45 protein-coding genes and 1 pseudogene are annotated in these 42,059 nt (G+C 68.0%); 25 read left to right on the forward strand and 21 right to left on the reverse strand.

Annotated features, from left to right (window positions below):
- Positions 1-152: 152 nt before the first annotated feature.
- The 4 genes from NN4_RS36090 to NN4_RS36105 form a co-directional block, all read right to left on the reverse strand.
- Positions 153-1,001: a polyphosphate kinase 2 family protein gene (locus NN4_RS36090; RefSeq protein ID WP_147140605.1), complete on the reverse strand. Its 849-nt coding sequence runs from the start codon at positions 999-1,001 to the stop codon at positions 153-155.
- Between the two features lie 30 nt (positions 1,002-1,031).
- Entirely contained in the window at positions 1,032-1,751 is a 720-nt protein-coding gene (locus NN4_RS36095; RefSeq protein ID WP_246181270.1) for an ESX secretion-associated protein EspG, read from the reverse strand.
- A 5-nt stretch (positions 1,752-1,756) separates the two neighbouring features.
- The gene (locus tag NN4_RS36100) at positions 1,757-2,395 is read right to left on the reverse strand and encodes a hypothetical protein (RefSeq protein ID WP_147140609.1); all 639 of its coding nucleotides are present in this window, start codon (positions 2,393-2,395) and stop codon (positions 1,757-1,759) included.
- An 84-nt stretch (positions 2,396-2,479) separates the two neighbouring features.
- Positions 2,480-2,872 carry a hypothetical protein gene (locus NN4_RS36105; RefSeq protein ID WP_135233671.1) on the reverse strand — a complete coding sequence of 131 codons (393 nt, stop codon included), beginning with the start codon at positions 2,870-2,872 and terminating at the stop codon, positions 2,480-2,482.
- Positions 2,873-3,068: 196 nt separating this feature from the next.
- On the opposite strand from NN4_RS36105, the gene NN4_RS36110 reads away from it, so the two are divergent.
- Positions 3,069-3,797 (forward strand): GntR family transcriptional regulator, encoded by a 729-nt coding sequence (locus tag NN4_RS36110; RefSeq protein WP_147140611.1) that lies wholly within the window; start codon positions 3,069-3,071, stop codon positions 3,795-3,797.
- Positions 3,798-3,852: 55 nt separating this feature from the next.
- Positions 3,853-5,097, forward strand: coding sequence for a serine hydrolase (locus tag NN4_RS36115; RefSeq protein ID WP_147140613.1), 1,245 nt, complete (start codon positions 3,853-3,855; stop codon positions 5,095-5,097).
- 244 nt (positions 5,098-5,341) lie between these two features.
- Here NN4_RS36115 and NN4_RS36120 read toward each other — a convergent pair whose 3' ends face one another.
- Positions 5,342-5,566, reverse strand: coding sequence for a hypothetical protein (locus NN4_RS36120; protein ID WP_147140615.1), 225 nt, complete (start codon positions 5,564-5,566; stop codon positions 5,342-5,344).
- Here NN4_RS36120 and NN4_RS36125 point away from each other — a divergent pair.
- Complete coding sequence (locus NN4_RS36125) at positions 5,544-5,819, forward strand: hypothetical protein (RefSeq protein ID WP_147140617.1); 276 nt, start codon at positions 5,544-5,546, stop codon at positions 5,817-5,819. The two genes, NN4_RS36120 and NN4_RS36125, sit on opposite strands and share 23 nt — an antisense overlap.
- Before the next feature lie 69 nt (positions 5,820-5,888).
- Here the strand turns inward: NN4_RS36125 and NN4_RS36130 are convergent, their stop codons facing one another.
- The 5 genes from NN4_RS36130 to NN4_RS36150 form a co-directional block, all read right to left on the reverse strand.
- Complete coding sequence (locus NN4_RS36130) at positions 5,889-6,989, reverse strand: serine hydrolase domain-containing protein (RefSeq protein ID WP_147140619.1); 1,101 nt, start codon at positions 6,987-6,989, stop codon at positions 5,889-5,891.
- A gap of 218 nt (positions 6,990-7,207) precedes the next feature.
- Positions 7,208-7,840 (reverse strand): class I SAM-dependent methyltransferase, encoded by a 633-nt coding sequence (locus tag NN4_RS36135; protein ID WP_147140621.1) that lies wholly within the window; start codon positions 7,838-7,840, stop codon positions 7,208-7,210.
- A gap of 70 nt (positions 7,841-7,910) precedes the next feature.
- Positions 7,911-9,161, reverse strand: coding sequence for a saccharopine dehydrogenase family protein (locus NN4_RS36140; protein ID WP_147140624.1), 1,251 nt, complete (start codon positions 9,159-9,161; stop codon positions 7,911-7,913).
- 18 nt (positions 9,162-9,179) lie between these two features.
- Positions 9,180-10,616, reverse strand: coding sequence for an ABC1 kinase family protein (locus tag NN4_RS36145; RefSeq protein ID WP_147140625.1), 1,437 nt, complete (start codon positions 10,614-10,616; stop codon positions 9,180-9,182).
- Between the two features lie 154 nt (positions 10,617-10,770).
- The gene (locus NN4_RS36150; RefSeq protein WP_107659606.1) at positions 10,771-11,454 is read right to left on the reverse strand and encodes a TetR/AcrR family transcriptional regulator; all 684 of its coding nucleotides are present in this window, start codon (positions 11,452-11,454) and stop codon (positions 10,771-10,773) included.
- Positions 11,455-11,691: 237 nt separating this feature from the next.
- Here NN4_RS36150 and NN4_RS36155 point away from each other — a divergent pair, with 237 nt between their 5' ends.
- The 5 genes from NN4_RS36155 (at position 11,692) to NN4_RS36175 (ending at position 15,853) form a co-directional block, all read left to right on the forward strand.
- Positions 11,692-13,026: a DUF445 domain-containing protein gene (locus NN4_RS36155; RefSeq protein ID WP_186818796.1), complete on the forward strand. Its 1,335-nt coding sequence runs from the start codon at positions 11,692-11,694 to the stop codon at positions 13,024-13,026.
- A gap of 104 nt (positions 13,027-13,130) precedes the next feature.
- Complete coding sequence (locus NN4_RS36160) at positions 13,131-13,634, forward strand: helix-turn-helix domain-containing protein (protein WP_107659605.1); 504 nt, start codon at positions 13,131-13,133, stop codon at positions 13,632-13,634.
- On the forward strand, positions 13,631-14,299 hold the full coding sequence (locus NN4_RS36165; protein ID WP_147140627.1) for a heparin-binding hemagglutinin: 669 nt from the start codon (positions 13,631-13,633) through the stop codon (positions 14,297-14,299). Before NN4_RS36160 ends, NN4_RS36165 begins: the two co-directional genes overlap by 4 nt.
- A 114-nt stretch (positions 14,300-14,413) precedes the next feature.
- The gene (locus NN4_RS36170) at positions 14,414-14,719 is read left to right on the forward strand and encodes a DUF2516 family protein (protein ID WP_107659603.1); all 306 of its coding nucleotides are present in this window, start codon (positions 14,414-14,416) and stop codon (positions 14,717-14,719) included.
- Between the two features lie 93 nt (positions 14,720-14,812).
- Complete coding sequence (locus NN4_RS36175) at positions 14,813-15,853, forward strand: alpha/beta fold hydrolase (protein ID WP_147140630.1); 1,041 nt, start codon at positions 14,813-14,815, stop codon at positions 15,851-15,853.
- A gap of 18 nt (positions 15,854-15,871) precedes the next feature.
- Here the strand turns inward: NN4_RS36175 and purU are convergent, their stop codons facing one another.
- The gene (purU, locus tag NN4_RS36180) at positions 15,872-16,762 is read right to left on the reverse strand and encodes a formyltetrahydrofolate deformylase (protein ID WP_147140632.1); all 891 of its coding nucleotides are present in this window, start codon (positions 16,760-16,762) and stop codon (positions 15,872-15,874) included.
- A gap of 69 nt (positions 16,763-16,831) precedes the next feature.
- Complete coding sequence (locus NN4_RS36185; RefSeq protein WP_147140634.1) at positions 16,832-17,383, reverse strand: GNAT family N-acetyltransferase; 552 nt, start codon at positions 17,381-17,383, stop codon at positions 16,832-16,834.
- 155 nt (positions 17,384-17,538) lie between these two features.
- Here NN4_RS36185 and deoC point away from each other — a divergent pair, with 155 nt between their 5' ends.
- Complete coding sequence (deoC, locus tag NN4_RS36190) at positions 17,539-18,207, forward strand: deoxyribose-phosphate aldolase (RefSeq protein ID WP_147140636.1); 669 nt, start codon at positions 17,539-17,541, stop codon at positions 18,205-18,207.
- Between the two features lie 89 nt (positions 18,208-18,296).
- Here deoC and NN4_RS36195 read toward each other — a convergent pair whose 3' ends face one another.
- Positions 18,297-19,025 carry an LmeA family phospholipid-binding protein gene (locus tag NN4_RS36195; RefSeq protein WP_147140638.1) on the reverse strand — a complete coding sequence of 243 codons (729 nt, stop codon included), beginning with the start codon at positions 19,023-19,025 and terminating at the stop codon, positions 18,297-18,299.
- Positions 19,026-19,124: 99 nt separating this feature from the next.
- Between NN4_RS36195 and NN4_RS36200 the strand changes: the two genes are divergently transcribed.
- Entirely contained in the window at positions 19,125-19,733 is a 609-nt protein-coding gene (locus NN4_RS36200) for a type IV toxin-antitoxin system AbiEi family antitoxin (RefSeq protein ID WP_147140640.1), read from the forward strand.
- A 93-nt stretch (positions 19,734-19,826) separates the two neighbouring features.
- Here NN4_RS36200 and NN4_RS36205 read toward each other — a convergent pair whose 3' ends face one another.
- From NN4_RS36205 to NN4_RS36215, 3 genes are all read right to left on the reverse strand, one after another.
- Positions 19,827-20,645, reverse strand: a complete 819-nt coding sequence (locus NN4_RS36205) for a class I SAM-dependent methyltransferase (RefSeq protein WP_246181271.1) — start codon at positions 20,643-20,645, stop codon at positions 19,827-19,829.
- Positions 20,615-21,136 carry a DUF2505 domain-containing protein gene (locus NN4_RS36210; RefSeq protein WP_147140641.1) on the reverse strand — a complete coding sequence of 174 codons (522 nt, stop codon included), beginning with the start codon at positions 21,134-21,136 and terminating at the stop codon, positions 20,615-20,617. The genes NN4_RS36205 and NN4_RS36210 overlap by 31 nt, the downstream gene beginning before the upstream one ends.
- Positions 21,137-21,259: 123 nt before the next feature.
- A complete protein-coding gene (locus NN4_RS36215; RefSeq protein ID WP_147140643.1) occupies positions 21,260-21,745 on the reverse strand; it encodes a DUF2505 domain-containing protein in 486 nt (161 codons plus the stop codon).
- A 39-nt stretch (positions 21,746-21,784) separates the two neighbouring features.
- On the opposite strand from NN4_RS36215, the gene NN4_RS36220 reads away from it, so the two are divergent.
- The 3 genes from NN4_RS36220 (at position 21,785) to NN4_RS36230 (ending at position 25,010) form a co-directional block, all read left to right on the forward strand.
- The gene (locus tag NN4_RS36220) at positions 21,785-22,864 is read left to right on the forward strand and encodes a UDP-N-acetylmuramate dehydrogenase (protein WP_281289447.1); all 1,080 of its coding nucleotides are present in this window, start codon (positions 21,785-21,787) and stop codon (positions 22,862-22,864) included.
- Positions 22,865-22,931: 67 nt separating this feature from the next.
- Positions 22,932-24,164, forward strand: coding sequence for a L,D-transpeptidase (locus tag NN4_RS36225; protein WP_246181272.1), 1,233 nt, complete (start codon positions 22,932-22,934; stop codon positions 24,162-24,164).
- 45 nt (positions 24,165-24,209) lie between these two features.
- Entirely contained in the window at positions 24,210-25,010 is an 801-nt protein-coding gene (locus NN4_RS36230) for a patatin-like phospholipase family protein (protein ID WP_186818798.1), read from the forward strand.
- A 21-nt stretch (positions 25,011-25,031) separates the two neighbouring features.
- On the opposite strand, the gene mscL is transcribed toward NN4_RS36230, so the two are convergent.
- Positions 25,032-25,487 (reverse strand): large conductance mechanosensitive channel protein MscL, encoded by a 456-nt coding sequence (gene mscL, locus NN4_RS36235; RefSeq protein ID WP_135233653.1) that lies wholly within the window; start codon positions 25,485-25,487, stop codon positions 25,032-25,034.
- Between the two features lie 130 nt (positions 25,488-25,617).
- On the reverse strand, positions 25,618-26,352 hold the full coding sequence (locus NN4_RS36240) for an SDR family NAD(P)-dependent oxidoreductase (RefSeq protein WP_147140650.1): 735 nt from the start codon (positions 26,350-26,352) through the stop codon (positions 25,618-25,620).
- A gap of 71 nt (positions 26,353-26,423) precedes the next feature.
- Between NN4_RS36240 and NN4_RS36245 the strand changes: the two genes are divergently transcribed.
- The 7 genes from NN4_RS36245 to NN4_RS36275 all read left to right on the forward strand — a co-directional run bounded on the left by NN4_RS36245 (position 26,424) and on the right by NN4_RS36275 (position 35,732).
- Positions 26,424-27,245, forward strand: a complete 822-nt coding sequence (locus tag NN4_RS36245) for an alpha/beta fold hydrolase (RefSeq protein WP_147140652.1) — start codon at positions 26,424-26,426, stop codon at positions 27,243-27,245.
- Positions 27,246-27,383: 138 nt separating this feature from the next.
- Positions 27,384-28,805 carry a D-inositol-3-phosphate glycosyltransferase gene (gene mshA, locus NN4_RS36250; RefSeq protein WP_147140654.1) on the forward strand — a complete coding sequence of 474 codons (1,422 nt, stop codon included), beginning with the start codon at positions 27,384-27,386 and terminating at the stop codon, positions 28,803-28,805.
- A 5-nt stretch (positions 28,806-28,810) separates the two neighbouring features.
- Positions 28,811-29,308 (forward strand): type III secretion system chaperone family protein, encoded by a 498-nt coding sequence (locus NN4_RS36255; protein WP_147140673.1) that lies wholly within the window; start codon positions 28,811-28,813, stop codon positions 29,306-29,308.
- A complete protein-coding gene (locus tag NN4_RS36260; RefSeq protein WP_147140655.1) occupies positions 29,305-30,210 on the forward strand; it encodes an ROK family protein in 906 nt (301 codons plus the stop codon). The genes NN4_RS36255 and NN4_RS36260 overlap by 4 nt, the downstream gene beginning before the upstream one ends.
- A 93-nt stretch (positions 30,211-30,303) precedes the next feature.
- Positions 30,304-31,041, forward strand: a complete 738-nt coding sequence (locus tag NN4_RS36265; protein WP_147140657.1) for a phosphoglyceromutase — start codon at positions 30,304-30,306, stop codon at positions 31,039-31,041.
- Between the two features lie 396 nt (positions 31,042-31,437).
- On the forward strand, positions 31,438-33,495 hold the full coding sequence (locus NN4_RS36270; RefSeq protein WP_147140660.1) for a CocE/NonD family hydrolase: 2,058 nt from the start codon (positions 31,438-31,440) through the stop codon (positions 33,493-33,495).
- 206 nt (positions 33,496-33,701) lie between these two features.
- Positions 33,702-35,732, forward strand: coding sequence for a CocE/NonD family hydrolase (locus NN4_RS36275; RefSeq protein ID WP_147140662.1), 2,031 nt, complete (start codon positions 33,702-33,704; stop codon positions 35,730-35,732).
- A 94-nt stretch (positions 35,733-35,826) separates the two neighbouring features.
- On the opposite strand, the gene NN4_RS36280 is transcribed toward NN4_RS36275, so the two are convergent.
- Positions 35,827-36,489, reverse strand: a complete 663-nt coding sequence (locus NN4_RS36280) for an NADPH-dependent F420 reductase (protein WP_147140664.1) — start codon at positions 36,487-36,489, stop codon at positions 35,827-35,829.
- Between the two features lie 90 nt (positions 36,490-36,579).
- On the opposite strand from NN4_RS36280, the gene NN4_RS36285 reads away from it, so the two are divergent.
- The 3 genes from NN4_RS36285 to NN4_RS36295 all read left to right on the forward strand — a co-directional run bounded on the left by NN4_RS36285 (position 36,580) and on the right by NN4_RS36295 (position 39,185).
- Entirely contained in the window at positions 36,580-36,987 is a 408-nt protein-coding gene (locus NN4_RS36285) for a winged helix-turn-helix transcriptional regulator (RefSeq protein ID WP_147140666.1), read from the forward strand.
- Positions 36,988-37,263: 276 nt separating this feature from the next.
- Positions 37,264-38,499, forward strand: coding sequence for a sensor histidine kinase (locus NN4_RS36290; protein WP_135233643.1), 1,236 nt, complete (start codon positions 37,264-37,266; stop codon positions 38,497-38,499).
- Positions 38,496-39,185 carry a winged helix-turn-helix domain-containing protein gene (locus NN4_RS36295; RefSeq protein WP_069160635.1) on the forward strand — a complete coding sequence of 230 codons (690 nt, stop codon included), beginning with the start codon at positions 38,496-38,498 and terminating at the stop codon, positions 39,183-39,185. Before NN4_RS36290 ends, NN4_RS36295 begins: the two co-directional genes overlap by 4 nt.
- Before the next feature lie 69 nt (positions 39,186-39,254).
- Here the strand turns inward: NN4_RS36295 and NN4_RS36300 are convergent, their stop codons facing one another.
- Positions 39,255-39,587, reverse strand: coding sequence for a hypothetical protein (locus NN4_RS36300; RefSeq protein ID WP_228540250.1), 333 nt, complete (start codon positions 39,585-39,587; stop codon positions 39,255-39,257).
- Between the two features lie 78 nt (positions 39,588-39,665).
- A complete protein-coding gene (locus tag NN4_RS36305; protein ID WP_135233642.1) occupies positions 39,666-40,463 on the reverse strand; it encodes a DUF3109 family protein in 798 nt (265 codons plus the stop codon).
- Between the two features lie 143 nt (positions 40,464-40,606).
- Between NN4_RS36305 and NN4_RS36310 the strand changes: the two genes are divergently transcribed.
- Both NN4_RS36310 and NN4_RS36315 read left to right on the forward strand, forming a co-directional pair.
- The gene (locus NN4_RS36310) at positions 40,607-41,638 is read left to right on the forward strand and encodes a Ppx/GppA family phosphatase (protein ID WP_147140667.1); all 1,032 of its coding nucleotides are present in this window, start codon (positions 40,607-40,609) and stop codon (positions 41,636-41,638) included.
- Between the two features lie 24 nt (positions 41,639-41,662).
- A pseudogene (locus NN4_RS36315) lies at positions 41,663-42,059 on the forward strand (hypothetical protein); the annotation flags it as partial.

Consider the following 42,059-nt stretch of genomic DNA (forward strand, 5'->3'; position numbering starts at 1 on the left):
CCGGTGACGCGTCCGCCGTGGCCGCTGCGGTGCGCGCCCTCGCCGAGGCAGGTGCCGCCACCGTCATCGTCCAGCCGACGGCCGACGAGCCGGATCCCGAGGGCTTCGTCCGCTTCGTCGCCGAGGAGGTCCGCCCGCTCGTGTGAATCGGGTCAGGCTTGGGCGAGGCGGCGCTGCTGTTCGGCCACGTCGAAATTGGCTGGGGGCCAATCGAGGTCGAGGCCGGTCAGGGCGTCGATGAGGAGTTCGGTGACGGCCAGGCGGGAGAACCATTTGCGGTCGGCCGGGATGACGTGCCACGGGGCGTAATCCGTGGAGGTGCGGTCGAGCATGGCCTGGTAGGCCTCTTGGTAGGCGGGCCAGAAGCCGCGCTCGTCGATGTCGGACGGGTTGAACTTCCAGTACTTGTCCGGTCGTTCCAGGCGTTCCATCAGCCGTTTCTTCTGTTCGTCGAGGGAGACGAACATGGCGACCTTCACCAGCGTGGTGCCCTCGTCCACGAGTTCGCGCTCGAAGGTGTTGATCTCGTCGTAGCGCGGTTCCCACTCCTTCTGCGGAACCAGGTTGTGTACCCGCACCACCAGCACGTCCTCGTAGTGCGAGCGGTCGAAGACGCCCAGCTGGCCGCCGCGCGGCAGCGCGTTGCGGATGCGCCACAGGTAGTGGTGGCGCTGCTCCTCCTCGGTCGGCACCCCGAACGCGTGGTGGTCGACGCCCTGCGGATCGACCGAGCCGATGACGTGCCGGACGATGCCGCCCTTGCCCGCGGTGTCCATGCCCTGCAACACCAGCAGCACATTGCGCAGATCGCCGGATCGTCCATTGGCGTAAAGCTTTTCCTGCAGGCCCGACAGCACCACGGTGCGCTCGGCGAGCAGCTCCTGTCCCGCCGCCTTGTCACCGTCGAATCCGGGCGTGCCGGAGGTGTCCAGGTCGGCGATCTTCAAGCCATCGGCTTTCAGCGCCTCGGTGGCCGGAACGGACCAGTGCTTCTTCGCCATCTCACACAACTACCACAGCGGGCCCTCGCCTCAGCGGATGTGCGCGAGCCCGATCAGCTGGGCCGCGAAGTCGTCGTCGGAGACCGGCGTGAGGATGAGGTCCTGGGACGTGGTCAGCAGGTAGCGCCCGTCGCCGGTGAAATCGAGCCAGGTGCGGTGGCGCGTCGGCGGCGACATCGGATTGTCGGGTTCCACGGTGACGGTCAGGAAACCGCGACCGTCCACCGGCTTGCGCAGCGTCTGCCGGAATCGGGCGGCGCCGCGATGGCCGTTGGTGACGAACGGCTCGGTGCGGTCCGGGCTCAGCACCGCGTCCTGCGGCTCCCGCATGGCGGCGAGCTTGCCGGCCGGGGCCGAGCCGATGATCTGCACCAGGCGCTCGCCGACCGCGCGGGCGTGGCACATCAGCACGGTCACCTTCTCCGGGGTGGCGACCAGGATGCCCGCGTGGTTGTGCACCACCGCGGCGAAGGCGAGGATGCGCTCGGTGTCGGCGCCGGAGCCGTTGCGCGGGGGCGTGTTCCGCTCGCCGGCGACGGTGATGGTGGTCGCGTCGGAGCGGCCGCACAGCATGAGGGCGGCGGCCAGGTCGGGGTCGGCCTGGCGGGCGAAGCGCTGCGGCAAACGCAGTGCGGCGTACTCGGATTCGGTGCGCACGGTGGCCGCGGGCACCATGTTGACCGGGTAGGGCCTGCGGTCGAGGCTGGTTTCGTTTTCCCAGACATGCGAGAACTCGTCCGGAGTGAGCACCCATTTCACTGTGCGGCGCCCCCATCGCCCGCGGGCAGTGGCCCCTCGGGTGGCGGGGTGAAGCGCGGCACGTGGTTTCCGGAGGCGGGCATGGTCGGGGCGTAGACGTAGGTCATCGTGTCCCGGACATCGGCCTCGATATCGGCCGCCGCGCTGTCGTGCGCCATGCGCCGCTGGCCGCCGTACACCGCTTCGGCGGCCGGATCGTCCAGCGGCCGATACGGGACGGGTGGCGGAATCGCGGCCCGGATCGCTTGCGCGGCATCGCAATTCAGCTCGAGTAAGCGTGCGACCGCTCGGCACACGTCGTGGGCGTCGGTACCGGCGAGGACGAATTGCCGGGTGGCGCGTAACGCGGCGTCGGCGGCGCGGCCGGACCAGCGGGCGAATTCCCGGTTGGCGGTGTCGGAAAAGGCTTGGAACGCTTCGGCTATCGCGTCGGCGTTCGACTGCCACACCGCCGACGCGTCGCCCAGCGCGGCCGGGTCGAGCGCTTCGTGGACGAGGTCCCAGATCTCCTGATGGCTATAGGAGCCGAATCGTTCCCGCTCCGGCGCGTACGCGGGATCGGTTGTGCCGGAGTGCAATCCGGCGAGCTCCCGGCGGATGTGCTCGGCGGCCGCGCGGGCGGCGGAGTCTGCCACGGCGCTCCCCTCAGCCCGCTCGACGGTGCCCGGCCGGGCCCGGTGTGGTGCCGGAGCACGCCTGCGGCCCGACGCGCGGATGTTTCATCGTGCCTCTAAGTGTTCGGCGACCAGGTCCAGGGCGGCCTTGTGCGCGGCTTCGGCGTCGGCGAACTTCTTGCCCGCCGCCAGGTACGCGGCCTTGAACAGCAGCGCCGTCTCCTGGAAGGCGGCCAGCGTATCGAGGTACTGCCTGCCCTTGCCGCTGAAGCCGCGGGTAAGGCCTTGCCCGCTCGGCAGATTCGGAAATCCGGTCACCTCGGTCACCAGCTGTCCGGTGGCCATGGCCCGGTGCAGGTCCTCGACGAGCTGGTCGCACGCGGCGGCGAGGTTCTCGGCGACGTCGGTGGCCAACTCGAAGGGCCGATCCCCACTCGCGCCGGTGGCCGCCGCGTACAGTTGCCTCGCCGTCCCCTGCCCGGTGTCCGGTACCGCCATCTGGGAACCCCCTCTTTTCGGTCCACTGGCTGTTCGGTCCACTGGCGCAGTGCCGTACTGGATGGGCACTCTACCGGGCGGTAACCCCTCTGGGGACCGGCTTGGTCTCGCGCTGTGCCTGTGATGTGGGGCACGATTGTTGCATTCTTCTCCCGGCCTGCGGCGGCCGGAGGCGGTGTGCGCAGAGAGGCGACCGGTGCCCGAAATCGATGAAGTACTGCCGAAATATCTGCGGATATCGGAGTACCTCCGAGATCGCATCGAGCGCGGTGAGCTCGCGCCGGGCGCCGAGGTTCCCTCCGAACGTGAACTCGCCGCTCAATGGCAGGTGGCCAGGCCGACGGCGGCCAAGGCGCTGAATACCTTGCGGCAGCAGGGAATAGTGGAGTCCCGGCGCGGTTCCGGAACCTATGTGGCCGACCGGCCCGGTGCTCCGGTGCTGCGCGAGCAAGTGCCGCGCTACGGTTCGGCCTACGCCGAAGACGAGTCGGTGACCGTGCTGGCGGCCGCCCTCGTCACCGCACCCGCGCCGGTCGCCGAGGCGCTGACACTGCCGAGCGGCAGCGCGGTGATCATGCGAAAGCGATTGACCGACAACGGGTCCGGCGGCGCCGAGCTCGCCACGTCCTGGTTCGACGGCGCGCTCGCGGCCGCGGCGCCCTTGCTGTTGCGGACCGAGCGTCTGCCCGGCGGCACCCTGCGCTATCTCGAATCGGTGACCGGCCTGCGGGTCGCCTATCTGCGCGACCGGGTCGGCGCCCGGCTCGCCACCGCCGACGAGCGGCGCGGGCTCGGGTTGGCCAGGCCCGCCGCCGTGCTGGTCTGTCAGCTGACGCTGCACGCCGCGGACGATGCCGTGCTCCAGCTCGACGAGATCGTCCACCCCCCGGCGAGATGGCTGTTCCAGCAGGAGTGGTGGAGCTGAGCGCCGCACCGCGCACCGATCCTGGATGCCGCCGAATGGTCGATATGCTGGGCGAATGAGCACACTCCCTGGCACGTTGGTGACGGTGGCCGAGGATCTGGACTCGGTGACCACGGTCGGTGACGAGGACGATCCCGCGGCGGCCGCGTTGGCCGCTGCCGACGTCGACGCGCTGTGGGAGTCGGTGCGGGACTGGTATCGAATGGGCACCACGCCCGCGATTCAGGTGTGCCTGCGGCGTAACGGGAAGATCGTGTTGAACCGGGCCATCGGGCACGGGTGGGGAAACGCGCCGGGCGACGGGCCGGACGCGGTGCAGGTGCTCGCGACGCCGGAGACCCCGTTCTGCGGATTCTCCACCGCGAAAGGAGTTGCCGCGGCGCTGATGTTCATGCTGGTGGAGCAGGGCGCTTTTCGACTCGAAGACCCGGTGTGCGCCTACATTCCCGAGTTCGCGGCCAACCGCAAGGAGCGGATCACCATCGGCCACGTCCTGTCGCATTCGGCGGGCGTGCCGTTCGTGACGGCGCCCTACAAGGGGTTCGAATTGGTCGTCGACGAGGAATTGGCCGCACAAGGACTGGCCGATCTGGTCCCCAGTTGGCCGCCCGGGCGATTCCGGATCTACCACGCGCTCACCAGCGGACTGATCCAACGGCTGCTCGTGCAGCGGGCGACCGGAAAACGCATGCGCGAACACCTTGCCGAGCAGGTGCTGGACCCACTGGGATTCCGCTGGAACAACTTCGGCGTACGACCCGAAGACGTCGACAAAGTCGTGGCCGGCGTGAAAACCGGGCCGGGACCCTCGCGCATCTCGAAGTACCTGGCGCGCAAGGCGCTCGGTGGCGGGATGGGCGGCGCGGTATCGGAATCCGCGACCCGGACCTTCCTCACCGCCGAACTCCCGTCGGGCAATCTCGTCACCACCGCCGTGGAACTGTCCCGGTTCTACGAAATCCTCGCGCGCGGCGGCGAACTGGACGGCGTGCGGATCATGCGGGAGAGCACGCTGCGCGACGCGATCCAACCGGCCGACCGCATGCCCGGGCTGGCCGGGCGGGTGAGCCGTGCCGGCTTCGAACTGGGCGGACGGAAATCGAAGTTCGGGCGCAACACCCCGACACACTTCGGCCGCAGCGGATTGACCACCCAGTACGGCTGGGCCGATCCGGCCCGCGGGCTGGCCGGAGCGATCTTGACCAGCGGCAAGGCAACCACCGATACGCAGCGGCCGTGGCAGCTGGTCGCGCAGATCTCCGACCGCGTCGGGCCGAGCGACCGGCCGATCTGGTGGTGATCGTCTCCACAAGCCCCGAAAAGTAGGGTCGGCGCGAAAGTCGCTGCCGTGTAGCGAATTTGGACATTCGACCGATAGGGGACTCGGGTGCGGTGAGCGCGCTCATCTCGAGTTGGAGGTCAACCATGTCGCAGTGGAGGAGAAGTCCGCGCACCGTTCGGCAGTCGGTGCTGCTGGCCGCCGTCGCCGGGACGGTGGCGCTTGCTCCCGCCGCGCTTGTCATACCGGCATTCGCAACCCCTGATCAAACCCCGGCTACCACCGCACCCGCCACCATCGCGCCGGTGACGACGGTGCCGCCGGTGACCACCGTGCCGCCGGTGACCACCGTGCCGCCGGTGACCACCGTGCCGCCGGTGACCACCGTGCCGCCGGTGACCACCGTGCCGCCGGTGACGACCGCGCCGCCGGTGACGACCGCGCCGCCGGTCACCACCGTGCCGCCGGTGACCACCGAACCGCCCGTCACGAACCCGCCACATCCGAAACCCGCTGAGCCGGAGGATCCCTACGGTCCGGACGGCTACGACGTCTGGGGCTATGACCGGTGGGGTTACGACCGCTGGGGCTTCGACAGGTGGGGCTACGACCGGCAGGGCTACGACGTACACGGCTACACCTCGCAGGGCTGCGCCCGCTCCGGCGAGGACCGGCCGGACGCCGATCGGGTGGCCTGCGAACTGCGCCGGGCCCGGCCGTCCACCGGCAGCGCGGGCAGCTGAGCCCCGAAACTTCTCGCCCATCGACCCGTAGCGCGGGAAACCGCGCGGCGGGTCGATGGGCGCGGCCGGTCAACCGGCGCAGAGGGCGGCGTCGACGACGTTGTTCATGGCGGCCCGGTGCAGGAAGGTGGTGACCGGGTCCGGGAATTGGTTCATGCTGAGGGTGACCGCGCGATCCGCCGTCGCGGCATTGACGACGACGAAGCCGGTCATCGCGCCACCGTGGCTCCAGCTCTCGAGGCCGCAGGCATTGACCCGGCGGAACAGGCCGAGTCCGAAATCGTCGTCGCGGAACGGGTCGCCGGATTCGACGGTGCGTTGCATATCGGCCAGCTGCGCGGGCGGGAGCAGTTCGCCGGACAGCAAGGCCATGAAGAACCTATTCAGGTCGGCCCCGGTTGAAACCATCGCGCCGTCGGACAGACCCCAGCCGGGATCGATATCGGTGATGTCGACCAGCACGCCGTCGAACTCCTGATAGCCGCGCGGGTGTGGCTGACGAATGACATTCTCCAATGGGAACAATGGCCAATAGGTGGCGCGGAGACCGAGCGGGAGAATGATCCGGCGGGTCACCTCCAGACCCACCGGCTGACCCGTCAGCCGCTGGATCAATTCGCCGGCAAGCAGAAACCCGGTATTGGAATAGCCGGTACTCGAGCCAGGCGCGAATTCGGCGGGCTGGTCGAGACCGAGCCGGATCAATTCCGCCGGTGACCGTGGTGACTGCAATTCGGCCACGGAGGCAAGACTCAACTGCGTCAGGTAATCCGGTATTCCGCTGGTGTGCTGCAACAGATCTCGCACGGTGATCAGATTTCCGTCGCCGCCGGGCCCGGTGACCACGCCCGGCAGGTATTGCTCCACCGGCGCGTCCAGCTGCACCCGCTGTTCCGCAGCCAGTTGCAACAGCACCGTGGCCACGAAAGTCTTGGTGTTGCTGGCGATCCGCACTTGGGCGTTATCCGGGAAAGAACCGCCGGTAACCAGATTTCCAGCGCCACTGTCGAGTTCGGTGTTCAGGCCTGCGCCACCGACCACCAGTTGAGCGCCGGGAACACCGAGTGCCTGCACCAATTGATCGAGTTCCGCTTGCAGCTGTTCGGTGGGGGAGCCCGGATCAGCGACCGCTGGGGGAGCCCCGGCCACCATCGAAACCGCCACTGTCACAACGCAGGCCACCACAACCAGCAAATGCCGCACCAGTTCCCCGATTCGTCGCCTGCTCTCCTCTCGGCCCCGAAAATCGGGTTCACGCACCGGCGAGGGTGACACCACGGCGAATGTTGGTGGCACAACTACGTTCTGGATGGACACTAGAGGTATCCCCGGCGAGCCGAAGATCGTTTCCGGCTCGCGTAATCCAGTCCGGTGCTGCAGCTACATGTTTACGCAGGCCGGGTGGCGCTGACGTATTGCAGCAGCCGGTGCACGTCCTGCTCGATATCCACCAGCCCCGCCTCGGCGAAGAGGTCCGGGAACGTCCTGGTGTCGAAGACGCGCAACCCGCTCCACCCGCCGACCACCCGGCTGACCTGCCCGAACGGATTGTCCGCGCGGTAGCTGGTGGTGATGGCGATCCGCCCGCCCGGCGCCAGCACGCGCAGCATTTCGCGGGTGGCGGCGAGCGGGTCGGGGATCAGATAGAGCGCGCCGAAGCAGCACACCGCGTCGAACGTGCCGTCGGCGAACGGGAGCACGCGGGCATCGCCGCGCAGATAACCGACGCGCGGGCCCGCATTGTCGGTGACGGCCCTGGCGAGCATCGGCTCGGAATAGTCGAGGCCGACGGCGAAGCCGTCACCGGTCAACGCCGTGCTCAGGTGGCGGGTGAAATTGCCGGGCCCGCAGGCGATATCGAGCACCTTCTGCGCACCGTCGAGCCGCAGCGTGCGCACGGCATCGCGACGATCCGAGGCGGTGCTGCGCCCGCTGGCCAGATAGAACAGCGTGGGTCGCCATGCCCGCTCGTACACCGCGGCCAGCGCCGGATGGTTCATGGTGCGTCGTGCCAGGTTCAACGGATCTCTCCTGCATTCGCCAGCGAGCGGGGCGCGGCGTCGCCACCGATCCCCGCCCGCCGCACTGTCTTCAGGCCCGCGCGACCTCGATGGTCATCCCCGCCGCGCGCAGCCGCTCGGTGAGCGCGTCGCCCATCGCGGCGCCGGGCGTGAGGACGCCCGCCAGCTCGGGTTGCTTGTCGGTGTCGAAGGCCAGGCACAGTCCGCTCTCGCCGAGCAGCACCGCGGTCGCTTTGTAGCCGGGGTCGCCCTTGCCCGAGAAGGTCGCCACGTACTTCGCGCCCGAGGAGGTGCGGGTGAACGTCTTCATGGCGAACCACCCACTGTCGCGGGCTTTTTCGCTCGGGCCGGTGCCCGGCTTCGGCAGCACCCGGTCGAGCAGCTTGCGGCCGAGCGAGACCCGCGACAGCACCGCGCCCGCGGCCATGGTCGCGACGATGCCGCCCGCCATTCCCGCGGCTACCAGCGGTGCGGCGGCCGAGGTGCCCGCGTTCATCACCTCGCGGTAGCGGAAGTTCTTGCCGTACACCCAGCCGAGCAGGCCGTTGGTCCGGCGCACGATCTTGGTGTTGTGCGCGGCCATGACGAAGGTGCTCACCCAGCCGTCCAGGCTCGGGTCGATGGCGCTGGCGCGCGAGAGCGCCTGGTCGGACTGGCGGCCGACGTCGGGATCCATCGACCTGTCCGGACTCAGCGAGTACGGGTGCGACAGCACCGCGCCCTTGCTCGGGTCGGCGGCGATGGCCTCCATCATGGCTCGGCCGGAGTCGATGGTGCCGCCGCTGACGCCACCCTTGAGCGAGGCGACCAGCGTGGTCTCCTCCAGCTCGCCGGTGTTGTCCTCGAGCGAGCGCCGGTACAGCTGATACACGCTCAAATCCGACGGAATCGAGTCGTAGCCACAGGAATTCACGATCTTCGCGCCGGTCGCGACGGCCTGCTCGTGGTACTGGTCGATCGCGTCCCGGATGAACAGCGGCTCACCGGTGAGATCGGCGTAGTGCGTGCCTGCCTTCGCGCAGGCGGCGACCAGCGGCAAGCCGTAGCGCAGGTACGGGCCGACCGTGGTGACGACCACCTTGGTTCGCGCGGCCAGCGCGGCGAGCGCGGCGTCGTCGGTGGAGTCGGCCACCACCAGTCCCCAGTCCGCGGCCACCGGACCGAGCTCGGTGCGGACCTTGGTGAGCTTGTCCAGCGAGCGGCCGGCCAGCGCGATGCGCGCGGACTCCGGTGCGGCGGTGAGCAGGTACTCCGCGGTGAGTTTGCCTACGAAACCCGTCGCGCCGAAAAGGACGATGTCGAATTCGCGTGTGTCTGCCATGGTCTTCCGTTCTGCGGGTTACGCATTGGAGCTGGGCTTCGGGACTTTCTTCGCCTTGGTGCGCGGCTTCTTCGGCGCGACCGGGGGATGCTCGGCCAGCCACGCGTGATGGGCCTTGCCGAGCTCGGTGACGGGGGGCTCGTCGTAGAGCCATTCGCGGGAGATCTGATGCCAGTTCGCGGTGCAGCCGAGCTGGCCGAGCATGCCGAAGGTGAGGAAATCGGCCCGGCGGGAGAACAGGTGCTCCGGCGGCAGATTCTGCTGCTTCATCCCGGCGAACTCGCTGGCCCGCGGATCGACGGCGAGCAGGAACGCGCCGCTGGCCAGCTCGGGGGTGATCGTCAGGTCCTCGTCGATCAGGCACCATTCGGAGGCGGCGAGCACGTATTCCAGGCATTCCTCGGCGCCGATCTCGTCCGGCGAGTCGATCACGCCGCGCTCGATCATCAACTCCCGCAGGTCTTCGGCGCGGTCCTCGGCGGCCGCGCGCAGGCAGGTCAGCTCGAACTGCACGTGTTCGGGGTCCATCCGGTTGAACAGCCCGAAGTCGAGGAAGCCGACCTTGCCGTCCTCGGCGAGCAGCACGTTGCCCGGGTGCGGGTCGCCGCAGAACTCGTTGAAGGTGAACAGCGAGCCGACGTAGAAGCGGTAGATGATCTCGCCGATCCGGTCGCGCTGCGCGTCCGGCAGCTGGCGGATCTCCTCGAACCCCTTGCCCGCCACGTACTCGCTGACCAGCACGCGGGTGGTGCTGAGCTCCGGCATCGACCGGGGTACCACGATGAACGGATGCCCGGCGTAGAGCTCGGCGATCTGTAATTGGGTGTTGGCCTCGGCCTGGTAGTCGAGTTCGCTCTCCATATTGAGCCGCAGCTCGTCGAGCACGGCGGGGGTCACCCACGGCATCGCCGATTGCAGCACCCGGCGGAACATGGCCAGGTTCTTCAGATCCGCGCGCACCGCGGCGTCGATGCCCGGGTACTGCACCTTCACCGCGACCTGCCTGCCGTCGTGCAGGATGCCGCGATAGACCTGGCCGATGGAGGCGGCCGCGATCGGCTCGGCCTCGAACTCGGCGAAGATCTTGTTCAGCGGCTGGCCGAAATCGTCCTCGATCACCTGGCGCATCGACTCGAACGACACCGACGGCGCGGCATTGCGCAGCACCGCGAGCCGCTTCTGGAACCGCTCGCGATGCGCCTCCGGCACCAGGTCCATATCCAGCACGGACATCATCTGCCCGAGCTTCATCGCCACGCCCTTCATGGTGCCGAGCACCATGACCACCTGCTCGGTGGTGCGAATCATGGACTCCTCGGCCATCTTCGCGCGCACGGCCTCGGATCTACCCCGCATCGACAGCCGCGCGCGTTGCGTGCGAATCACCGAGCTGGCTGCGACGGCACCTAGCTTGGTGCCACGAGCAAGCCGAGAGGTCGGTACTTGCTTCGCCATCGAGGTACCTCCATTGGTGCCAGTGCGCGGGGCGGTGACGTGGCCCACTGGGCGCACCGCTCGGGTTCAGAGTAGCCAACCTCGCGGCAAAGTCGAGCCCGTCGTCACACTTTTGCTAGCACCCCAGCTAGCACCCCGGAAGTCGGGCGATTGATCAGTTCGCCGAGTTCGCACCGGGTGTCGGTAGCACGTGCGGCTGCGCGTTGAACACCTCGCGGGAGCCGTTGGCACGCGCCATCCCGTCGATCGCGCTCCAGGCCATCATGGTCAGGTAGTCGATCACCTGTTCGCGCGACATCGTCTTGTTGGTGGTCCACCAGTGCGTTGCCAGCTGGATGCCACCGACCAGCACGTAGGACCAGAGCATCGCGCCCTCGGTCTGGATGCCCTTCGCGGTCGCGCGGTCGATGATCACCGCGGCGACCACCTCGGCGAAGAGTTTCTCGAATTCGGCGAGCGAGGATTGATCGGCCGAGCCGTTGCCCATGATGAACCGATAGACCTCGGGATCTTCGTCGACCGTGCCGACGTACTCGCCCAGTGCCGAACGGACCAGCTGATATTCGTCCGCGTCGAGGCTGATCGCGCCGTAGACCCGTGGCATCAGGGTGGTCTCGATGAACCGCTGCATGGTCGCGTGGACCAGGTCGTTCTTATCGGAGAAGTACCGGTACAGGACGGTTTTGGAGACGCCGATCTCGGCGGCGATCTCGTCCATGCCGGCATTGGAGCCGCGTGCTCGAACAGCGGCAAGAGTGCCGTCGACGAGTTCCTCGCGGCGGTCGATCTTGTGCTGGCGCCATCGGCGTTTGCGGCCATCCTGTCGGCCGGTGCGCACCGCCGCCGGTCGGTCGGCGATCTCGCCGACGTCGACAAGGTCATCGGTGGACAGCGTGGGCTCCCTTGTTAGTCGGATTCTCCGTGCGCCTCCAGCTTATGTCCCGGTCGCTGGTGATATGCGCGTTTGGGTCGGGATGCGACAGGTTGCACATCTTCCGCTCGGAGCGCTTGCGAGCCGCGAAGGCGCGAGGCCGCCCTCAAGCGGGCCCGCGCTCCGGCACAGCAGAATGGAGCCATGGAGAAAGCTCCCGGCAACATCGCGGTCCTGGAAACGCCCCCGGCGCCCGCGGCGGCCGCCCCGTTCGGCTTCGCCGCGGTCCTCGACGAGGAAAGCAAACGCCGCGACCTCTGGCGGATGAAGGCACTGGCCACCGGACTGCTCGCCGTGGCGACGGCGATCTACCTGTTCTGTCGCTGGCTGGAATCGCGGGGCAGCGACGGGTGGGTGGACTATGTGCGCGCCGCGTCCGAGGCAGGCATGGTCGGCGCGCTGGCCGACTGGTTCGCGGTGACGGCGCTGTTCCGGCATCCGCTCGGCCTGCCCATCCCGCACACCGCGATCATCCGCAAGAAGAAGGACCAGCTCGGCGAGAGCCTCGGCACCTTCGTCGGCACCAACTTCCTCGCGCCCGAGGTGGTTTCGGCCAAGGTGACCTCGGCACAGATCTCCTGGCGGGTCGGCCGATGGATGGCCGATCCCGGCCATGCCGCCCGGGTCGCCGAGGAGAGTTCCACGCTGCTGCGCGCGGTGGTCGGAGCGCTGCGCGACGAGGACGTCGAGCAGATCATCGACCAGACGATCGTGAAGCGGATCGCCGAACCGCTCTGGGGTCCGCCGATCGGCCGGGTGCTCGCGGAGTTGCTCGCCGACAATCGGCAGCTCGCGCTGATCGACCTGCTCGCCGAGCGCGCGCACCAGTGGGCGCTGGGTTCGCAGGAGACGATCGACCGCATCGTCTTGCGCGACGCACCGCAGTGGGCGCCGAAATTCGTCAACATTCTGTTGTCCGAACGGATCTACCGGGAACTGGTCGAGTTCACCTGGAAGGTCCGGTCCAATCCCGAGCACGAGGTGCGGCTCGCGGCGAATCGTTTCCTCGAGGAATTCGCCGACGATCTGCAGCACGACGACGCGATGATCAAGAAGGCCGAGCGGATCAAGGCGCAGATCATGGGCCGCGAGGAAATCACCGGGATGGCCGAGGCGACCTGGCGCGCGGCCAAACGTTTGATCTTGGAATCGGCCGACGACCCGAACAGCACGCTGCGGCGTAAGGTCGGCGAGAACGTGCAGCAACTCGGCGAGCGACTGCGCGACGACGCCGACATGCGCGCGAAGGTGGACGGCTGGATCGACCGGGGGGCAAGGTATCTGGTGGAGAATTACGCCGGGGAGATCAGCACCCTGGTCACCGATACGGTTGCCAGGTGGGATGCGGACGAGGCAAGTAAGAAGATCGAATTGCAGGTCGGGCGTGATCTGCAATTCATCCGCATCAACGGAACGGTCGTCGGTTCGCTTGCGGGCCTGGCGATTTACACGATCTCGCAGTTGATGTTCGGCGGCTGAGCAGCGGCGCGCCGAATGTTTGCCGAGAGGGTGCTAGCAGACTGCTTGCAATAGTTAGCACCCTGTCCTAGAATTGAACTCGTACAACCGCCAGAAGGTGAGTGATGGCAGACCAGCCCGAGGTTTCCGCCGAGTACACCGATAGTTCGGCCGAGCAATCGGCCGGCGTCGGAGAAAAAGCGGCCCGCGTGGTGAACGCGGCGCACGACATCGGAGGCTTCATCAGGGCACAGCGAGAGGCCGCGCAAGTCTCGCTGCGTCAGCTCGCCACCCTTGCGGGAGTGAGCAATCCGTACCTCAGCCAGATCGAGCGCGGATTGCGCAATCCATCCGCCGAGGTACTCGCGCAGATCGCCAAGGCACTGCGGGTGTCTTCGGAGGTGTTGTACGTCCGGGCCGGCTATCTCGAACAGCGGCCACACAGCCCGGTCCGGGATGCCCTGCTCGCCGATACGTCGATCAGCGAACGGCAAAAGCAGGTGCTGCTCGAAATCTATGAATCGTTTCGCCGGGAAAACGGAGGGAACGAGCCCGGGGGGGATGGGGACAGCGTCGTTCCGCGCACACCAACCGAAACTCCGCCACGCCAGGAGAACGAAGAAACATGACCGAGAAGAACCCGACCGTGACCAAGCCGCTGCTCGCTACCGTCGGTGCGGGCGACGCCATCTACGCCGTCGTGACCGATGTCGTCACCCAGGTGCGTGAGCGCGCCGCCTCGACCGACGTCTCCGCCCGGGTCGACGAGGCCCGCGAGCGCTTCGCCAACGTGCCCGCCGATGTGCAGGCCCAGTTCGAGACGCTGCGCGAGCGGCTCGCCGGACTGCCCTCGGAACTGCCGGAGGACCTCGCCGAGCTGCGCGAGAAGTTCACCCCCGAGGAACTGCGCACGCTGGCCGACAAGTACTACCACCAGGTGCTCGACATCTACGCCGATCTCGCCGTGCGCGGCGAGGAGACCGTGGAGCGGCTGCGCGCCAACCACCTGGTCGAGGAGCAGATCGAGCGCGTCGAGACGCTGTACAAGGATGCCGCCACCCGCGCGGAGGACGTGCTGGGCCGGGTCAACGGCCTGCTCGGCCGCCCGGCCAAGGGCGAGGCGCCCGCGCCGGTCGTCGACGCCGAGGTCGTCACGGTGACCACCGAGACCACTCCGGCCCCCGAGGAGAACGGTGCGCCTGCCGCGCCTGCCGCCCCCGCAGCCCCTGCCGCCAAGAAGGCCGCCTCGGCCAAGAAGGCCCCCGCGAAGAAGGCCGCGCCCAAGAAGGCATGAGCTGACCGATACTCCGTGCGTTCCGAGCGTTGATTCGTAAGGGCCGCAACGGTATTGGAGTTCGACCGAGCAACGCCCCCGCACACTCTGGTGTGCGGGGGCGTTGCTCGTATGATGGGTGAGGTGAATATGGTGCACGGATTGACCGGGATGATCCTGCTCGTGCTGTGGCTGGCGGCGCTAGGCGCGACGATCTTTGCGCTGATTCATGCCGTGCGGCAGCGTCCGGACGCGTTTACCGCGGTGGACAAACTGACCAAGCCGATCTGGCTGGCGATCCTCGGGGTCGCGGTGCTGCTGCTCCTGCTCTCGCCCGCGGGTCTCGGGCTGCTCTCCTTCATCGCCATCATCGCCACCGGCATCTACCTGGCCGATGTGCGGCCGAAGGTGGACGAAGTTCAGCGGGGTCCGCGCTGGTAGATGACGAATACTCGATAACTTTTCGAGTGTCGGCACTAGCTAGCGGCACGAATCGGAGTTACTGTATCGAGCAGTAACACAAAGGAGTGTCCGATGCGTGCCACACTGCCGACTGCGTTGGTGAACCTCCCGAGCCAGCTTCGGGGGTTGCTCGACGCACACCGCGCTAACCTGCGGTCCCGTACCTACGCGACCACGGCGTTCAACCCGCCTACCGTCGCGCCCGAGGTGATCCCGGTGACCACCCGCGACGGTGTCCGGCTCCGCGTCCACTCCTACGGCCCCGCCGACCGCCCGGTGATCGTGCTGGTGCACGGCTGGACCTGCTGCATCGAATACTGGAACGCCCAGATCAACGCCTTCGCCGGCGAGTACCGCGTGGTCGCCTACGACCAGCGCGGCCACGGCGAGAGCGAATACGGCACCAGCGTGCTGAGCATGGAACTGCTCGCCGACGACCTGGACGCCGTGCTCACCGCATCACTGCGGCCGGGCCAGCGGGCCGTGCTGGTCGGCCACAGCCTCGGCGGCATGACGCTGCAGGCATGGGCCGCGCGCTACCCCGAACAGGTCGCCGAGCAAGCGCTCGCGGTGCTGCTCACCAATACCGCGGCCGATCGGCTCGTCTTCGAGACCACCGTGGTGCCGCTGCTGAACCGGCCGATGCGGCTACTGGAACTGAAGGTGCCGCTGCCGTTCCTGTTCGGACGCCTCGGGCTCGGCGCCCCGCTCGTCTTCCCGCCGATCGCACCGGTGCGGTGGCTGTTCGCGCGGTCGATCATGACCACCAAGGCCAAGGGCGACCTGCTCGACTTCAGCATGGCCATCGTGCGGTCGTGTCCGGCCATGGTGCGGGCCAGGTTCGGCAGGCTGCTCGCCGATATGAACGTCGGCGAGGGCGCGCGGAACCTGGTGGTACCCACCACGGTGATCGCGGGATCGTTCGATGACATGACACCCGTGGTGCATTCCCAGCGGATCGCGGAAATGCTCAGGGAGACCGGCCATCTGGCGCGGTTCACGGAGCTGCCGACCGGACATCTCGGCAACACCGAGGCCTACGAACAGTTCAACGAGGAACTGGCGCGCGTTCTTGAATCGGTGCGCCCGCGCCGCGCCGAGATCGCGGGCTGATTCCCCGGCTGCGCGCGGTCAGGTGAACACGACCGTGCGGCGCCCGTGCACGAGCACCCGGCCCTCCAGATGCCAGCGCAGGCCACGCGCGAGCACGACGCGTTCGATGTCGCGGCCCTGCCGGACCATGTCCCGCACGTCGTCGGCGTGGTCGATGCGGCTCACGTCCTGCTCGATGATCGGGCCCGCGTCCAGTTCCGCGGTGACGTAGTGGCAAGTGGCGCCGATCAGCTTCACGCCGCGGGCGAAGGCCTGGTGGTACGGGCGGGCGCCGACGAACGAGGGCAGAAAGCTGTGGTGGATATTGATCGCCCGCCCTGCCCAGTGCGCGCACAGTTCCGGCGGCAGCACCTGCATGAAGCGGGCGAGTACCACCGCGTCCGGGTTGTGCGAGTCGACCAGCGCGCGTAGTTCGGCGAAGGCGGGCCCACGCTCTGCCGGGTCCTTCGGGAACGGCACATGATGGAACTTCACCCCGTGGGCGTTGGTCATCTCGGCCAGATCGGGGTGGTTGCCGATCACCGCCTCGATGGTCGCGGGCAGCTCGCCGCTGGCGGCACGCCCGAGCAGGTCGTGCAGGCAGTGCCCGTCCTTGCTGACCAGCAGCACCGCTCTGCGGCGTGCGCCGGAGTCGAGCAGCTGCCATTCCGTCTCCGGTCCCAGCTCGGCGGCCACCGTCGCGAATCGGTCGCGCAGCTCCGCCATGCCGAACGGCACCGTCGCGGCCTTGATCGCCTGCCGGGTGAAGAACCAGCCGTTGTCGGCGTCGGAGTGGTAGCCCGCCTCCACGATCGACCCGCCGAACTCGGCGATGAGCGAGGTGATCCGGGCGATGATGCCGGGCCGGTCGGGGCAGCCGAGCGTCAGCACGAAGCGTCTATCGTCCAGGGCGGGTGGAGCGGAACTCATGAGGCTCATCTTTCCAGGTCAGCCTGGAAAGGAGCGCAGGAGGTTTGCTGGGATCCGGCGGCGTAGCGGTCAGAGATCGTAAAACGGTTCGGGGTAGTGGAATTCGCCCGTGATGCGCGGGTCGTAGGCGCTGAGCGGGCGGACCTGGAAGTGCGAAAGCCAGGCGGGAACGTCGGGGGTGATGCCGAGGCGGGCCGCCGGGACGAAGCCGAATTGCGGGTAGTAGTCGAGGTGGCCGAGCAGGCAGACGAGCGGTTCGTCGAGGGCGTCGGCAGCGCCGAGGGCCGCGTGCATGAGCGCGGAGCCGACACCGCTGTGCTGATGTTCGGCCACGACACCGATGGGGCCCAGCGCGAGGACGGGGAAGGGGCCGACGGCGGCCCGGGTGAGGCAGACATGTCCGATGACGGTTTTGTACTCCACCGCCACCATCGAGAGGGTCGGGATCCAGCCGGGGTCGCTGCGCAGCCGGGCGACCAGATCGACCTCGGGCGGATCGGCCCCGTCGTTCTCAGATGGTTCACCGGTGCGGTCGCCGTCCGCCTGAAGCGGACCGAACGCGCTGCGATGGACGGCGGCGATCTCGGCGATGTCGTCGGCGCGCTCGCGACGGATCAGCACGGTGTCGTCTCCTCCCGAACAAGTAGGGGCCCATCCGCACACGTTAATCAGTCGACCGCTGCGTCACTACTGGCGATCTGTCACCAGTACGAGTGTGCGGGAGTGTCGCCAGGCGCGCAACGGAATTCGCCACCGGTGTGCCAGACTCTCAGCTCATGGCAAGTTCCGCGTCACTCACCAGGGCCGAAGTCGCCGCCATGATCGATCACACACTGCTGGCGCCGGGGGCGACCCCCGACGACGTCGCCGCGTTGATCTACGAAGCCCGCGAACTGGGGGTGCTGGCGATCTGCGTGTCCCCGTCGATGTTGCCGGTGCGCGCGCAGGGGCTGGTGGTCGCGACCGTCGCCGGATTCCCGTCCGGCAAACACCATTCGCTGGTCAAGGGCGCCGAGGCCCGGCTCGCGGTGGACCAGGGCGCGACCGAGGTGGACATGGTCATCGACGTCGGCGCGGCGCTGGCCGGCGACTACAACGCGGTGCTCTCCGACATCGTCACGGTGCGCGAGGCGATCGGCGACCGTGCGGTGCTCAAGGTGATCATCGAGGCGGCCGCGCTGCCGGACGCCGCGATCGTCGAGGTCTGCCGGGTCGCCGAGCGCGCGGGCGCGAATTTCGTGAAGACCTCCACCGGTTTTCACCCCGCGGGCGGGGCCAGCGTGCACGCGGTCGAGCTGATGGCGGCGACTGTCGGCGGGCGGCTCGGGGTCAAGGCGAGCGGCGGCATCCGCACCGCCGCGGCCGCGGCGGACCTGATCGCGGCGGGCGCGACGCGGCTCGGGTTGTCGAAGTCGCGCGAGGTGCTCGACGGGTTCCCGGCCTGAGCCGGCGCTGAGCTCGCGGCTACAGCCGCTCGTCCGCGAATGCCGCTGCGGCTCCGCGGGTCTCGGTCCGCCCGCCGCTCCGAGACAGCTCAGGCGCAGGTGGCGTTCGCGTTCTCGGCGGCGGGCAACTCGGCGCGACCGCCCGCGAGCTTGACCGCGATGCCGTCGTCGGTCACCTTCACCTCGGTCGGCGCCATGTTGTACGGGTAACTCTGCAGGCTCTTGGTGAACACCTCGACGATGCCCTGCACGAGGTCGGTGGGCAGCCCCATGCCGAGCAGCTGCGCTGACATCGTCTCCACCTCGATGACCCCGCCCTTGATCACCGGCTTGACCTGCAACTGGGCCAGCCCGCCGAGCACATCCAGGGTCAGCATGTCCGAGGCCGCCGACGAGCGCACGCCGCTGACCAGGCCGCCGAGCGTCTGCCGGATGCCGTCGTTGTGCCAGGTGACATCGGCCGACGAACTGCCGATCACGCCGCCGCCGCGGCCGTTGTCGGTCACCTCGACGCCGTGGAACTCGGCGTGCACCACCATGCCGACCGCGGGGCCGAACTTGGTGTCGTCGCTGTCCACCTTCACCGTCGGCACCTTGCCGTCGATCCAGGTGATCAGCATCGGTTTGGCGCCGAAGCCGACGTCGATCTTCGAGCCCATCTCCTTCTCGAATTGCGTGCTGATGCACTGGGAGACGGTGTGCCTGGCGTACGCCTCGCCGCCGGCCAAGGCCGTGGCCAGCAGGATCGCTACCACGGTCAGGGCGATCAGCAGGGCTCGCCGGGTGATCGTCTTGGTGGGCCTTGGCTGCGTACTCATGCGGCTGATTCTTCCCGACGTTTCTGTGCCGTCTCTGAGGGGGCGATGAGGGGTTCGAATGTGACATGTGACACAGGATTCGAGCGTAGCCTTAGGCACATGGCTGGCGAGGCGGCGGGCCGGGCCCTCGGTTCCGCGGAACACGGCTGGCGTGTGCTGCGGCGATTGGCCGGTCGCCACGCGGGTTTCTTCACCACCCGCCAGGTGGTGCGCACCCGGTGTGAGGCGCGGGTCCGGATCGCGCTCGGCGACGGCTCGGTGACCCGGGCGGGGGTCGGGTTGCTCCGACTATCCGAATGGCCTGCTGGTCCGCTCGACGAATACGCCATGTGGGCAGCCTGGTTCGACGGCGCCGCCGCGGTCTCCCATCACAGCGCGGCCGAACTGCACGGCATCGGCCGACTACGCCCCCGATTCCTGCACCTGTCGGTGGGTTCGGGCCGCCCACCGGTGACCCCGCGACTGGTGGTGCTGCGCCGCTCACTGATCGGCACCGAAATCGAGTCGGCGGGTCCGTTCTTGGTGACAACACCGCTGCGCACGGTGCTCGATCTGGCCGAAGCGGACATCGGCCAGTCCGCACTCGACGAGGTGGTCGCCGACGCGGTCGCCATCAACCGCTGCGCGAGCGACGAAATCCGCACCGCCGGTGCGAGTCTGACACCACGCGCGGCCGCCAGAGTTTATCGGGCCCTGGCCAGCGCGTAACCGACGCGTGGAAGTGTGCGTGATCGACGCACGAAAATATCAGTGACGCACGGTAAGTCGGCGCAGGCACCGGTCACGGCTGTTGTGCGAGCCTCAGAACGCCCGGGGCGGCTCGAGTTTCGGCGCGACCGTATCCCACGGCACCGAAAGCACACAGTCGCGCATGCGGCGACGATAGGTGCGCAATGGAAAACCTTCCTGCCGTAGCGATTCGGCGGCAGCGCGCCAGCGGATGCGCGGTCCGAAGGGGGCCAGGGGCGCGGCGCGGGCCCAGGCTCGGTCGGCGGCGGTGAGCAGGGTGTGGATTCGCTCGCCCGGAACATTGCGATGGATCAAGGCTTTCGGCAGCCGCTCGGCGATATCGGAGGGCTGGGCGACGGTGAACGGATCCCAGGCGAGGGTGAGCGATTGCGGGCCGGTGCGGTCCAGCAGCACCCAGGCGCAGCGGCGGCCCAGTTCGTCGCAGGTGCCGTCGATCAGCAGGCCGCCGGGGGCGAGATTGGACAGGATGGTCGACCAGGCTTCGGGCACCGCCGCCTCCGGGTATTGCCGCAGCACGTTGAACGCGCGCACCAGAACCGGTCGCAGCCCGGCCAATTCGAACCCGCCGCGGGCGAAGGTGACGCCGTCGCGACCGGGCACCACCCGGGCCGGATCGATCTCGAGGCCGACGACCCGGACCTCCGGCCGCACGGTGCGCAGCCGTGCCGCCAGTTCCAGCGTGGTCCACGGGCTGGCCCCGTAACCGAGATCGACGACCAGTGGATCGGTCGCCGCGCGCAGCCGCGCCACCACCGACTCGTCGTGGGTCAACCAGCGATCGCTGCGGCGTAGCCGGTTGACGCCGGTGGTGCCGCGGGTGATGGAGCCTAAGGGTTTGGTCAGCGGGTCGGGTGGTGGTCGTCGAGCCACTGCACGGTGAACTCGGCTTCGGCCCGGAACAGGTCGATCAGGTTCACCAGCATCAGCTGCTCGAGCCGGGGCCCGACCATCGGGATGAACACCTTCGCCTCCGAGGAGAAGCGCATGGTGCAGCCGGTATCGGTGGGGAACAGGCGGATGGTGCCGCCGAGGCTGCCCGGCCCGGCCGGGATCGAGGCCGAGTATTTGCCGATGATCTCCTCGGCGCCGAACGGCCCGTAGCTCTCCTTGCGGGTGATCACCATGTCCTTGCGCATCACGGCCTGGGCGATCTCGGGCAGCATGTCGCGCGGCAGGATGTGGTGCAGTTCGACGTCGATGCCGCCGTCACCGGCCTCCAGGTGCGCCACTTCGTTGCCCGGCGAGTACTTCCGCATCTCCGCCATCCGTGCGTCCCAGTAGTCGCGGTTCGACAGCGCCGCGTACAGCTCCTTGGTGGTGTGCAACGGGTAGCGCGCGGAGTAATCCAATCGACGGGCCATGGATCCAGAGATTACTGGGTGGCGCGGCCCCGGCCTCGCTCGGCGGTAGGGTCCACAAAAAAGGTGAGCGGGAAGTGTGCTGTCGCAACAACTTCCCGCTCCGAAGGGCTGATTCTCCGCGTGTCAGTGCGCGTCGAGCCAGGTGTTGGTGAACTCTTCCTCGTTCTTCAGCACCTCGGTCAGGTGCTCGGCGATCGCGGCCTCGATCTTGCCGCCGAACAGCGGGATCTTCACCTCGATGGTGCCGTTGGCGGCGGCGGTCGAGCCCGCGCCGTCCTCCCGCAGCGTGATGGTGCCGCGCACCTCGGCGGGCGCGCCCTCGACGGTCGCCTGGAAGGTGGCGGCGTCGCCGGTCCAGTTCTCCACGCGGGGGATGATCAGGTCGCCGGGGCGGACCGCGGTGATCGCGGCGGGCAGCAGCTCGGCGGCGATGGCCTGCACCAGCTGGACGCGGATCTGGTCGCCCTGCACACTCACCGAGTCGAGCCGGGCATTCGGCCCGCCGACCTCGGCAACGCGGTCTTTCCAGTACTGGTCGTTCGCGAACGCCGCGCGCACGGCGGCAGCGGGATGCGAGTAGCGGGCCGTGTACGCCAGCGGTGTAGCCATGGTCGGACACGCTACCGTCTGCCTGTGCGAACTTCACGTGTGGTGCCGTCGGATGTGCTGGCCGCCACCGGTGCCCGGATCCGCGAATCGGTGCCGCTTGCCGAGCTGACCACGCTGCGGGTCGGCGGTCCGGCCACGGTCGCCGAGTGCGCGACCACCGAATCGCTGGTGGCGACGGTGCGCGCGCTGGACGCGGCGGGGATCCCGGTGCTGCTCATCGCGGGCGGTTCCAACCTGCTGATCAGCGACGACGGTTTCGATGGCGTGGTGGTGCGGGTGGCGACCGAGGGCGTCGAGCTCGGTGCCGAGGGTGTGCGGGCCGAGGCAGGCGCGAATTGGGACGCGGTCGTCGCGGCGACCGTCGCCGCGGGGCTCGGTGGGCTGGAATGTCTGTCCGGAATCCCCGGTTCGGCCGGGGCGACGCCGGTGCAGAACGTCGGAGCGTACGGCGCGGAGGTGGCGAACCTGCTGCGCCGGGTGCAGTTGCTCGACCGCCACAGCGGTGTGATCCGCTGGGTCGAGCCCGATGAGCTCGGTTTCGGTTATCGCACCAGCGTGCTCAAGCACCGCGACGACGCACTGGTGCTCGCAGTCGAGTTCGCCCTCGACCCGAGCGGTGCGAGCGTGCCCCTGCGCTTCGGCGAGCTGGCGACCCTGCTCGGCGCCGCGAACGGTGAATCCCGCCCGGCCGCCCAGGTCCGCGACGCCGTGCTGCGCCTGCGCGCGGGCAAGGGCATGGTCCTCGACCCCGCCGACCACGACACCTGGAGCGCAGGCTCCTTCTTCACCAACCCGGTCGTGCCCGAGGATCGCGTGCCCGAGGTGCGCGCCGCGATCTCGGCGCATGTGGGTGATGTCACGGTGCCGACCTATCCGGCGCCGAACGGGGTCAAATTCTCCGCGGGCTGGCTCATCGAACGCGCCGGTTTCGCCAAGGGCTTCCCCGCCCCCGACGCACCCGCCCGGCTGTCCACGAAACACACGCTCGCGCTGACGAATCGCGGGGCAGCGACCGCCGCCGATCTGGTGCAATTGGCCAGGACGGTGCGCGATGGAGTGGCCGAGCGATTCGGCATCCGGCTCGAGCCCGAGCCGGTCACCGTCGGCGTGACGTTGTAGCCGGTGAAACGGACACCACACCTTTCGCTAGTCAATCGAACGAGTTTGCCCGCGTAAATTCGATGTGGTGAGCAAGCGTCCAGTGATCCGTAGACCGGTCGCCGCGGTATCGGCCGTGCTGCTCGTCGTGGTCGCCTTGGTGGCCGGATGCAGCACCGGCAGCGGCGATAACAGCAACTCCTCCCGCGAAGCAGGCCCCGTCGCCAAGGTCGCCCTGGCGCCGGAGAACAACGCCAAGAAGGTCAACCCGACGGCACCCGTCTCGGTCACCGTCACCGACGGCACCATCGACCAGGTGGCGTTGACCAACGCCAACGGCAAACAGGTCGCCGGTGAATTCACCCCGGACAAGCGCGTTTACACCATCACCGAGCCGCTCGGCTACGACGCCACCTACACCTGGTCCGGCACCGCGGTCGGCACCGATCGCAAGCCGATCCCGATCGACGGCACGTTCACCACGCTCGCGCCCAAGACCACCGTCCCGGCGACCATCAACATCGCCGACAACCAGGAGGTCGGCATCGCCGCGCCGATCATCCTGCAGTTCAAGGCTTCCGTGCAGAACAAGGCCGCGGTGGAGAAGGCGATGACCATCACCACCGACCCGCCCACCGAGGGCGCATGGGCCTGGTTTCCCGACGACAACGGCTCGCGATTGCATTGGCGCCCCAAGAATTACTGGGCGCCCGGCACCACGGTGCACGTCGCGGCCAAGCTCTACGGCCTGGATCTCGGCGACGGCAACTACGGATACTCCGACCTGACAACGGATTTCCGCATCGGCCGCAGCCAGATCGTGAAAGCCAACGCGCCGAGCCACCGCATGCAGGTGGTGCGCGACGGCCAGACCATCTTCGATTTCGCGGTCAGTTACGGCGAGGGCAACGAGCCGCGCAACGTCACCCGCTCCGGGTTGCACGTGGTCACCGAGAAGTACGAAGACTTCATGATGTCGAACCCGCCGTTCTACACCAACGTTCGCGAGCGCTGGGCCGTACGCATCTCCAACAACGGCGAATTCATCCACGCCAACCCGGAATCGCTGTCCGCCCAGGGTTCCTCGAACGTCACCAACGGCTGCATCAACCTCTCGCCCGCCGACGCGCAGGCCTACTTCGGGACCGCGCTCTACGGCGACCCGGTGGAGGTCACCGGCACCTCTATCCCGCTCTCGGCCGCCGACGGCGACCTGTACGACTGGACCATCGACTGGGCCACCTGGAAAACCATGTCCGCCTTGGACGGTTCTACCTCGGTCATCACCGCGACCCCGGTCGCACCGGGCCCGCCACGGTAGGTTCGACCTCGTTGATATCGATGTGCTCGACGAGAAGGTGACGTGGTGAACGACGGGCGTGCGGTGGTGCTCGGTCCGGGCGGGGTGGTCGGCACCGCTTGGTTGCTCGGGGTGGCGGAAGGCTTGCGCCGCAACGGGATCGAGCTGGCCGACGCCGATCTGCTGGTCGGCACCTCGGCGGGCGCCATTGTCGGTGCGCTGCTGGCCGATGGCCGTGACCTTGCCGCACACGCGGAACCGCCGACCGCCGCAGGGCCCGCGCCGCAGGTGGATCCGGTGGTGACGGCGCAGGTGCTCGAACTGCTGAGTGGCCCGGACGCCGCGACCGCCTGGCCGCGCGTTGCCGAGTTGGCGCTGAGCGCGTCGACCGGGCCCGAACGGTTACGGGTCGAGGGCTTGAAAGCCATGGTGGGCGAAGGGGATTGGCCGCACCCACAGCTGCTGATCCCGACCGTCGATATTCACTCCGGTGCGCCGAAAGTGTGGCGCGGTACCGAGGGCGTGCCCGTGCACCTGGTGATCACGGCGAGTACCGCGATGCCGGGGATGGCCGCGCCGGTCACCATCGACGGCCGCCGCTACGTCGACGGTGCCCTGCGTAACGGCTCGAATGCCGATCTGGCCGAAGGCATGTCCACGCTGGTGCTCATCGAGCCGCTCGCCCATCTCTTCGCGACCAAGATGCCGTCGAGCGTGCAGCGGGTCGCCCGGATCGTGCCGGACCCCGTCGCGCTCGACATCTTCGGGCCGGACCTCAACGACGGGTCGGCCTGGACCGCGGTGTTCGGCACCGGCCTGCGGCAGGGCAAGGGCGCGGCCGACGAGATCCGTTCGATCTGGGCCTAGGGCCTGTCGCAAAGTCCGGCCCTAGCGGCGCAGCGAGGTATCGAGCTCGGGGTCGTTCTCGATCGCGTGGTCCGCGGCCCGCTGGGCGCGCACGGCGTCGTGGCGTTCGGCGAGCAGGTCGCGGATCTCGATGAGCAGTTCGGTCTCGGTCGGCTCGGCGGCCTTGGTGGTGCCGAAGCGGTTCTTGATCGTCTTCATCGGCAGCATCAGCACGAAATACAGCACGGCGGCGACCACGAAGAAGTTGATGAACGCGGTGATGATCGGGCCGACCTGGATGAAGGTCGCCGGCTTGCTCGCGATCAACTGGACGCCCAGACCCAGCTCGTTCTGACTGCCGAACACGGCTAGCAGGGGGTTCACGACGCCCTTGGTGACCGAGGTGACCACCGCGGTGAACGCGGTACCCATGACGACGGCGACGGCGAGGTCGATGACGTTCCCGCGCATCAGGAACTCTTTGAACCCCTTGAACATGCGCACAACTCCGATCTGAGGTAGACGTCGAAGCATCCGATGCTAACGGCAGCCGAGGCCCGTCGTTGACTCAGCAATTGTGCGGCGAACCGGCCTTCGCCGGTGAGTAATGCGATTCAGCTATAACTCGTCAGTTGCGGCGTGCGAAGCGACCCGCGTCCGCCTGATCACGGGGCTTGACGATGATCTGGTCGAGGTTCACATGCGACGGCCGCGAGGCGACGAAGCCGACGATCTCCGCGATGTCCTGCGCGACCAGCGGATCGATGCCCTCGTAGACCTTCGCCGCGCGCTCCTCGTCGCCGTCGAAACGCACCAGTGAGAACTCGGTTTCCACTGCGCCGGGCGCGATTTCGGTGAGCCGCACCGGCCGGCCGAGCAGCTCTCCGCGCAGCGTGCGGTGCAGCACGGCCTGGGCATGCTTGGCCGAGGTGTAACCGGCGCCGTTGTCGTAGGCGACGAAGGCGGCGACCGAGGTGATGGTGACGATGAGGCCGTCGCCGGAGGCGATCAGCTTGGGCAGCAACGCCTTTGTGACGCGCAGCGTGCCGAGCACGTTGGTCTCCCACATCCAGCGCCAGTCGTCGAGGTCGGCGTCGGCCACCGTGGCCAGGCCCTTGGCGCCGCCCGCATTGTTGACCAGCACGTCGGCCCGCTCGATCGCGTCGGCGAAGGCGCGCACCGAGTCGTCGGAGGTCACATCGAGTTCCAGTGCGGTGCCGCCGATCTCGTCGGCGACGCGCTGCAGGCGATCGAGCCTGCGGGCGCCGACATAGACGTGGTAGCCCTGCTTGGCCAGTTCCCGGGCGGTGGCCTCCCCGATGCCGGAGCTGGCTCCGGTGACGACAGCGGTGCGAGTGCTCATGCCTGCGATCCTAAATGCAGGCCGTTTGCGGACAGGAGCGCTGTTGCGGGGATCACCGTTAGCCTGACGTCATGGCTATACGGGACGCGGTGAGCGCGGATGGCACCAACATCGTCTATCGCGTGAGCGGTCCGGCCGACGCGCGGCCGCTGGTGATGTTGCACGGCTGGTCGGCGAATCTGCGCTGCTGGGGCCGGGCGGCCGACGACCTCGCCGCCCGCTTCCGGGTGATCGCGGTCGACCTGCGCGGCCACGGTTATTCCGACGCGCCCGCCACGGGTTACGACGATCCGAAGAACTGGGCGGCCGACGTCGCGGCCGTGCTGGCGGGGGAGGGCATCGAGTCCGGCGCGATCTTGCTCGGCTGGTCCTACGGCGGCATCGTGCTCAGCGACTACCTGACCGCCTACGGCACCGGCGCGATCGCGGGCGCCGTGTTCACCGGTTCGCAGGCCAATATCGGGCGCGGCGTGCCCGGCGCCGCGAGCGGTTCCGCGATGCAGGCCGCGATGCCCGGTGTTTTCGAGGAGAGCGCGGGTCGCGCGGTGCGCGCGTTCGGGGCCTTCGGCAATGCCAACACCGGCCCCGGCGCGGACAAGGGCGCCGACGCCCAACGACTGTTCGGCACCAGCCTCGCCACCGCGCCCGCGATCCGCAAAGCGCTGTTCTACCGCACCGTCGACAACACCGAAACCCTTCGCGCACTGGATATTCCGGTCTTGGTACTGCACGGCACCGCCGACCCGGTGGTCCCGATCGAGAACGGCCGTTACATCTTCGAGGCGGTGCCCGAGGCCCGCGCCTCGTTCTGGGAAGGGGCCCAGCACGGGCTGTTCATCGAGGACCCGGCCCGCTTCGTAGGCGAGATCAGCATGTTCGCCGACAGCCTGTGAATCGGGCGAACCGGACTGGGGAAATCCGAGTTGTCCCAGGTGGCGTCGCCGCCCAGTTGTGAGTGAGTTCACCAATCGTCTGTGATAGCTCTCACTTGGCGGCGTGACGGCATGGAGGCCGGGAATGCAACGTGCACTATGGATAGTGTGAGTCAACGCCCGGACCTACGGCCGAACCGTGTCGCCGTGCTATCGGTGCACACCTCACCACTGGCTCAACCGGGCACCGGCGACGCGGGCGGCATGAACGTCTACGTGCTGCAAACCGCTCTGCAGCTGGCCCGACGCGGCACCGAGGTGGAGATCTTCACCCGGGCCACCGCCTCCAATCTGCCGCCCGTGCAAGAAGCGGGCCCCGGTGTGCTGGTGCGCAACGTGGTGGCCGGCCCCTTCGAAGGCCTCGACAAACACGATCTGCCCACCCAGCTCTGCCCGTTCACCGCGGAAGTGCTGCGCCAGGAGGCGCGCCATCTGCCGGGCTACTACGACCTGGTGCACTCGCACTACTGGCTGTCCGGTCAGGTCGGCTGGCTGGCCAGGGACCGCTGGCGGGTGCCGCTGGTGCACACCGCGCACACGCTGGCCGCGGTGAAGAACGCCGCGCTCGCCGACGGTGACTGTCCGGAGCCGCTGACTCGCGAGATCGGCGAGAAGCAGGTGATCGCCGAGGCGGATCGGCTGGTCGCCAATACCGCGGACGAGGCCCGCCAGCTCGTCGAGCTGTACGGCGCGCAACCCGAGCGAATCGACGTGGTGCCGCCGGGTGCCGACCTGACCCGGTACCAGCCGGGCGACAAGGCCGAGGCCCGTGCGGCCCTTGGTCTCGCCATGGACGAGCAAGTGGTCGCGTTCGTCGGGCGCATCCAGCCGTTGAAGGCCCCGGATGTGCTGGTGCGCGCCGCGGCCGAGGTGCTGCGCACCGATCCCACCCATAAACTGCGCGTCCTGATCGTCGGCGGGCCGTCCGGCACCGGCCTGGACCGGCCGGACGCGTTGATCGAACTCGCCGCCGCGCTCGGCATCGCCGATCGGGTCACCTTCATGCCGCCGCAGCCGCCGGACCGGCTGGTGCTCGTCTACCGCGCCGCCGATCTGGTCGCGGTCCCGAGTTACAACGAATCCTTCGGCCTGGTCGCCATCGAGGCCCAGGCCAGCGGCACCCCGGTGCTCGCGGCCGATGTCGGCGGGCTGGGCACCGCCGTCCGGCACGGCGAAAGCGGCCTGCTGGTGCCCGGCCACCGCACGCCGGATTGGGCGGGTGCCCTGAGCTACCTTCTCGACGACCCCGAACGCCTGCGCCGGATGAGCGGGCGCGCGGTCGAGCATGCCGCCAACTTCTCCTGGGAACACACCGCCGATGGACTGCTCGACAGCTACTCCGCCGCCCTGACCGATTTCCGGGCCGAGCGGGCCGGACTCGGCGCGGGGCGGATCGCCGCGGGCAGCGGCGCGCTGCGTGCCGACGTGCGCGAGTGGGTACCCGGTGAACGCACTAACCTGGAACCGAATCAGGCCAGGTCGCGGGCGCTGTGGCGGCGCCGGATGGGAGCACGCCGGTGAACGAGGTGCAGACAACCGCTCAGCTGATCGAGGAGACGCTGCGCGACCGGGAGATCGAATACACCCGCTCCGGCGAGGAGACGTTCGTCGTCATCCTGCCCGGTGAGCGCAAACTCAAGACCTCGGTGATGCTCACCGTCGGCAAGCACGGGGTGCGCATCGAGTCGTTCGTCTGCCGCAAGCCGGACGAGAACTTCGAGGGCGTCTACAAATTCCTGCTGCGCCGCAATCGCAGGCTCTACTGCGTGGCCTACACCTTGGACCGGGTCGGCGACATCTACCTGGTCGGTCAGATCTCCGCGCACGCCGTCACCGCCGACGAACTCGACCGCGTTTTCGGCCAGATCCTGGAGGCGGTCGACGCCGATTTCAACGTGCTGCTCGAACTCGGTTTCGCCACTTCCATTCGCAAGGAATGGAAGTGGCGGGTCTCGCGCGGGGAATCGCTGAAAAATCTGCGCGCCTTCGAACACTTGGTAGATACCGCCGATAAACCGCGATGACCGTTCTCGCACTCGATATCGGCGCGACCAAGTTCGCGGCCGGTGTGGTGCACACCGGCAAGGAAGTGCGCGACGTACGCCGGGTGAATGTGCCACGAGAAGACGTCTGGGGCGCCTGTCGCGACCTGCTGCGCGCGGTGGCCGGCGACGCGACGATCACCGCCGTCGGCATCGGCTCGGCCGGCCCGGTCGACGTGCGCACCGGCAGCACCGCCCCGCTGAACATTCCCGAATGGAAATCGGGCTTCGCGATCGTCGCCGCGGTGCGGGAGCTGTTCCCCACGGCCGCAATCCGTTTCGCCATCGACGGCGCCTGCCTGGCACTGGCCGAGCATCACGTCGGCGCACTGCGCGGGGTGGCGAACGGGTTGGCGCTGACGGTCTCCTCCGGGATCGGCGGCGGGCTCATCGCGGACGGCCGGGTGGTCCTCGGACGCACCGGCAACGCCGGTCATATCGGCCACATCGTGGTGCCCGGCTGGGATGTGCCCTGCCTGTGCGGTGGCGTCGGCTGTGTCGAGGCGGTCGCCAGCGGCATGTCCTCGGTGCGCTGGGCGGTCGCGCAGGGCTGGCCGGGCAGCACCGGCGTGCAACTCGCCGAGGACGCGCACAACGGCAACGAGATTGCCCTCGCGGCGCTGCACCGAGCAGGTACCGCGCTCGGTCAGGCGATCGCCTCGGCGGCGGCGCTGCTCGACGTCGACCGCGTGGTGATCGGCGGTGGCTTCGCACAATCCGGTGCGCCGCTGTGGGATCCGATGCGGGCGGCGCTGGCCGTACACGCGCGCCTGGACTTCCTGCGCGGCATCAGCGTGGTGCTGTCCGAGATCACCGACGGCGCCACCCTGGTCGGTGCCGGTGTGCTGGCGACGGGCGACGCGGGCACCGACGACCTCGGCTGACCGCAGGACAGCCGGGGGACCTGGCCCAGCCGGTGACCGCGGGCCGCCGGGGAACGATGTGACGGCAATTTCCGCACATGGAAAGATGGCCGCATGACGTACACCCTCGTGCTGCTGCGCCACGGCGAGAGCGAATGGAACGCCCTGAACCTGTTCACCGGCTGGGTGGACGTGCACCTGACCGACAAGGGCATCGCCGAGGGCAAGCGGGCGGGGGAGCTGCTGGCCGAGCACGGCATCCTGCCCGATGTCGTCTACACCTCGCTGCTGCGCCGCGCGATCAGCACCGCGAATATCGCGCTGGACGCCGCCGACCGGCACTGGATCCCGGTGATCCGGGACTGGCGCCTCAACGAGCGGCATTACGGTGCGCTGCAAGGCAAGAACAAGGCGCAGGTCAAGGAGAAGTACGGCGACGAGCAGTTCATGCTGTGGCGCCGCAGCTACGACACCCCGCCGCCGCCGATCGACCCGGACGACGAGTACAGCCAGGAGGGCGACGCCCGCTACGTCGGCATCGACGTCCCGAAGACCGAATGCCTGCTCGACGTGGTGCGCCGGATGGTCCCGTACTGGGAGGACACCATCTCCAAGGACCTGCTCACGGGTAAGACGGTCCTGATCGCCGCGCACGGCAACTCGCTGCGCGCCCTGGTCAAGCACCTCGATCAGATCTCCGACGAGGACATCGCCGGCCTGAACATCCCCACCGGCATTCCGCTGCGCTACGAACTGGACGACAACCTTCGCCCGGTGCGCCCTCGCGAGTACCTGGACCCGGAAGCGGCCGCCGCGGGCGCTGCCGCCGTCGCCAACCAGGGCGGTAAGTAGTCCTCACTCCGGCACCGCAACGCGCCGCAACCCGATTCGGGTGCGGCGCGTTTGCCGTTTCAGCTCATCGAACGCCGACCCGGCGGTCGTGCTGGCTAGTTGCTGAGGAGTCGGTCCAGAGTCGGGTCTGCGCTGGTCAGGGGTGTTCTTCGCCACAGCGTCGTGTTCAGTGCCAGTGGCGGATGGCTAGTTCGGAAGAGTGCACAGTAAGCGTTGGTTCTCGCGCGTGTTCGCTGGTGACGCGCGCACTTCCCGGCATTTGGGCACGTCATTGCCATTTCAAGTGCGGTATGTGAATCTCTATTCGGAATCGGTACGTGTTACCCCTTGTCATTACCGACAAGTAGGTATGTACACTTTGGTCGTTCGACCAGCCCGAGAGGTAGATCACTCCTGATGAAGCACGCGTTGCGGTTCACAGTCGCGGCAGTTGCCGCCGCGATGCTCGTCCCGTTCCTCACCAGCGGCGCTTCTGCCGCACCGGCCCCGACCGGTCCCGACGGCGGAGCCGCGGGCGCGGCTTGGCAGGCGGCCCAGGACGGTCCGCAGCAGTATCCGAACATCCACATCGAGTGGGACGTCCCCATCACGATGAGCGACGGAACGGTCTTGAAGGGCAATGTCTATCGCCCTGCGGACGCTGCCAGCCGGCCCATCGATACGCCGACGCCCACGGTGGTCAACCTGACGCCCTACACCAAGCTGGTGTCGAACCTGGCCGACCACGCGCAGTCCATCCCCGGCCTGTCCGACGCGCTGCTCGGGCTGTTCCGCGAGATCGACATGAGCGGCACCCCGCTGTCCGGCGTCACCGACCTGACCAAGGCCTTCGGCGGCGGCGAACTGCGCAACTTCACCGTCGACCGTCAGCTCATCAAGAGCGGCTACTCGCAGGTCGTCGTCGACGTGCGCGGCACCGGCTTCTCCCAGGGCACCTGGGACATGCTGCGCCAGCGCGAACAGCAGGACACCGTCGAGGTGATCGACTGGGCCGCGCGCCAGCCCTGGTCCAACGGCCGCATCGGCATGAACGGCATCTCCTACTCCGGCATCAACCAGGTGCAGGCCGCGCAGCAGAACCCGCCCGCGCTGAAGGCGATCTTCCCCGTGGTGCCCGGCAGCGACCTGATGAACGACGTGCTCGCGCCCGGCGGCGGATTCGGCTTCAACTTCATCCCGCTGTGGCTGACCGCGATCAACGGTCTCAAGCTCGTCCCCGACCTCGCGTCGGTGCTCAACGGGCAGTTCGACACCAAGTGGCTGGCCGATCGCGTGCGAGATCCGTTGACCTTCATGGATGTCCTGCTCAACGTCTACACCACCGCGCGCGTCGAGGACCTCGATCCGCGCGCCAAGGAACTGCTCACCGGCAGCTCCCGCCCGCGCGACGGCTGGCTCAGCGATCCGTCCGAGATTCAGGTGCCGACCTTCGTCACCGGTGGCTGGCACGATCTGTTCACCTACTCGGAATCGAAGATCTACAACGAGATTCCGCTGCCCGCCGGGCAGAAGCAGCTGCTGATGGGCAACACCTACCACGTCAACTCGGGCAACGAGTACGCCAAGCCTGGCCTGCCGCCGCGACTGGATGTGTTGCAGCGCGCGTGGTTCGACAAGTGGCTCAAGGGCATCGACAACGGCATCGATCAGTACGGCCCGATCACGCTGCGCCAGCAGGGCGGTGGCTGGATCACCACCGGCTCGTTCGCCGACCCGAGCGTGACCGCCGATGCGCAGTCCGTGACGCATCAGCGGATGTACCTGTCCGCCGACCCGAGTGGCACCGCGAACAGCGTCTACGACGGATCGCTCACCGCGGCCGCCAACGGCGACACCGCGCGGTTGTCCATCGCGCCCGGCCTGACCAGCCTGTGCTCCAACGATGCGGCGCAGGGCAGCGCGGGCATCCTGTCGATCATCGACGGCTGCGCCAAGGACTCCAGGATCCAGGAGACCAACGGGCTCACGTTCACCAGTGCGCCGGTCGCCGAGCCGACCTCGGTGTCCGGGCGGATCGCGGTGCGGCTCAACACCGTTCAGGACGCCGCCGACGGCTACTGGGTGGTCACCGTCAACGATGTCGCGCCGGACGGTCAGTCCACCGTGCTGTCCTCCGGGCAGATCATGGCTTCGCTGCGTGAGATCGACGAGGCCAACAGCAGCAAGTCGGCCAACGGCGACTACACCGATCCGCGGCCGTTCACCTCGCTGGAGCACCGGCAGCCGACGGTGCCCGGTGAGGCGACGACCCTGGATATCACCATGCCCGCCACCGAGGCTTTGCTGAAGCCGGGGCATCGGCTGCGCGTCGATGTCTATGCGGGCAATTTCCCGAAGGGCCTGCCGATTCTGCCGATGCTGCTCGATACCGGGCTGAAGGCGCAGCATGTGCAGTTGGATCCGAATCGGCCGAGTTTCGTGAATGTGCCGGTGCGGGGAAACCCCGGTTGGTGATGCCGGCCTGAATATCTCGCAAGGGCGTCTTCGTCTCGAATGATTCGAGCGAAGGCGCCCTTTGGCGTTTTCGGCATACCGCTGATTTCGCGAGCGAGAGCTTGTGAGCATGCACGAACTTTCGCGATTTCCCAGCGCGGACCAGCGGATCTCTGCTTCCCTCCCCTTTGTTAGAGAGCAACCGTTCCCCTAAGAGAGTGGATTCAATGAGGTATGCGCTCCGCACCGCGGCCTTGGTTGTCGCGGCGGTGGCCTTGGCCCCCTTCCTTTCGCCCTCTGCCGCGGCGAGCCCTGTCGGCCCGGACGGCGGCGCGACCGGTGCGGCGTGGGCCGCGACCGAGGACGGCCCGCAGCAGTACCCGAACGTCTTCATCGAATGGGACGTGCCGATCACCATGAGCGACGGCACCGTGCTCAAGGGGAACGTCTACCACCCGGCCGACGCGGCGGGGCAACCGATTTCGACGCCGACGCCGACCGTCGTCAACATGACGCCCTACACCAAGCTCGGCTCGATGATCGCCGACAGCATGATCTCGATCCCGTGGCTGTCCGACGCGGTGCTGCAGGTGGCCCGCGACGTCGATCTGTCCGGCACGCCGTTCTCCGGCATCACCGATCTCACAAAAGCGCTCGGCGGCGGGCTGCTGCGCAACTTCACCGTGGACCGGCAGCTGATCAAGAGCGGATACACCCAGGTCGTCGTCGACGTCCGGGGAACCGGCTTCTCGCAAGGGATCTGGGACCTGCTGCGTTACCGGGAACAGCAGGACACCGTCGAGGTGATCGACTGGGCGGCCCGGCAGCCGTGGTCCACCGGCGACATCGGCATGAACGGCGTCTCCTATTCGGGGCTGAACCAACTGCAGGTCGCCGCGAAGAACCCGCCCGCGCTCAAGGCGATCTTCCCGGTGGTGCCGAGCCGGAATCCGTTCCGCGACTTGGTCGCACCCGGCGGCGGCTTCGGTATCACCTTCATGCCCGCGTGGCTCGCCGCGGTCAACGGCGGCAAGCTGGTGCCGGACCTGGCGTCGGTGTTGCGCGGCCAGTTCGACATGAAGTGGCTGATGGATCGGCTGGCCGATCCGTTCACCTTCGTCGACGCGCTGGTGAACGTGCTGATCACGCCGGATATCAACCAGCTCAGCCCCAAGGTGCAGGAGGTGCTGCACTCCGACAGTTCGTTCCGGCAGGCCTGGGAGACCGACCCGACCCGAATCACCGTGCCCACCTTCGTGACCGGCGGCTGGCACGACGTGTTCGTCAATTCACAGGCCGACGTGTATCGGCGGATTCCGTTGCCGCCCGGGCAGAAGCAGCTGTTCGTGGGCGACGGCTACCACATCAGCAACGGCAACGAGTCCGGTCGTCCCGGCCTGCCGCCGCGGATGGACGTGCTGCAGCGCGCCTGGTTCGACAAGTGGCTCAAGGGCATCGACAACGGCATCGATGAATACGGCCCGGTGACCGTCCGGCAGCAGGGCGGCGGCTGGATCACCGCGCCGTCGTTCCCGCAGCCGGGCGCCGAGCATCGCCGGATGTATCTGTCCGCCGTGCCGAGCGGGACCGCGACCAGCGTGCACGACGGCTCGCTGTTCGCCGCGCCGAGTCCGAGCGTGGACCGGCTCACCGTCGCGCCGGGCCTCACCGGCCTGTGCTCGCGCGACGCGGCCCAGCAGACCATCGGTGTGCTCTCGATCATCAATGCCTGCGGGATGGATTCGCGGATCCAGGAACTCAACGGGCTCACCTTCACCAGTGCACCGGTCGCCGAGCCGACCACCATCTCCGGCCCGATCGCGGTACGGCTCAACACGATTCAGGACGCCACCGACGGCTACTGGGTCGCCACGGTGAACGACGTTGCGCCCGACGGACAGTCGACGGTGCTGTCCTCGGGTCAGCTGGTCGCCTCGCTGCGCGCCATCGACGAGGCCCGCAGCACCCGCCTGCCGAACGGCGACTACACCGACCCGGTGCCCGACCTGTCACTGGACAGCAGGCAGCCGACGGTGCCGGGACAGCCGACAGCCCTGGACATTTCGGTGCCGGGCATCGAGGCGGTGCTGCAACCGGGCCACCGGCTGCGCGTCGACGTCTACGCGGGCAACTTCCCGAAGGGTCTTCCGCCGACCCCGCTGCTGGTGGAGAGCGGTCTGCGCCCGCAGCACCTGCTGCTGGACCAGAACCAGCCAAGTTTCGTGAATATCCCGGTGCGCGGAAACCCGGGCTGGTAAACCGTAACCCGGTCTGAGCGTGCACTTATCGCCCATCAAAGCTCTATCCCGCGGGGTATGAGCGAATAGTGCCCGCTCAGGCCGGGTGCACCGGTTACTGATCCACCACGGCGAACGCCGCCTCCAGCGGCGGGAAGATGGCCCGCGCGTCCTCGCCCGCGAACCAGAGCCCGACGGTGAACACCGACACGGCCTCCAGATACTTGGCGCGATGCAGCCCGCCCGCCGAAACCGGTTGCAGCTTCAGATCTTCGACCAGGGCTGCCACCCGGGCCAGCGCGTCCGGGTCGTCACCGCACAGCGGCACCCCCAGCCTGCGCTGCTCGAACACGCGAGCATCCGATTCCCACACCTCGGCTGCACACAGATTGAACGCCTTCACCACGTGCGCCCCCGGCGCCGCCGCCGCGATGCGTTCGGCGACAGCCTCTTCCGACAGCACGAACGCCGTCGCACCCTCGGGCGCGGCCGCGTCCGGCTCGTAGGCATTGGTGCAGTCGACCACGGTCCGCCCGTCGAGCAGCCCGCCGACCGTCCGCAGCACCTCGTCCAACGCGTCCACCGGCAGCGCCAGCAACACCACCTCGCCGAACTCCGCGGCGTCGCGAATACTTCCGGCCTGCGCCCCGATCGCGGCCGCCAACTCCTCGGCCGCGGCCGACGACCTGGCACCGATACGGACCTCGTGCCCCGCCGCGACCCAGCCACCGCCGAGCGCCCGCGCCATCGCCCCGGCGCCGATGATTCCGATTCGCATGTCCACTCCTAGCTCGAAAGGTCTCGGTACAAACGCTAGGAAGATCGATAGGCACCTGCGGGTGCCCAACAACGCTGGCATGCTGGTGACATGACCGCCGTGCACGCCGAGCCGATCACCGCCGAACGGGTGGAGTTCACGCCCTACGGCGATTTCGAGTCCGATTGCCCGGCCCGGATGGGCGTCGACGTCTTCGGAAACTCCTGGCTACCGGTCGTCGTCTACATGCTCCGCGAGGGCCCGATGCGCCCGAGCGACCTGCGCGCATCGATCGGCGGCATCAGCCAGAAGATGCTGACGCAGACGCTGCGCCGGATGGAGCGGATGACCCTCATCGAACGCCACCGCTACGCCGAAGCCCCACCCCGCGTCGAATACCGCCTCACCGAAGCAGGCCGAGACCTGCTCACCCCCATCTACGCCCTCGGCGAGTGGGTAGACAAACACGGCCCAGCCGTCAGCGCAGGCCTCGCCGGTCCCGACGACGAAGACGACTGACCCGCAAGCCCGCCGAAGACAATTGATTTCGGAAGCAGAAGAAGACGCCTGATTTCGCAAGGACATGGGTAACTCACCGGGCACCAGCTAACTCCGCCGCCGACCCCTCCGCCGCCCGCCGACGGTGCTCACACCGCACCTGAATCCGGCCTGAAGTCCCGGGGAGGCGGAACAACACGTAAACGTAGGGCTAACAGGGTCGGAAGTAGCTATGACCTGCACGAAACATCGTGCACCCGGAGTTGGATACGTCCTACGCGACCGTACGATTCAAGTGTGAGTGTTCCGCAAGCCGTGCTACTGGCAGTCCTTGCGGCTGTCGTAGGTCTGGCAGTCGGCGGGCTACTTATCCCCTATATGAACGCCAGGCAGCAGGCCCGGCGGCAGGCCGACTCCGGCCTGACGATGTCGCAGGTGCTCGACCTGATCGTGCTCGCCTCCGAGAGCGGCATCGCGGTGGTCGACGAGTACCGCGACGTGGTGCTGGTGAATCCGCGCGCCGAGGAGCTCGGCCTGGTCCGCAACCGCCTGCTGGACGAGCGCGCCTGGGCCGCGGTGGAGAAGGTGCTGGCCACCGGCGAGTCCGCCGAGTTCGACCTCACCGCGAAGAACCCGGTGCCCGGCCGCGGCCGCATCGCCGTGCGCGGCGTGGCCCGCCAGCTATCCCGCGAAGACACCAACTTCACCGTGCTCTTCGCCGACGACGACTCCGAGCAGGCCCGGATGGAGGCCACCCGGCGCGACTTCGTCGCCAACGTCAGCCACGAGCTCAAGACCCCGGTCGGCGCGATGAGCCTGCTGGCCGAGGCCATGCTCGAATCCGCCGAGGATCCCGAGGCGGTGCGCCACTTCGGTCAGCGCGTGCTCGGCGAATCCCGGCGGCTCGGCAAAATGGTGACCGAACTCATCGCGCTGTCCCGGCTGCAGGGTGCGGAGAAGCTGCCCGAGCTCGAAGTGGTCGACGTGGACACCGTGGTGATGCAGGCGGTGGACCGCTCGCGCACCGCCGCCGAGGCCGCGGGCATCACCGTCAGCACCGACCGGCCCAGCGGGCTCGAGGTGCTCGGCGACGAAACCTTGCTGGTCACAGCCCTATCGAACCTGGTGGAGAACGCGATAGCGTACTCACCGGCCGGCTCACACGTGTCGGTGAGCCGTTCCCTACGCGGCGACCATGTCGCCATGGCGGTGACCGATCGCGGCATCGGCATCGCCAAGGAAGACCAAGAGCGGGTGTTCGAACGTTTCTTCCGGTCCGATAAGGCCCGCTCGCGCGCCACCGGCGGTACCGGCCTCGGCCTGGCTATCGTCAAGCACGTGGCTGCCAACCACAACGGCGAGATCACGTTGTGGAGCAAGCTGGGCACCGGTTCGACGTTCACCCTGCGAATACCTGCCCACCACGAGGCCGACGGAGAAGAGGATTCCGCCGGTCCGACGGTGAGCATGAGAGAAACAAGCCCGCGCCCCTCGGGGCCGGGCCGACCCAATGGTGTGGAGGCACGCAGATGACGAGTGTGTTGATCGTCGAGGATGAGGAGTCGCTGGCCGATCCGCTCGCGTTCCTGCTGCGCAAGGAGGGTTTCGAGGTCACCGTTGTCGGTGACGGGCCATCCGCGCTCGCCGAGTTCGATCGGTCCGGTGCCGACATCGTGCTGCTCGATCTCATGCTGCCCGGCATGAGCGGCACGGACGTGTGCAAGCAGTTGCGCACCCGCAGCGGCGTACCGGTGATCATGGTGACGGCAAGGGACAGCGAGATCGACAAGGTGGTCGGGCTGGAGCTCGGCGCCGACGACTACGTGACGAAGCCATACTCGGCGCGCGAGCTGATCGCGCGCATTCGGGCCGTGCTGCGCCGCGGCGCGGGCGACGAGTTGGACGGCACCAATGAGAGCGGCGTGCTGGAAGCGGGCCCCGTCCGGATGGACGTGGACCGCCACACCGTGCTGGTGAACGGCAAGCCGGTGACGTTGCCGCTCAAGGAATTCGACCTGCTCGAATACCTGCTGCGCAACTCCGGCCGGGTGCTCACCCGCGGCCAGCTGATCGATCGCGTCTGGGGCGCCGACTACGTCGGCGACACCAAAACCCTCGACGTGCACGTGAAGCGGCTGCGCTCGAAGATCGAGGCAGACCCGGCCAAGCCGGAACATCTGGTCACGGTCCGCGGACTGGGCTACAAACTCGAAGCGTGAGCTGACAAAGCTACGGCCGAGGGCGCTGCGAAAGCCCTCGGCCGTAGTTCGTTGTGCAGTTCTAGCTTCTTACGGCAGGTAGGTCCAGGTCGGGCCGACGCCGGGGACGTCGATCTTGCGCAACGAGATCCAGCCCAGGTCGTCTTCCTGCATGCAGTCGTAGACATCGGCGGCGTTGGTGCCGCGGCAGGCGATGGTGCGCGAGGTCCCGTACGGGCTCATGATCAGGTTCTTGCCCACCTTGGCGGCGTTCATGGCGTCGGGGGTGTTGGCGGGCAGGAAGTCGGCGGTGAAATCGGCGTACTTGGCGGGATCACCGTTCGGCTCGGCGTGCGCGATTGCGGGGAGACAGAGTGCGGCGCCGAGAGAAACGGCGGCCAGGGTCAAAACTTTCTTGGACATGACCGCACATCAAACCGCAAACGGGTGAAGATCGCATGCCCTACAGGTGAACGGGGTGCAAGCTCGCATTCCGGGGGCTCACCCGGTCGCAGTGTTGGAACTGTCGCGCATCCGGTCCGCGTGCACCGTCGCCGGATGAATCGCGATGAGGCCGAGCCCCGCTCGCCGCTTGCAGTGCCTGGCCAGTTCGTCGTAGGCCGGAGCGCCCAGCAGCTCCTTCAATTCCGGGCCGTAGGACTGCCAGACCGGCCGCGTGCCGACGTGGGCGTCTGGCGAGCCGGAGCAGTACCAGTCCAGGTCCTCGCCGCCGGCGCCCCAGCCGCGCCGGTCGTACTCGGTGACCGTGGTGCGCAGGATCTGCACGCCGTCGGGCCGGTCCACCCACTCCTGGGTGCGCCGGATCGGCAGCTGCCAGCACACGTCCGGCTTCACCTCGAGCGGTTCGATGCCGCGGCGCAGCGCCATGGAGTGCAGCGAGCAGCCGACACCGCCCGCGAAGCCGGGCCGATTGAGGAAGATGCACGCGCCGTCGAACCGGCGGGTGCGCAGCGCGGGCTCGTCTTCGAGCTCATCGAGCTCCAGGTAACCCTTCTTGGTGACCTTGCCCGCGGCGTCCGTCGCCTCGCCCATCAGCTGCCAATCCGCTGGTGTGAGCATTTTCACAGCGTTCTGCAGGCGCTTGCGGTCGTCCTTGTCGGACAGGAACGCGCCGTGCGAGCAGCACCCGTCATCGGGGCGCTCGGCGATGATGCCCTGGCAGGCCGGGGTGCCGAAGACACACGTCCAGCTCGACAGTAGCCAGGTCAGATCCGCGACGATCAGATGCTCGTCGTTTGCTGGATCGACGAACTCGATCCATTCGCGGGGGAAATCCATGTCGACTTCGGGACTCGGATCGATCTTCCCCGCTGGTCGGGGCCGCGCCGGCCCACTCGCTGATGCGCCTACCGTCACACCTCGGAACGCTAACAGTTCAGTCGCTTAACCTATAGGACCGGATCACCCAGTACCGTGTTCTTGTGCGGCTTGGGGTACTCGATGTCGGAAGCAATACCGTCCACCTGCTGGTGGTGGACGCGCATCGGGGTGGTCACCCCATGCCGATGAGCTCTACCAAGGCCACTTTACGGCTGTCGGAGAACATCGATAACGAGGGCCGGATCACCGAGGCGGGCGCCCAGCGGCTGATCGCCACGGTCGCCGAATTCGCCAGCATCGCTGAGACTTCCCGGTGCGTCGAGCTGATGCCGTTCGCCACCTCCGCGCTGCGCGAGGCGACCAATTCCGAGGACGTGCTCGCCCGGGTCCGCGCGCAGACCGGCGTCGATCTGCAGGTGCTCTCCGGCGTCGACGAGGCGCGGTTGACCTTCCTCGCGGTGCGCCGCTGGTTCGGCTGGAGCGCGGGACGCATCCTGAATCTCGACATCGGCGGCGGCTCGCTGGAGATGACCAACGGCGGCGACGAAGAACCCGATGTCTCGCTGTCCCTGCAGCTCGGTGCCGGCCGGTTGACCAGAGAGTGGCTGCGCGAGGATCCGCCGGGCAAGCGCCGGGTCAACGTGCTGCGTGACTGGCTCGACGCGGAGCTGACGCTGCCCGCCAAACAGCTGCTCGACGCCGGTAAACCGGATCTGGCCGTCGGCACCTCGAAGACCTTCCGCTCGCTGGCCAGGTTGACCGGAGCGGCACCGTCGGCGGCGGGCCCGCGGGTGCGCCGTACACTCACCAGCTCAGGTCTGCGCCAGCTGATTGCGTTCATCTCGCGGATGACGGCCGCGGACCGTGCAGAATTGGAAGGCGTAAGTTCCGATCGGTCACAGCAATTGGTGGCTGGCGCATTGGTCGCGGAGGCGAGTATGCGGGCACTATCGCTGGAATCCCTGGAGATTTGTCCATGGGCGCTGCGAGAAGGACTGATCCTGCGCAAACTGGATACCGACATGAATGGCGGACCCCGAGCAACCTGCTTACCGGGCCCGGCGACCGACAGCGGCGACCCGGTGCTCGGTGCTGCCGTGCTACCGGGGCCGATAGGGACGGTGTCGTCATGATGGGCGCGCCAGCGAGGTTCAGTCATGAGTGATGATTCCAAACAGCTTTCCGTTGCCGAGCTGCTGGCTCGCAACGGGCAGCAAGGCGCATCATCCGCAGGTGGTGGCCGACGCCGCCGCGGCGGTCGCGGGATCTCGGTCGCCGAGCTGACCGGTGACATGCCTGTCATCGGCAGCGGTCACTCCTCGCACGCCGCGCCCGACGCCGACGTGCCCGACGAACCGGTCTACGAGGCCCCGGCCTACGAACCGCCTGCGCCGGAACCTGTCTCATACGCGCCACCCGCGCCGGACCCCGCGGCGTATTCGCCGATCTCCGGGCCGATCTCGATGTACGACCCGCTCGCCGCGTACGCCCAGCCCGAGTCGGCCGCCGACCCGTTGCCCGGCCGATCCAACCGGGTGATGCCCGGCCGGGAGA

The organism is Nocardia ninae NBRC 108245, from assembly GCF_007990755.1.
Lineage (GTDB): Bacteria > Actinomycetota > Actinomycetes > Mycobacteriales > Mycobacteriaceae > Nocardia > Nocardia ninae.

Excerpts from the sequence above, each read along its gene's own strand:
- NN4_RS36260 (WP_147140655.1), top strand. The coding sequence starts at position 29,305 with ATGACCGTTCTCGCACTCGATATCGGCGCGACCAAGTTCGCGGCCGGT.
- NN4_RS36305 (WP_135233642.1), bottom strand. The coding sequence starts at position 40,463 with ATGGATTTCCCCCGCGAATGGATCGAGTTCGTCGATCCAGCAAACGAC.
- NN4_RS36165 (WP_147140627.1), top strand. The coding sequence starts at position 13,631 with ATGACCGAGAAGAACCCGACCGTGACCAAGCCGCTGCTCGCTACCGTC.
- NN4_RS36240 (WP_147140650.1), bottom strand. The coding sequence starts at position 26,352 with ATGAGCACTCGCACCGCTGTCGTCACCGGAGCCAGCTCCGGCATCGGG.
- NN4_RS36245 (WP_147140652.1), top strand. The coding sequence starts at position 26,424 with ATGGCTATACGGGACGCGGTGAGCGCGGATGGCACCAACATCGTCTAT.
- NN4_RS36200 (WP_147140640.1), top strand. The coding sequence starts at position 19,125 with ATGGCTGGCGAGGCGGCGGGCCGGGCCCTCGGTTCCGCGGAACACGGC.
- NN4_RS36115 (WP_147140613.1), top strand. The coding sequence starts at position 3,853 with ATGAGCACACTCCCTGGCACGTTGGTGACGGTGGCCGAGGATCTGGAC.
- NN4_RS36265 (WP_147140657.1), top strand. The coding sequence starts at position 30,304 with ATGACGTACACCCTCGTGCTGCTGCGCCACGGCGAGAGCGAATGGAAC.
- NN4_RS36270 (WP_147140660.1), top strand. The coding sequence starts at position 31,438 with ATGAAGCACGCGTTGCGGTTCACAGTCGCGGCAGTTGCCGCCGCGATG.
- NN4_RS36275 (WP_147140662.1), top strand. The coding sequence starts at position 33,702 with ATGAGGTATGCGCTCCGCACCGCGGCCTTGGTTGTCGCGGCGGTGGCC.
- NN4_RS36145 (WP_147140625.1), bottom strand. The coding sequence starts at position 10,616 with ATGGCGAAGCAAGTACCGACCTCTCGGCTTGCTCGTGGCACCAAGCTA.
- NN4_RS36300 (WP_228540250.1), bottom strand. The coding sequence starts at position 39,587 with ATGTCCAAGAAAGTTTTGACCCTGGCCGCCGTTTCTCTCGGCGCCGCA.
- deoC (WP_147140636.1), top strand. The coding sequence starts at position 17,539 with ATGGCAAGTTCCGCGTCACTCACCAGGGCCGAAGTCGCCGCCATGATC.
- NN4_RS36090 (WP_147140605.1), bottom strand. The coding sequence starts at position 1,001 with ATGGCGAAGAAGCACTGGTCCGTTCCGGCCACCGAGGCGCTGAAAGCC.
- NN4_RS36215 (WP_147140643.1), bottom strand. The coding sequence starts at position 21,745 with ATGGCTACACCGCTGGCGTACACGGCCCGCTACTCGCATCCCGCTGCC.
- NN4_RS36155 (WP_186818796.1), top strand. The coding sequence starts at position 11,692 with ATGGAGAAAGCTCCCGGCAACATCGCGGTCCTGGAAACGCCCCCGGCG.
- NN4_RS36285 (WP_147140666.1), top strand. The coding sequence starts at position 36,580 with ATGACCGCCGTGCACGCCGAGCCGATCACCGCCGAACGGGTGGAGTTC.
- NN4_RS36210 (WP_147140641.1), bottom strand. The coding sequence starts at position 21,136 with ATGGCCCGTCGATTGGATTACTCCGCGCGCTACCCGTTGCACACCACC.
- mshA (WP_147140654.1), top strand. The coding sequence starts at position 27,384 with ATGGATAGTGTGAGTCAACGCCCGGACCTACGGCCGAACCGTGTCGCC.
- NN4_RS36295 (WP_069160635.1), top strand. The coding sequence starts at position 38,496 with ATGACGAGTGTGTTGATCGTCGAGGATGAGGAGTCGCTGGCCGATCCG.
- purU (WP_147140632.1), bottom strand. The coding sequence starts at position 16,762 with ATGAGTTCCGCTCCACCCGCCCTGGACGATAGACGCTTCGTGCTGACG.
- NN4_RS36175 (WP_147140630.1), top strand. The coding sequence starts at position 14,813 with ATGCGTGCCACACTGCCGACTGCGTTGGTGAACCTCCCGAGCCAGCTT.
- NN4_RS36105 (WP_135233671.1), bottom strand. The coding sequence starts at position 2,872 with ATGGCGGTACCGGACACCGGGCAGGGGACGGCGAGGCAACTGTACGCG.
- NN4_RS36140 (WP_147140624.1), bottom strand. The coding sequence starts at position 9,161 with ATGGCAGACACACGCGAATTCGACATCGTCCTTTTCGGCGCGACGGGT.
- mscL (WP_135233653.1), bottom strand. The coding sequence starts at position 25,487 with ATGTTCAAGGGGTTCAAAGAGTTCCTGATGCGCGGGAACGTCATCGAC.
- NN4_RS36280 (WP_147140664.1), bottom strand. The coding sequence starts at position 36,489 with ATGCGAATCGGAATCATCGGCGCCGGGGCGATGGCGCGGGCGCTCGGC.
- NN4_RS36170 (WP_107659603.1), top strand. The coding sequence starts at position 14,414 with ATGGGTGAGGTGAATATGGTGCACGGATTGACCGGGATGATCCTGCTC.
- NN4_RS36195 (WP_147140638.1), bottom strand. The coding sequence starts at position 19,025 with ATGAGTACGCAGCCAAGGCCCACCAAGACGATCACCCGGCGAGCCCTG.
- NN4_RS36160 (WP_107659605.1), top strand. The coding sequence starts at position 13,131 with ATGGCAGACCAGCCCGAGGTTTCCGCCGAGTACACCGATAGTTCGGCC.